Genomic DNA, 54,742 nt, shown 5'->3' with positions numbered 1-54,742 from the left:
ATCCAGGCACTCCCAGGGGCTGAGCATGTCAAGCACCACGCGGTCGATGCTGCCCGGCTCCTCCAGCTGAACCACGCGGTCCTGGAAGTCGCCGATGGAGATCTGCCAGGCCGGGTGCTCCCCGCCGAAGACGGTGGAGACATTGCCGCGGGCGATGTCCGCGAATTCCTCGCGGCGCTCGAAGGAGTGCAGGTAGCCGCCGTCCCCCACCGCGCGCAGCAGCGAGATGGACAGCGCGCCGGAGCCCACGCCGGCCTCCACCACGCGGGCTCCGGGGTAGATGTCGCCGAACTGCACGATCTGCGCGGCGTCCTTCGGGTAGACCACGGTGGCCCCGCGCGGCATGGAGAGCACGAAGTCCTTGGCCAGCGGGCGCAGCGCCTGGTAGCGGAAGCCGTCCACGTTCTCGATGACCGAGCCCTCGGGCAGCCCGATGATGTCCTCGTGCGGCAGCACGCCCTTGTGGGTGTGGAACTCCCCGCCGGGCTGCAGGGTGATGGTGTTGATGCGGCGCTTTTCATCGGTCAGCTGCACGCGGTCGCCCACGCGGAAAGGGCCGCGGCGGGCGTGCGCGCCGTGCGGGGCGGCGGCTGGCTGGGGCTGCTCGGAACTCTGGCTCACGGTGTTGTCCTTCATTGGTTGGTGCTTGGAAGTTTAATGGGGTTATTTCCTGCGGCCGGTGACCGCGTTGACGATGTCGGTCTGGTGCAGCAGCCCGACCACGACGCCGCGGCTGGAGATCACCGCGTATTCGGCGGTGGGCACGCTGGCCAGGTAGTCGATCAGTTCGCGGCCGTCGGAGTCCTCGGCCACCACGGCGCCTTCGCCCAGCGCCCGGGAGACCGCCAGCGCGGGCGCCTGCGCGGCGTGCGCCGGATCGACCCGGGCCAGCGCCGCCTCGTCGACCACACCCACGGGCATGCCGCGCGGGTCGACCAGGATGACCTGGCCGCCGCGCTTGGCCCGGCGCAGGTGCACGTCGGCCACGGACGCGGCCGAGGCCATGGCGCTGGCCGGCTGCATCAGATCGGAGGCGATCACGGTGGGCAGGTTCAGCATCAGCTTCGAATGCCCGATCAGCGCGGTGGTCGCCTGCCACATGAACACGGCCACCATCAGGCCCACCACTGCGGTGATGATCTGCACCTGCTGGCCGCGCAGAAACGGCCAGGCCACGAAGAAGAAGACCACCGCGACGGCGATCGCCCGGCCCGCCCAGGCCGAGGCGATGGTGCCCTTGTACTGGGATCCGGTGGCCTTCCAGACGATCGACTCGACCAGCCGGCCGCCGTCCAGCGGCAGCCCGGGCAGCGCGTTGAAGGCGCCCAGCAGCAGGTTCGCGTACACGCCGAAGTCGAGCAGCAGCTGCAGGTAGATGTTCAGCTCGACCAGCTGGCCGATCCCCCACCCCAGGCCAGCCAGCGCGAAGTTGGACAGCGGCCCGGCCAGCGCCACCCAGAGCGAGGCCCCGGGGCTGGCCTTGAAGGAGCCGAACTGGGTGTGCCCGCCCATCAGGGTGAGCACGATGTGCGCGTCGGGCCACTTGAAGGCGCGCGCCACCATGGCGTGGGCGACCTCGTGCACCAGCACCGCCAGCGCGATAGCCACCGCGCAGGCGAAACCCAGCAGGTAGGCGCCGGCCGCCGGGATCAGCGCGGTCTGCGAGAGCTGCACGCCCATGGAGACGGTGATCACCGCGGTGATGATGAACCAAGAGGAGGACAGGTAGACCGGCACGCCGCCGATCTTGCCGAGCTTGAGGCCCGGCGCCTTGCGGGTTTCTTCGCTCATGCGTTCACCTGGGCCAGCCAGGAGGCCATGGTCTGCAGATCCAGGCCCGCCAGCGAGTCGATCCGGCGCCACGGCCCGTGCCCGGGGTCGGTGGCGTTGGGGATGAGCACCGCGTGCAGGCCGGCGGCGCTGGCGGCGGTGATGCCGGGGGCCGAGTCCTCGAAGCCGATGCAGCGGGCAGGATCCAGCGGCGCGCCGGCCAGCTCGGAGAGCAGCTGCAGCCCGCGCAGGTAGGGTTCGGGGTGCGGTTTGCCCTGGGCGACTTCCTCGCCGGTCACGCTCGCCTGGAAGATGCCCTCGGGCAGCAGCGGCAGCAGGTCCGCGACGATGCTGCGCTCGGACATGGTCACCAGCGCCTGCGGCACCCCGGCGGCGTGCAGCGCGGTGAGCAGTTCGCGGGCCCCGGGGCGCCACGGCAGCTGCTCGCGGATGCCGGCGGCCACGCGGGCGCTGAGGGTGTCGATGATCTCGCGCACCGGCAGGTCTACCCCGGCGGCCTGCAGCACCCGGGCGGCGTCCGGCAGCGCGCTGCCGACCAGGGCGTGGGCCTGCTCCCCGCCCCAGGTGCCGCCGTGGGCGGCCACCAGTTCCCCTTCGGCGGCGATCCAGTACGGTTCGGTGTCGATCAGGGTGCCGTCCATGTCCCACAGCACGGCGTGCGGGCCTTCGGGCGGCAGATTTGTGTCAAAGGCAAAACTGGTGCTTGGCATGAGTCCATTCTAGATGGAAGAGTGGGGCTAAGCCGTTTCGGCACCCCCGCCGGGAAAGCCCGAAACCTCACAGGAAACCCGCAAAGGAGTCCCGGTTGACCGATCAATACCACGCACCGACGCTCAACGGTTTCATCGCGGGTGGCGATCACGAGCGCCGCCCGGCGGTGCTGGTCGCCGCCTTCGAAGGCTGGAACGACGCAGGCTCGGCCGCCAGCGATGCGGTGCGCAGCATCCTTGACACCAGCGCCGCGGAGCATGTGGCAACCATCGGCCTGGACGACTACTACGACTACCAGTTCACCCGGCCCACCTCGAAGCTGACCGAGCGCGGCCGCGAGGTGCAGTGGCCGCAGACGGACATCTACCGCATCGCGCAGCCGGGGGCCGACGCGGACCTGCTGGTGGTGCTCGGGGTGGAACCGACCTTCCGCTGGCAGGGATTCTGCGCCCGGATCCTGGAGCACGCCGCCGCGCAGAACGTGCGCGCGGCGCTGACCCTGGGCGCGCTGCTGGCCGACGTGCCGCACACCCGCCCGGTGCCGACCTCCATGGCCAGCGACGATCCCGGGCTGCAGGAGCATTTCAACATCACCGCCTCCAGCTACGCCGGGCCCACCGGCATCCCCTCGGTGCTGGGCATCGAGCTGCAGCGCAGCGGGATCCCGACGATGTCGCTGTGGGCGCAGCTGTCCCACTACGTGGCGCAGGCACCCAGCCCGCGGGTGCAGCTGGCGCTGGTGGAGCTGCTCGAAGAGCTGCTGCCGGTATCGATCCCGGCCCAGCAGCTGCGCGAGGACGCCGTGGCCTGGAAGCTCGGGGTGGACGAGCTTGCCGCTTCGGACCCGGAGGTCTCCAAGTACGTGCAGCAGCTGGAGGCGGCCACCGACGCCAGCGAGCTGCCCGAGGCCAGCGGGGAGACCATCGCCCGCGAGTTCGAACGCTACCTGCGCCGCCGCGGCCGCTACCGCACCGACGGCTCGGGGCCCGACTTCGAGATCTAGGATCCCGGAGCCGGGCCCCGTGGCGGTGCGCTTTGGCTACTTGAGCTTCAGGCCCAGCAGCGCGTCCAGCCCGTCCACCAGCAGCGCTTCGCCTTCGCCGTCGCCTTCCGGCGCAGTGGCGGCCCACTGGTCGATGGCCTGAAGCGCGGCCGGCGCGTTCAGGTCCTCGGCCATGCGCGCGCGGATGCGGGTCAGCAGGGCGGTGGCTTCGGCCAACCCGGTGCCGGCCAGACGCTCACGCCAGGCGGAGATGCGCTCCGTGGCCTGCGCCAGGAGCTCGTCGGTCCAGAACCAGTCCGAGCGGTAGTGCTGGGAGAGCAGCACGGCGCGGATGGCCACCGGCTCCACGCCTGCGGCGCGCAGCTTGGAGACCAGCACCAGGTTGCCCAGCGACTTGCTCATCTTCTCGCCATCCAGGCCCACCATGCCGGTGTGCAGGTAGGCCTGGGCCAGCGCCTTGCCGTCGACGGCTGCGGCGTGCCCTGCGGAGAATTCGTGGTGCGGGAAGATCAAGTCCGAGCCGCCGCCCTGCACCGTGAACGGCGCGGGCAGCGTGCGGCGGGCGATCACGGAGCATTCGATATGCCAGCCCGGCCGGCCTGCGCCCAGCCTGCCGCCCTCCCACGACGGCTCGCCTTCGCGGGCCGCGCGCCACAGCAGCGGATCCAGCGCGTCGCGCTTGCCGGCGCGGTCTGGATCGCCGCCGCGTTCGGCGAAGAAGCCCAGCATGGTTTCGCGGTCGTAGCCCGAGACGGTGCCCAGCTTCCAGGCGTCGTTCTGCGCGGCGATGGAGTCGAAGTACACGTCTCCCTCGACGCCGTCGGCCCCGGCCGGCACGGTGTAGGCCAGTCCGGCGTCCAGCAGCTGCTCGACCACCGGCACCAGCCAGTCGATGGATTCCACGGCGCCCACGTAGTGGTGCGGCGGGATCACGTTCAGCGCTTCCATGTCCCTGCGGAACAGCTCGATCTGCGAGGCCGCCAGCTCGCGCCAGTCCACCCCGGTGGCCTCGGCGCGCTCGAGCAGCGGGTCGTCCACGTCGGTGATGTTCTGCGTGTAGGTCACGGTCCGGCCGTTATCCAGCCAGGTGCGGTGCAGCAGGTCGAAGGTGACATAGGTTGCCGCATGCCCCATGTGGGTGGCGTCGTAGGGGGTGATGCCGCAGACATACAGGCTGGCCGGCTCGTTGGCCTTGGCCGCCTCGGCGGTGGCCCGGAGGGTACCGGATGAGGTGTCGAAGACCTCCAGGATCGGGGCGGAGCCCACGATGTGCGGTACTTCCGGGGATTTCCACGCGTGCACTGTTGTACGTCCTTTCGCAGATGCGACGATTGAGTTCTTTAAGTCCAAGTCAAGCAGAGTTGGGTTTATTCCCGTTAACTGCGAAGTGTCCGTGAATCGCTTCACGGACACCTGCGGCTGGCGGATTCTAGGCGTTGATCAGGCCCATTCCCAGCACGACGTACAAGCCCAGGCCCAGCAGGATGCGGTACCAGACGAAGACGCGGTAGGAGTGGTGCGAGACGAACTTCAGGAACCAGCCCACGATCAGGAAGCCGACCACGAAGGCCACCAAGGTGGCCAGGCCGGTCTGCGCCAGGGTGTAGACGCCGGGCTCGTCGAAGGACTTGGCCAGCTTGTACAGGCCCGAGGCGAACACCGCGGGGATGGCCAGCAGGAACGAATAGCGCGCCGCGGCCTCGCGGGTGTAGCCCATCAGCAGGCCGGCGGTGATGGTGCCGCCCGAGCGGGAGACGCCGGGGATCAGGGCCAGCGCCTGCGCTAAGCCGAACAGGATGCCGTGCTTCGGGGTCAGCGTGTCAAGGGTTCGCGTCTGGCGGCCGTAGTGATCGGCGATGGCCAGGATCAGGCCGAAGACCACCAGCGTGGTCGCAACGATCCACAGCGAACGGAAGTTGGTGTCGATGTAGTCTTCCAGCAGCAGGCCGAGCACCGCGATCGGGATCGAGCCGACGATGATCAGCCAGCCCATCTTCGCGTCGGGATCCGAGTGCGGGACCTTGCCGACCAGCGCCTTGCCCCAGGCGCCGATGATGCGCACGATGTCCCGCCAGAAGAAAACCACCACGGCGGTCTCCGTGCCCAGCTGGGTGATCGCGGTAAAGGCGGCGCCGGGATCCTGGGCGTTGGGAAGGATTTCGCCGACGATGCGCAGGTGGGCTGAGGACGAGATCGGGAGGAACTCTGTCAGGCCCTGGATGAGTCCAAGGAAAGCTGCTTCAAACCAATTCACCCCTCGACATTACTTCACCTGCCCGGCGCGCAGCGCACTGGAAACACCTGAGCGGGAAAAATTCATACCGTGGTCGTGCTCACTGGTCATCCGAAGGTATCGTGAACGGCAGAAGTTCGGAATACTGTTCGTATAGCGCATCTTCGTAGTCTTCGAAAGCATCGGCGAGCGACCCGAAAGCCGTATCAATGGCGGCATCGGCCGATCCCCTGCTTTGGGAAACCACAGCCAGGTGTTGCTCCAAATGCGCGATGAGCGCCTGCAGTGCGTAGCTCGGATCAGTACTCATGGCATCACGCTACAACGCAATCATTTATTCCGATAGGGGGTTCGATGCTTCAGGAAGTCATTAAGGCGCCGCTGCACCAGGAAAACGATTCTCGCTACGAATACATGGTGATCACCGCTTTTCCCGGCGAGTCCAAGCACGTCGCGCGCGCTGCGCTGCGCGAGCATGCTGACAACGGCAAGTGGGAACTGATGCGCACCTGCCGCTACGAGGGCGGCGCCTACAAGTACTGGCTGCGCCGCCGGGTCATGCGGATCCAGAGCACCCTGCCCCCGCTCCCCTAGCCGCATCAGCGCCGTTTTGCCGACTGCCGCGCGTCATGACTCCAGCGGCCCGACCAGCCAGCTGGCCACGGTATTGGCCGCGGATGCCGCATTCGACGGGTGGTACCAGCTGGCCTGCACGTCGCGGTACAGCCGCTCGAATTCGCTGCCCCGGAAGTACGCGCCGCCGCCGAGCAATTGCCCGGCGTCCTGGACGTTTTCCCGGGCAGTCTGCCCAGCCAGGGTGCGCAGCGTGACCAGCTTGGGGAACCAAGCCGCACCGTGGTCGACACCGGATTCCAGGTCTCCGGCCACGGAACGCTGCAACGCATCCAGGGCCAGCGACCGCATCGCGGCGTCGGCCAGGATCCCCCTTGCCCGCACGTCCTGCGAATACTTCACACCCTCATGGTGCACCCGTTTGCCCAGGGAGTCCGCGGCAAGCTCCACCGCGCGCTCGGCGATGCCGACATACACGCTGGCGGTCAGGGTCAGGAAGGATGCGAAGATGCCGAAAACCAGCAGATCCGGGTTCGGGCCCACCGGCAGCCGGGAATGCACCCAGGCTTCCGGCGCAGTGGCTGACTCCAGCTTGGTGGTGTGCGACTGGCTCGCGCGCATGCCCAAGGTGTCCCAGTCCCCGAGCGAACGCACGCCGGCGCCGCGCTCCACGAAAGCGTGGACCAGCTCGCCGGAGACGGTGTCCTTGCCGAAGACGCCCAGGCGCGTGAACGCCGGCGACAGCGAGGTGAAGATCTTGGTTCCAGTGAATGACACCGAACCATCGGAATGGGTCACCGCGCTGGTCTTGGAGTCGAAGAGCACCGCATCGTTGCCCGGCTCGGAAATGCCGAACGCCATGACCTCGCCCTTGGCCACCCAGTCGATCACCATGTCCAGCCGGCGGTCGCCGCGGGCGGCCAGCAGATGGGCGACCCCGGCCCACACCTGATGCATGTTCACCGCCAGCGCAGTGGCTGGCGCGGCCGAGGCCAGTCGGCGCTGCGCCAGGGCCAGCTGCTGGAAATCCCAGCCGAGCCCGCCATGTTCGACCGGAACCAGCGCCCGCAGGTATCCTGCCGCGGCCAGTTCTTGGAAGTCCTCCTCTGCGAAGCGGTTTTCGGTGTCGTATCCGGCCGCACGCTGGCGGAAACGCTCAAGCAGCTCGTCGCTGAGCACGGTTTCAATAGACAAGGTATTCCTCCTGTGAATCCGGTGGTCTGGAAATCTGGGTGTCAGTAGCTGCGCAGCAGGCTTTCAAGCACACGCACGCCGAACTTGACCGAGTCGACCGGAACCCGTTCGTCGACCCCGTGGAACATGCCGGTGAAATCGAGTTCGGCCGGAAGCTGCAGCGGCGCGAACCCGTAGCCGGTGATCCCCAGCTTTGCCAGCCATTTGTTGTCCGTTCCGCCGGAAAGCATGTACGGCAGCACCACCGCGTCCGGGTCCTCCGCCAGCAGCGATTCGACCATGGAGTCCACCAGCGAACCGGCGAAGGGGACCTCCAGCGAATCCTGCTCGTGCACCATGGACAGCTCGACGTGCTCCCCGGCGAGCTCCTTGATTTTCGCGACCGCCTGCTCGTGCTCGTCGGGCAGGGTACGGCAGTCCACCAGCGCTTCGGCGTGCCCCGGGATCACATTGTGCTTGTAGCCGGCCTCCAGCGCCGAGGGGTTGGCGGTGTTCTGCAGCGTCGCGCCGACGAACCGGGAGACGTTGCCCATCGCTTCGAGCAGCGGGGCCGGGTCCTCCTCGGTGAATTCCAGGCCCGCGAGCTCGGCGACGTTTTCCATCAGCGCCCGGGTGGTTTTCGTATAGGACAGCGGCCACTGGTGGCCTCCGATGCGCGAAACCGCGTCGGCCAGGCGCGTCACCGGGTTCTCGGTATTGATCTGCGAACCGTGACCCGCGGTGCCGTGCGCGGTGAGCTTCAGCCAGGCGATGCCTTTCTCGGCGGTCTGCAGCATGTAGGCGCGGCGGCCATTGATCTCCACGGAGAAGCCGCCGACCTCGCTGATGGCTTCGGTGGCGCCGTCGAAGAGCTCCGGGTGGTTCTGGACCATCCATCCGGCCCCGTAGTCGCCGCCGGCTTCCTCATCGGCGAAAAACGCGATGACCAGGTCCCGCTGCGGGACGATCCGCTCCCGGCACAGGTGGCGGACGGCGGCGATGATCATGGCGTCCATGTTCTTCATGTCCACCGCCCCGCGGCCCCAGATCATGCCGTCGATGAGCTCGGCGCCGAACGGGTCCACGCTCCAGTCCTCGGCGATCGCGGGGACCACATCCAGGTGCCCGTGCACAACCAGCGCCGGAAGCGAGGAATCCGAGCCCTTGAGGCGCACCACCACATTCGCGCGTCCAGGCGCGGATTCATAAAGTTCCGGCCGCAGCCCGACCTCTTCGAGCAGCGAGACGACGTAGCGCGCCGCCTCCAGTTCGCCGGCCCCCTTGTTGCCGCCGTAGTTCGTGGTGTCGATCTGGATCAGTCGGCGGCAGAAGTCGACCGCTTCGTTCTCCATGAGTTCTACAGCTGCAGGCTTCGGCATGGAAGGCCTTCCTCTCGCGAACGGGTGCTTGTGGATTCAACACTAGTGCGCTAAACGATACGCGCAACAAATGACACCACGTCAGCCTAGCCATGAAGTTCCCGATAGGCCTGGATGGCCCCGGGGTGCAGCGGCTGCCCTGCGGTGCTGATCAGCGTCTGCGGGGTCAGGTATTGGATGCCGGCGCTGCCTGGCGGAATCAGCTCCTGGGCGCGTTCAACCAGCAGCCTGACCACCTGCCCCGCGGTCTGCGCGGGAAAGCTGGCCGGCACGATCAGCAGGTTCGCGACGCCCAGGCTCTGCGCCTGTCCGACGCCGGGATAGGTTCCGGCCGGGATCATCACCCGGTCGTAGAGGCCCGGATACCGCGACCGCAGCCCGGGCAGCACGGAGGACAGGCCGATGAGCCGCAGCTCCACCCGCGCGGCCAGCTCCGACACGGCACCCACGGGCATGCCGCCGAAGAGGAACAGCGCATCGATCCGGCCGGATTCCAGCGCCGCAAGCCCGTCGCCGTAGCCGAGCTTGGTTTCCCTCGGCGCGTTTCCGCCCGACTTCAGCCCGGCTTCCTCCAAGATGCGCTGCCCGGTCACCCAGGTCCCTGATCCTGCCGCGCCAGTTCCCAGCCGGCGCCCGGCCAGGTCGGGCAGGGTGCGGATGGGAGCGTCGGCCCGCACGATGCAGTGGAAGTAGTTCTGGTACACGCGGCCCAGCGCCAGCGGATTGCCCTCATTGGCGGCAGCGCGGCACTGCGCCACGGTGTCGGCCAGGGCCAGCGAGAGCGAAGCCTCCTGCTTCGCCAGCAGGTGCAGGTTCTGCGCGCTGGCCTCGGTCTGCAGCGCGGACGAGTGCTCGGCGATGTTGGAGCGTACCAGCGCCTGCGAAAGCAGCGTGGCGAATTCGAAGTACATTCCGCCGCTTTCGCCGGCGGCGATGTCCAGCCGGTCATGGCGCGGTCCCGGAGTGCACCCTGCAAGCAGCGCGGCGGCCGGGGCGGCCAGCGCGTAGCCCAGCACCGCGCGCCGGGTGGGAATTCCGCTCATCTCAAGCCTCCTACGCTCCAGCATCGTCTTGGGTCCCGGCCAGCCGCAGCGTCACCTGCAGTCCCCCGCCCGCCGCAATTTCCAGAAGCAGCTCGCCGCCATTGGCCCGGACCAGCCGGTCGACGATCGCCATGCCCAGCCCGGTGCCCGGGGACTGCCGGGAGGTCTCGGCCCGCCAGAAGCGCTCGGTCGCGGCCTCCAGCTCGGCGGCCGGCAGGCCCGGCCCGTGGTCGCGGATGACCACGTCAACGACGCTCCCGCGGGCCGCCACCGAGAGGTCGACCTGGCTCCCGGAGGCGTACTTGAAGCAGTTTTCCAGCACCTCGGCGATCATCTGCTGCAGCTCGAATCCGTTGCACAACGCGCGGGCCGTCCGGCTGCCGGGAGCATCCAGGTCCAGCCGCAGCAGCATTCCGCGTTCCCGGGCCGCCGCGCTTTGGCGTTCGACCTCCTCGGTCAGCAGCCTGGCCGGGATCACGGTCCCGGCGTCGGCGCCGGCAGGGACTGCCCCGCCGGCGCTGCGCTCGGAGAGCCGGTGCTCGGCGCTGGCCAGGCGCAACACCCCGTCCAGCAGCATTTCAACACGTTCAAGTTCGCGTTCCACAGCGGCGACTCCATCCGGGTCGGCCTTCTCCCCCAGCCGCATTTTCAGCAGGTCCACGCGCAGCCGCAGCGCGGCGATCGGGTTGCGCAGCTGGTGGGAGGTTTCGGCGATCAGCTCGCGTTGCTGAGCCAGGCTGTCGGTGACGATCTGCGCCATGTTCTCAAAGGAGCGGGACAGCGCCCGCAGTTCCGGCGGGCCTGCTTCCTGCAGCGGGGCGGGGATCTGCGTGCTGGCCAGCTCGGCCACCGCGTCGCTCAGCCGGTGCACCGGCCGCAGTACCCAGGCGGTCAGCCGCTCGGCGAGCAGCAGCATGCCTGCGCAGACGCTCAGCGACACCAGCACCACTGCTCCCCAGCTCTGCAGGATCGCCTGCCGGGCATCGTCCAGGTTGACCTCCATGACCACCGAGCCCAGCACCTGGGTCGAGTTCCCGAACGGCCGGGCGATCAGGGCAGGTTCCTCGGAGAACGGGCTGATTTGGGGAATCCCGGTCTGGTCGAGGTTCAGGGCGGCACGGCGCCGCACTGCGTCGACCTGCGGATCCAGCGGGTCGATGCCGCCGGAAGTGAACTGCAGCCCGCCCAGGCTGATCAGCAGGCCCTCGTCGAACAGCTGCGAATACGCGTCCATTTCCAGCTGCAGTTCCTCGTGGTCGGTGGCATCCTGCGCGTGGGTGCCCAGCTCGACAAAGCGGTTCACCGAAGCCAACCGGCTGAGCTGGACGTCCTGGGTGGTGTTCCGGCTGATGCTCTGCAGCATCAACGTGCCCAGGATGACGGCGATCAGGCACAGCAGCGAGCCGAGCACCCCCAGAACCCGCAGCCTCACGCGTCCACGGCCTCGATGCGGTAGCCGACCCCGCGCACGTTGACGATCATGCCCGGCCGGTCCAGCTTGGAGCGCAGCCCGGTCAGGTGGACGTCCAGGGAACGGGAGACCGCCATGAACGCGTCGCCCCACAGCGAATCCAGGATCTGCTCGCGGGTGACCACGGATCCTGCATGCTGGGCCAGCAGCGCCAGCAGGTCGAATTCCTTGGCGGTCAGCGACAGCTCGCGCCCGGCCAGGGCCGCTTCGCGCTTGCCGGTGTCCACCTGCAGGTCCCCGACGGCCAGGACACCCGCGTCGGGCGCTTGAACCCGGGAGCGGCGGGCGACAGCCTCGATGCGCGCCAGCAGGACGGCCAGCCCGATCGGCTTGACCAGGTAGTCGTCGGCACCCTGGCGCAGGCCGCGGACCACGCTGCGTTCGTCGTTGCGGGCGGTGAGGATCACGATGGGCACCTCGGTAACCTGGCGCAGCTTGCGCAGGACCTCCAGCCCATCCATGTCCGGCAGGCCCAGATCCAGCAGGATCAGCTGCGCCTGCTGATGCCGCAGCAGCGCGTCGGCACCGCGGGCCGCCCGGAACGCCTCGTGGCCGGCGGCGTTCACGGCATCGATCAGCGCCAGCGCGACGGCATCGTCATCTTCGACGACCATTAGGTGCACGGTGGTTCCTCGGATAAGTGGGCTCTGAATTGGTCAATTCTATCAGCCGGGGGCCTGCGTGTACTTTGCGTCACGTCCTTTCCTAAGGAAGTGTTAGTTCTTCGCGTCCAGCTTGGCCGTAACCGGCATCACTCCTAGATTTAGAGATGTTCTTCCAGCCCGCGGCCATTCAATGGTGAACTCCTGCCGCAGCGGCTGACCGAGGTGCCGGGCTACGGTCCGGCAATGATCGACATTCGTAAAGGACTGGCTCACATGTCAGAAAGCACGCGATCGCTGAATGCGGATCTCGACGGCGGTTCACCGCCGAAATGGAAAATCGTCGGCCCCGGCCTGGTGGTCGCCGCCACCGGCGTGGGCGCGGCCGACATGGTCGCCACCCTCGTGGCCGGCAGCCAGTACGGCTACGCGCTGCTCTGGGCGGTCATCCTGGGCGTGATCCTGAAGATCGTGCTGGTCGAGGGCGCCGGACGCTACACGCTGGCCACCGGCAAAACCATCTTCGAGGGATGGCGCACGCTGGGACGCTGGACCACCTGGTACTTCGGCCCCTACATCATCATCTGGGGCTTCGTCTACGGCGCCACCGCGATGAGCTCGGCGGCGATGCCGCTGGCGGCGCTGTTCCCCGCCATCGACCTTAAGATCTGGTCGGTGCTGATGGGCCTGGCAGGTTTCGCCATGGTCTGGTTCGGCAAGTACAACTTCTTCGAGAAGGTCACCGCGGTGCTGGTGGGCATCATGTTCGTCACCGTGGTCGGCCTGGCCGTCATCGCCGCGCCGAACATCCCCGAGATGTTCTCCGGCCTGATCCCGATGATTCCCGAGGGCGGCATCGTCTACACCCTGGCGCTGGCCGGCGGCGTCGGCGGCACCATCACCCTGGCTGCCTACGGCTACTGGCTGCGTGAAAAGGGCTGGTACACGCCGAAGTGGATGCGCGTGATGCGCATCGACAACACCATGGCCTATGTCATGACCGGCATCTTCGTGATCGCCATGCTGATCGTCGGCGCCGAGGTGCTGCGCGCGGCGGGCGTCGCCATCTCCGGCGGCGACAAGGGCCTGCTGGAACTAGCCGACGTGCTGCGCGAGCGCTACGGCGTTGTGGTGGGCAACGGCTTCCTGGTCGGCTTCTGGGCCGCGTCCTTCTCCTCGATCATCGGCGTGTGGAACGGCGTCTCGCTGATGTTCGCGGACTTCTGGGGCCACATGCGCAAGAAGCCAGCGAACCACCCGGACACCATGACCGGCGGCAAGTACTTCAAGTTCTACGTGCTCTGGCTGACCTTCCCGCCGATGGTGCTGTTCCTGCTGGACAAGCCGATCGCCTTGATCCTGGCCTACGGCGTGCTCGGCGCCCTGTTCATGCCGTTCCTGGCCGTGACCCTGCTCGGCCTGCTCAACGGCAAGCGCGTGCCCAAGGAATGGGCCAACCGCTGGCACACCAACGGCGCGCTGGCCGTGACCGCGATCCTGTTCATCATCCTGGGTGGACAGCAGCTCTGGAAGTCTCTCTCGCCGCTCTTCGGCGGCTAGCTTCCAGTTTCCCCAGGCTGCCGAACCATGTGCCCCCAAGCATGGTTCGGCAGCCTTCTGTCTTAATCGACGGGCGCGCGATTGGGCCGGCGGGCCGTGAAACACCCAGAATGGATCCTATGGATATCAAGCATTTCGGAATTCTGGGGGCCGGCCGGGCCGGCACCGCGTTGGCGCGGGTCGCTGCGGCGCAAGGCCTTGAGGTCCAGATCGCCTCCACCCGAACGCCGAGCGCGATGAAATACCACCTGGCGCAGTACGCCACCAAGGCCCGGGCAGTTTCCGCCGAGGACGTGGCGCAAGGTGTGGACCTCGTGGTGCTCATGGTGCCCCAGGAGGAGCTGGAGGACGTCGACCCGAAGACGCTGGCCGGAACCGTCCTGGTGGATGCCACCAACCGCTGGGAGGACGAACCGCTGCCGCAGTGGTTCGAGCACGGACTGGAGTCCGGGCTTACCAGCAGCGAGGTCATCGCCGCCCGTTTCGCGGGCTGCCGCGTGGTCAAGGCGCTGAACCACATCAGCCACTGGGACCTGGATGCGGACAAGGCCTCCCGGCGCAGCGCCCAGCGCGCCCTGGGGATCGCCTCGGACGATGCCGAAGCCGCCGAAGCGGTGGCGCAGCTGGTCCGCAAGCTCGGCTTCGCGCCGGTGATCCTCAAGAACCTGGCCGCCGGACGCATGCTGGAACCGCAGGGCCCGGTCTTCAACGAGGTGCTGGACGCCGAGAGCCTGCGTCGGCTGGTCGGAGCCGACGGGTAAGCCTGCTGCTCGGACAAGACGGTTCCATCCAGCGGGACTGGGTCCCGGTGAGTCGAACGCGCACAGCTAATCTTCTGGTTACTTTTGGTCCGTTTCGAGAGGATGCCCACGCATGTCCGACACCAGCACGTTTAACATTTCAGCCAGCAGCATCGACAGCTGGGATTTCGAGGCCGACGTGGTCGTCGCCGGCTACGGTATCGCCGGGGTGAGCGCCGCCATCGAGGCAGCCCGCGCCGGATCCGAGGTGCTGGTGCTTGAGCGTTCAGGCGGCTGGGGCGGCGCCGCGTCCATGGCCGGCGGCTTCATCTACCTCGGCGGCGGCACGCCCCTGCAGCAGGCCCTGGGCTTCGAGGACACGACGGAGAACATGAAGGCCTTCATGAAGGCAGCGCTGGGCCCGGGGACCGACGATGCCAAGATCGACGCCTACTGCGAAGGCAGCGTGGAGCACTACAACTGGCTGGTGGACGCGGGCGTCGTCTTCAAGGAGTCCTTCTGGGGCCAGCCGGGCTGGGAGCCGCCCTACGACGACGGGCTGATGTACTCCGGGGGCGAGAACGCCGCCCCGTTCAGTTCCACGATTCCCCCGGCCCCGCGCGGGCACGTGCCGCAGATGTCCGGCAAGAAGACCGGCGAGCAGGGCGGCGGCTACATGCTCATGAAGCCGCTGGTCGACACCGCGCAGGCCCTGGGCGTGCGCGCCGAATACGATCTGCGCGTCCAGTGCCTGGTCATCGATCAGGACGGGCGCGTGGTGGGCGTCGGGGCCAAGCGCTACGGCGAGGACGTCTTCGTGTTGGCTCGCCAAGGCGTGGTCCTGGCGATGGGCAGCTTCGTCTACAACGGTCAGATGGTCCGCGCCAACGCCCCGCGCATCCTTGGCCGCCCGGCCGCATCCATCGAGGCGCACGACGGGCGCGCCATCGCGATGGGCCAGTCGATCGGCGCCGCCACCGCCCACATGGACGCCACCGAGGTGGCGTTCTTCTGCGATCCGCAGCTGCTGGTGCGCGGCATCCTGGTCAACGGCCGAGGCCAGCGCTACATCACCGAGGACACCTACCCGGGCCGGATCGGCCAGGCGACGCTGTTCCACCAGGAGAACCAGGCGTTCCTGGTCATCGACGAGGCCGCCTTCGAGGAAGGCTCAGCCAGCGAGACCTCCAGCCCGGAGCTGCTGATGCAGCCGACCTGGGTGGCCGAGTCCGCCGCTGAGCTGGAAGCCGAGATGGGACTGCCCGCGGGCAGCCTGCAGGCCACCATCGAGCAGTACAACCGGTTCGCAGTGCAGGGCACTGATCCCCTGCTGGGCAAGAACCAGAAGTGGGTCAAGCCGCTGCAGGGCGCACTGGCCGCGATCGACCTGCGCGGCCGCACCGGAGGATTCACCCTGGGTGGGCTGCAGACCGATGCCGACTCACGGGTCCTGCACGTTTCGGGCGCACCGATCCCGGGACTTTTCGCGGCGGGTCGTTGCACCTCGGGAGTCTGCGCCGGAGGCTACGCCAGTGGCACGAGCCTGGGCGATGGAAGCTTCTTCGGCCGCCGCGCCGGAATCAGCGCGGCCCAGGAAACGAGCGTTCAGAATGAATTGGCGGCCGCCCAGGGCGGCAAGGCCTGATTCTTGAGAAGTTCGCGAATCGGGTTTGCACCCCGCGTGGCACCATCGCTTCTGAAGCACGTCCGGCCCGGGAACGCGCCCGGGCCAGACACCGTTTCTTGCCTATAAGCCCCGTTCGGGGCATATAAAAAATCCCCGGTTGACCGAAGTCAACCGGGGATTTACCTGTGCGCGAAAGGGGACTTGAACCCCTACCCTCTATTCGAGGACCAGCACCTCAAGCTGGCGCGTCTACCTATTCCGCCACCCGCGCAGGTTGTCTGTTGTTCGCGTTGTTATCGCTGGCAACGAAGTAAAACTTTACCACCGCTTTCGCATGAATTCCAATCGGGCGCCAGCCGGCCCGAAGAGGCCGAAACTCCCGGAATTTCGCGGAATAAACGGGGTTGAGTAGGCAGTTTCAGCGATCGCGGCGCAAATTCGTGTCAAGGGTCACAACATTTTGGCCGGAATTAACAGTTTTCCGCTCCTGCGGACGTAAGCTGGCAGCGATTCCGGCAATCCACCACACTTGGGCCCAGGAGCGAGCGACATGAGCGGTCACCACGACAAGCCAGCCATGCCCGATGTCTCGGGCATGCTCCCCCTGGACGATGGGCACCAGATGTATTGGGAGCAATGGGGCAATCCCGACGGCCAACCGGTGATGTACCTCCACGGCGGCCCGGGCGGAACGCTGGGCGCGAGCGGCTATCGCCACCGCTGGGACCTGGGACGAACCCGGCTCGTCGCTTTCGAGCAACGCGGCTGCGGCAGGTCAACTCCCTCCGCCGCCAATCCCCTGGTGCCGCTCTTGGACTTCACCATGGCGAAGCTCATCAGCGACATCGAAAGGCTGCGCAGGTCGTTGGGCATCAAGCAATGGGTACTCAACGGCGTCTCGTGGGGATCCACCCTCGCGCTGTCCTACGCGCAGGCCCATCCCGAACGGGTGTCGGGCCTCGTGCTTTTCGCGGTCACTTCCACCAGCGAGGCTGAAGTCCGCTGGATCACCGAGACGGTCGGTGCGGTCTTTCCCGAGGCCTGGGACGAGTTCGCGAGCTTCGCCGAAATCCACCATCCCTCCTACACCCGCGGCTCCGGCCGCATCGTCAAGGCCTACGCCGACCTGCTGGCCTCACCCTACGGGCAGCTGCGCGACGCGGCTTCGCAGGCCTGGGCGCTGTGGGAGGATACGCATGTTTCCCTGGGCCGGGATCCCGTGGTGCGCGACCCGCGCTGGGACGATGCCCGCTTCCGCCAGGCCTTCGCCAGGCTCACCACGCATTTCTGGTCGCACGCGGGATTCAACGACCCGCCGCTGCTGGAGCGGATGGACCGCGTCGAGCACCTCCCGGGGCTCCTGGTCCACGGCAGGCAGGACGTGTCAGGCCCGCTGCGCACCGCGTGGGAGCTGCACCGGCGCTGGCCCGGCTCGCAGCTGGTGATCTGCGAGCACGACGGGCACGGCGGGGAGCAGATGACGGCCCACTGGGAGTCCGCCAACAACACGATGCTCGATCGGCTCAGTTGATAGCATCAAGGGTGGGCCGCTGCCGCGGCCTGTTCGTTCATTAGGAAATCCGGAGCCCTCCGATGCGCATTGCCATGCTCTCCTTGCACACCTCCCCCATGCAGCAACCCGGGTCGGGCGATGCCGGCGGCATGAACGTGTACATCCAGAATCTGTCCTTCGCGCTGGGCGCGCTGGGGCACGAGGTGCACATGATCACGCGCACCGCCGCGGACTCCGAATCCCGGCAGGTCGCCGAGGGCGTGTGGATGCACCAGGTGCAGATCGCCGCGCACCAGCAGCTGGACAAGGAAGACCTGCCGCAGATCATCGACCCGGCCGCGTCCGCGATTTTCGCGCACCTGCACGGCCTGGACATCGACATCATCCACGCCCACTACTGGCTCTCGGGCATGGTGGGGCTGCAGCTGGCCCGCGAGTTCTCCGCCCCGCTGATCGTCTCGATGCACACCTCGGCCGCCGCAAAGGAATTCGAATCCGGCATCGAGGAGCCCGGGCCGCGCAAGGAGGCCGAGAAGCAGCTGCTGGCCGAGGCCTCGCGCGTCATCGCCAACACCCCGGTGGAGGCCCGCCAGCTGGCCCGCTTCTATGAGGTGGACCGGCAGAAGCTGGACGTGGTGCTGCCCGGGGTGAACCACCGCATCTTCCACCCCGAGCAGGACAAGCTCTGCCGCCCGCTGGGCCCCGACGACCTGCATCTGGTCTATGCCGGACGGCTGCAGCCGCTCAAGGGCGCGCACGTGATGCTGGAGGCGATGGGCCTGGCCCGGCGCAGCCATCCGCAGCTGCGTATTACCGCCTCGCTGTTCGGGGCACGCTCCGGCAGCGCCGACTACGACCTGCAGGCGCTGGTGCAGCGCGAGGGCCTGGACGACCTAGTGCGCTTCTTCGGTCCGCTGAAGCCACAGCAGCTGGCGGCGGTCTTCGCCAATGCCGACGTGGTCGCGGTGCCCTCGCTGTCCGAGACCTTCGGCCTGGTCGCCGCCGAGGCCCAGGCCTGCGGCACCCCGGTGGTGGCCAACGCGGTCGGCGGGCTGGGCTATGCGGTGCGCGACGGCTACTCCGGATGGCTCATGCCTGAACCGGACCCGCAGCTGTGGGCGCAGAAGCTCGTCGAGCTGGCCGGCAACCCGCCGATGGTCACCCAGGCCGGGCACGTCGCGCTGGAGCATTCAGGCGAGTTCACCTGGGAGCGGGCTGCGGTGGCCTCGCTGGCCAGCTACCGCATGGCGCAAGGCGCCCTGATCGGCTGAGCCCCCGCACAAGCAGCGATGGCGCAGGACCGTAGAGGTCCTGCGCCATCGCTGTTTGTCTTAGGCCTGCGTTTCAAGCGTCAGCTCGAAGTGCGGTTTGCCCTTGCGGGGGCTCCACGCCGCCACCTCGAAGCCAGCTTCGGTGCGGCTGAAGGCCAGATCGACGCTGGCCGGCAGCACCACCGGGGTCTTGAACTCGATGCTCCAGCGGTACTCGCCCGCCGCCGGCTCGATGCCGGACAGCGCGCGGGCGGCCAGGTAGATGCCGTGGGCGATGGCCCGCGGCATGCCCAGCGCCTTGGCGCTCAGCGCGGAGAGGTGGATCGGGTTGTAGTCCCCCGCCACCGCCGCCCAGCGCCGCCCGGTCCCGGCATCCAGCGTCCAGGACGCGGTGCGCTGCGGCGGATCGAAGGCAGCATGCACCGATTTCTCCGGCACGGCGCCTTCGAGCTTCACGCCCTTGGCCAGGAAGGTGCTGCGCAGCTCCATCCGCTGTTGCCCGTCCACCACGATGCGCACCACCAGGTCGAAGGCCGCGCCCTTGGGATGGGCGACCAGGTTCTCGCTGCGCACCTCCACGTCGAAGGCCTCGTCCTCGGCCAGCGGCCGGCGCACTGCCACCTGGTTGCGCAGGTGGATCATGCCCAGCAGCGGCAGCGGGAAGTCGCCTCGCAGCATCAGCGACATGGCCAGCGGGAAGGCCAGCGAATGCACGTAGAGGCTGGGCAGCACCCCGTTGGCCGGGGCGCCGACCGCGCGGCGGAACGCATCCAGGCCGCCGGGGTCGGCCGCGGCCGAGCGGTGGACCAGCACCGTGGAGGGCAGCACCGGGTTGCGCCCCTTGCGGCCCAGGGTCTTCACCGCCTTGGCGTAGACCGAGCCCATGGACGGGATCTGCTCGACCAGTTCGGCGCCCATCTAGGCACCCACCAGCGACTGCCCGCACACGCGCAGCACCTGGCCGTTCAGGCCGGCGGCGGCGTCCGAGCTGAGGAAGGAGATCGCCTCGGCGACGTCCTGCGGCAGCCCGCCCTGCATCAGCGAGGGCAGCACCATGCGCGCCACGGTGCGGGTGCCCAGCGGGATCTTGGCGGTCATCTCGGTTTCGATGAAGCCCGGGGCCACCGCGGCGATGGAGCCGCCCTGCTCGGCGAACAGCTTGGCGCTGGAGCGCACCATGCCGATCACCCCGCCCTTGGAGGCGGCGTAGTTGGTCTGCCCGCGGTTTCCGGCGATGCCGGAGGTGGAGGCCAGCGAGACCACGCGCAGCCCCGGCAGCTTGGCGGCGAGGAACGCCTCGTTCATGCGCAGCTGCGAGGCGATGTTCACCGCGATCACCGAATCCCAGCGGGCCGCGTCCATGTTGGCCAGCAGCTTGTCGCGGGTGATGCCTGCGTTGTGCACGACGATGTCCAGCGAACCGTGGCGGCCGATGGCGTGGTCCATGATCTGCTGCGCGGCGTCCTTCGCGGTGACGTCCAGCTGCAGGGTGGTCGCGCCGATCTGGTTGGCTACCGCGGCCAGCGCCTCGCCGGCGGCGGGCATGTCCACCACCACCAGCTGGGCGCCGTCGCGGGCCAGGGTGCGGGCGATCGAGGCGCCGATGCCGCGCGCGGCGCCGGTGACCACGGCAACCTTGCCAGCCAGCGGCTTGTGGAAGTCGGCAGGCAGCTCGCCGTCGGTGCTGCGCACGGTGAGGAACTGCCCGTCCACGTAGGCGCTGCGTCCGGAGAAGAAGAAGCGCAGCGCGCCAAGGGTTCCGGGGCTGAGCAGGTCGGTGCCCTCGGTGAGCACGATGCCGTTGGCGGTGGCCCCGCCGCGCATTTCGCGGCCCAAGGAGCGCATGGCGCCGTCGATGCCCTGGCGCACCGCAGCCAGGGCCGGGGCGTCGGTGTCCAGCGCCGGGCGGGAAATCGAGACCACGCGGGCCCCGGGCACCAGCTTGCGCAGCGCCGCGCCGGCGGCGAGCATCAGCGGCGAGAGCTGCTCGGGGTGGGTGAGCTCGTCCAGTAGCAGCACCAGCCCGCCCAGCTTCGCGTCCCCGGCATCGTGGCGGCGCACGTCCAGGTCCCAGCCCATCAGCGTGTCGCTCAGTTCCTGGGCGCGGGCCGAGCTGCCCAGCACCAGCACCGGGCCGGGCAGCAGCGGGGTGGTTTCCCCGTAGCGGCGCAGCCGCGGCGGGCGCGGCAGGCCCAGCAGCTTCGCGAGCTTCTTGGTCATGCCGGTGTTGACCAGTTCCATGTACTTGTCTGCCATTACTTGCGTGCCTCCACGATCGCGACGACTCCCTGGCCTCCGGCGGCGCACACGGAAACCAGTGCGCGGCCGCTGCCCTTTTCTGCCAGCATCTTGGCGGTGCTGGCGATGATGCGCCCGCCGGTGGCGGCGAACGGGTGCCCGGCCGCCAGCGAGGAGCCGTTCACATTCAGCTTGCCCCGGTCGATGGCCCCCAGCGGCGCATCCAGTCCCAGCTTCTCACGGCAGAACGTCTCGTCCTCCCAGGCGGCCAGCGTGGCGAGCACGGTGCCGGCGAAGGCCTCGTGGATCTCGTAGAAGTCGAAGTCCTGCAGGGCCAGGTTGTTGCGCTCCAGCAGGCGGGCGGTGGCGTAGGCAGGGGCCATGAGCAGGCCCTCGGCGCCGTGCACGAAGTCCACCGCGGCGGCCTCGAAGTCCACGAAGTTCGCCAGCATCGGCAGATCGTGCGCGGCGGCGAATTCCTCGCTGCCCAGCAGCACCGTGGAGGCGCCGTCGGTCAGCGGGGTGGAGTTGCCGGCGGTCATGGTGGCCGCCTCGCCCAGGTTCTTGCCGAAGGCGGGCTTGAGCTTGGCCAGCTTCTCAAGGGTGGAGTCGGCGCGCAGGTTGTTGTCGCGCGAAAGCCCCTTGAACGGGGTCAGCAGGTCGTTGAAGAAGCCGCGGTCGTAGGCGGCGGCCAGGTTCAGGTGGCTTGCCAGCGCCAGCTCGTCCTGGGCTTCGCGGGTGATGTTCCAGGCCTTGGTGGTCAACGCCTGGTGGTCGCCCATGGACAACCCGGTGCGCGGCTCGCCGGTGCCCGGGGCGCTGGGCGCCAGGTGCGAGGGGCGGATCTTGGCCAGCGCCGCCAGCTTGGCCTTGGTGGACCTGGCGCGGGAGAGCTCCAATAGGATGCCGCGCAGCGATTCGGAGACCGCGATCGGCGCGTCGGAGGTGGTGTCCACGCCGCCGCCGATGCCGGATTCGATCTGGCCCAGCTTGATCTTGTTGGCCAGCGAGCCGATGGCCTCCATGCCGGTGGCGCAGGCCATCTGCACGTCGTAGGCAGGGGTGGCAGGGTCCAGCGAGCTGCCCAGCACGGATTCGCGGACCAGGTTGAAGTCCTTGGAGTGCTTGAGCACCGCGCCGCCGGCGACGGCGCCGAGGCGCTGCCCCTGCAGCCCGAAGCGCGCCACCAGGCCTTCCAGCGCGGCGGTGAACATGTCCTGGTTGGAGGCGTTGACGTAGGCGGTGTTTGACCGGGCGAACGGGATGCGGTTGCCACCGATGATCACGGCATTGCGCACTGAGGGCTGGCTCATCTGGGTTGAACTCCTAAAGGGAATTTGATGTGACAGGTATTACTGTAACCAAGAGTACATGATACTGTGAGTAACGTGAACAAGATCACCGAAGTATTCGACCCGGCAGCCGACGGCCGCGCCTCCCGCTGGGAGGCCCACCGCACCGCCCGCCACGAGGAGCTGCTCAAGCTCGCCCGCAAGGCGGTGCACCAGCTCGGCCCGCAGGTTTCAATCCAAGAGATCGCGAACCACGCCAAGACCTCCAAGCCGGTCTACTACCGCTACTTCGGGGACAAGGAAGGGCTGCGCCAGGCGCTGGGCGCGATGGTCATCAACGACTTCCGCCAGCGGGTGATCGCCGCGGGCCTGGCCAAGCAGGACGAGGCCAGCGCGCTGCACGCGATGGTCACCGCCTACCTGGAACTGGCGGCGAACTCCCCCAACCTCTACTTCTTCGTCACCGCAGTCCCCCGGGACTCCGGTGCCACCGACGACGCCTCCGGCGCGCTGAACGACTTCTTCGAGGAGATCAGCTCGCTGATCGCCCAGCGGCTGACCGGACTGCCGGCCGCCGCCGGCGCCACCGCGATCAGCCTCTGGCCGCGCGCGGCGCTGGGCATGGTGCGCGCCGCCGGCGAGCAGTGGCTGCGCCAGCCCGAGAGCGGCGGCAAACCCAGCTTGGCCGCACTGGCCGACGAACTGAGCCGCTGGCTGGTCCACGGCATCGCCGCCCGCTAGCAACCATCCCGACACCCAACCCATCAACATTGTGCAGTGAACGAAAGGTACCGACATGAGTGAGACCCGCATCGACGTCAAGGCCCTGGCCGAGCAGCTGCTCGGCCCCTACGCCGAGGTCCGCAAGGCCTCGCGCGCCCGCGCCGCCCGCCCCGAGCTGCAGCGCGACCCCTCGCTGCCGATGGACGCGCACCGCGCCCGCGTGCTTCAGCAGCTGGGCATCCTGGTCCAGGAGCAGGCGGTGCAGCGCGCCTTCCCGGCACAGTTCGGCGGCCACGACGACCACGGCGGCTCGCTGGCCTCTTTCGAGGAACTGGTTGCCGCCGACCCGTCGCTGCAGATCAAGGCAGGCGTGCAGTGGGGCCTGTTCGCGGGGGCGATCCTGCACCTGGGCACCGCGGAGCACCACGCCAAGTGGCTGCCGGACGCCATGAGCCTGAAGACCCCCGGCGCCTTCGCGATGACCGAAATCGGCCACGGCTCGGACGTCGCAGCCGTCGCCACCACCGCCACCTATGACGAGGACACCGAGGAATTCGTCATCCACACCCCGTTCAAGGCCGCCTGGAAGGAATTCCTGGGCAACGCGGCGCTGCACGGCAAGGCAGCCACCGTCTTCGCCCAGCTGATCACCAAGGGCGTGAACCATGGCGTGCATTGCTTCTATGTGCCGATCCGCGATCAGGACGGGCAGTTCCTGGACGGCGTCGGCGGCGAGGACGACGGCCTGAAGGGCGGGCTGAACGGCATCGATAACGGCCGGCTGCACTTCACCAAGGTGCGTGTGCCGCGCACCAACCTGCTCAACCGCTACGGCGACGTCGCCGCCGACGGCAGCTACAGCTCCCCGATCGCCTCCCCGGGCCGCCGCTTCTTCACCATGCTCGGCACCCTGGTCCAGGGCCGCGTCTCGCTGGACGGTGCCGCCACCAGCGCCTCGAAGATCGCCCTGCAGATCGCGGTGACCTACGCGAACCAGCGCCGCCAGTTCAACTCTACCTCGGACACCGAGGAGACCACGCTGCTCGACTACCAGCGCCACCAGCGCCGCCTGCTCACGCGTGTGGCCCGCACCTACGCCTCCTCCTTCGCGCACGACGACCTGCTGGACAAGTTCGACGCGGTCTTTTCCGGCCGCGAGGACACCGACGAGGACCGGCAGGACCTGGAGACCCTGGCCGCGGCGCTGAAGCCGCTGAGCACCTGGGACGCGCTGGACACCATCCAGGAATCGCGCGAGGCCTGCGGCGGCTCGGGCTACATGGCCAAGAACCGGTTCAACCAGCTCTACAACGACCTGGACATCTACGTCACCTTCGAGGGCGACAACAACGTGCTGCTGCAGCTGGTGGGCAAGCGCCTGCTCACCGACTACGCCTCGGAGTTCCGCAAGCTGGATACCGGCGCGGTGGCCCGCTACGTGGCCAAACAGGTCGGCAGCACCGCCCTGCACCGCTTCGGGCTGCGCGGCGTGGGCCAGTCCTTCGCCGACGTGAGCGACGAGCGCAAGAGCGCGAACTTCTTCAAGGACCCCGCCAACCAGCGCGCGCTGCTCACCGAGCGCATCAACGCCAAGGTCGTCGAGGTCGCCGGCGCGCTGCGCGCCGCGGGCAAGGACCCGGTGAAGGCGGCCAATGCCTTCAACGAGAACCAGGACCTGCTCATCTCCGCAGCCCGCGACCACGGACAGCTGCTGCGCTGGGAGGCCTTCACCGCCGCCCTGGCCAAGATCCAGGATCCGGCCACCAAGGAGGTGCTGACCTGGCTGCGCGACGTCTTCGCGCTGACCGTGATCGAGGACGACCTGGGCTGGTTCCTGGCCAACGGGCGCCTGTCCATGCAGCGTGCCCGCACCCTGCCCGAGTACGTCAACCGGCTGCTCGCCCGACTGCGCCCGCACGCCCAGGACCTGGTCGACGCCTTCGGCTACACCCAGGAGCACCTGCGCGCGGAGATCTCCTCCGGAATCGAGTCCCAGCGCCAGGACGAAGCGATGGAATACTTCCGCCGCCTGCGCGCCAGCGACAACGCCCCGGTCAGCGAGAAGTCCCTGCGCAAGAGCGGCGCCAAGGCCTAGCCTGAACCGCCGAACCGCGTGAATGCCTGCCGGCCCCGCCGTCCTCCCGGATGGCGGGGCCCGCAAGTGCTTAGGGGTACGTGTAGCGCCTGCCAAGCAGCCAACCGACGTCGGACGTTACTTCAAGCAGGTATTAGGCGGGCAGAAGGAAGACCGATATCCAATATGCCTGTCGAGGCGCTAACTCCGGAAAGAATTCCTCTCGGCTCTTTGCGCCATGGCTCCTGGATGAGGAAGCGAGACCCCTCAAACTAGGACAGCTCGTGGAATTGCGGCTCGAAACCGGTTGACGTAGTACTAGCTGGCTCGATGCAAAACCTGACGGCGTTCACGATCGACGAATCCCGCAGTCTTCTTTTGGCCGTACTTGTCTTCGTATTTGCGCATGATCTTTTCTGCCAGCTCTTTTTCGAAATCCGAAATCGGTTCGGCCTGACCTGACTGAATTCGCTGGCTCAGAAAGCCTATTTCGCTAGATCGCATAGTCATCATCTGCCTCACGTTCATTATCGCCTGCTGCCTCTTCATCGTCTACAACCGATCCCGAACCTTGCAGGACCACTTGGTACATTAACTCTTCCAAGACAGCACCATGCTTCCCAAGCAGCACGTCGATGAAGCTAAGTCCGACTATGCGCTTGGCGCTCGAATCCGACACAGCCATGTCGATTGCCCATTCAACTTGTTTTCTGGCGCTTTCTTCCGCCGCTGTTGCCTTCGTGACACTGGAGCAGTAAACCGTTGCCGCGTACGCGACACTCGCGGCCGCCACTGCGAAGATGCCTGCAGCTGGCGGCCCAGACCAAAATGACCGCCAGAAAGAATCATCCAGAACAAATGGCGGCAGCTACCTTGCCAGGGCAAAACCAAAAAATGAAAGCCAGCAAAGACAGGACGAATGGAATTCTCTTAACCCGACCGAAGTGCTGGGGGACGCTTCTAATCATTCTCAGGATGAATCCGCCCTGTCGGCTGTACTGCCAAAGTTGCAGCGATAGCCGAGTCCATGGCAATACCGTATTCCATGGAACCTAGAATTTGTCTGCATATCGGTGTAACGAGATTGGGCCAGAAATTCATCATCCCGCGCATCGCTAATGGGAATATCGACCACAAATACCGGAAAGCAGAAGCGCTAATCCGCTGAGCACGCTATATCTTAGGCGGCTCAACAGGAACCGTCTCCAGGAGGTGCTATTGCTGGACCGTATCTGAGCCGTTGATTGGACGAATGATCCAGGCTTCCTGAGTGCGATACATGGTAGATCTTTGGACCATCGCGGGTGATGCCCAAAAGGGACTGTGCTTCCACTGAGATCCAGAAATACCAGAAAGCGAACTTCCACCACAGCAGGTCGGCTGTTGATTGCTGCCGTCCAAGGAAAGGCGGCAATGCCACGCCAACGCGTCGAGGAGCAGAGCCTCGATGCTTTGAATTGTTGAAGCTTGTTAACTGCAGCTCGGGCAATCCCGAAGTAGTCTTTGAAAAGATATTCACCGCATAGGACGTCGCCCTACGATAGTCGTTGCGCCAACGCGATGATCAACCCCTCGGGACCACGGATGTAGGCCATGGACCAGATGCCCTCGTATTCGCCGATGCCCCCGATCAGCCCGTAGCCGCGTTCCTGCAGCCGGCCCACCAGCAGGGGCAGGTCCTCCACTTCGAAGGCCAGGCTGCGCAGACCCAGTTCGTTGGCCATCGCCCGAGGCTGCCCGGGCCCCGGCGCCGGGCGGTCGAAGCTGGACAGCTCGATGCAGACTTCGGTTCCTGGCACCGCGAGCATCACGATATTGGTGCGCGAATCCGGGATGCCGCAGACGGTGTCGAGGAACTCCCCCTCCATGCCTTCCTGGCTTCCCTGGACCTCCAGGCCCAGCTCCACGAAGAACTCGGTCACCGCTTCCAGGTTCGACACCGTGACGCCGACATGGTCGAACCTCTTGATCTGGGGCATTGGTGCATGGCTCATGGCTCTTCCCTCTCCACGGGGTTTCCGGTACTTTAGGCGCAGGTTATTGCGCCTCATGCTACGCCCGCGGTGCGACGGGTCCAAGCAGATTCGGCGGCTCCCAGACGAGAAACAGGCAGGCAGAATGAGCATCGAGATCTTTCCGGCGGATGCCGAGCGGTTGAACGACATCCGGCAGATTTTCGGCATGACCGGCGATCCTTCCTGGTGCAAGTGCCAGTACTTTATCGACGAGAACTGGAACCAGGGCGCCGATGCCAACGACTTGGCGCTGCAGACGCAGGTCTGCACCCAGGAGGTCCCGGCCGGTCTGGTGGCCTACGCGGACGGCGAGCCCGCCGGTTGGGTGCAGGTCGGGCCGAGCACGCGCTATCCCCGATTCAAGCCGCGGGGCCACCAGGCGGCGCACTCAATCTGGGCGCTGACCTGCTTCGTGGTCCGCGACGGCTACCGGAAACGCGGGGTTGCCCGCGAACTGCTGCGCGCGGCGATCGGGCATGCGCGGGATGCCGGGGCCGAGTTCCTGCGCGCCCGCCCCACCGACACGGCGATCAATGCGAAAAACAGCGCCGGGCTGTTCACCGGCGTGCTCAGCAGCTTCCGGGCCGAAGGTTTCGAGATTGTGAACCGCAACCACAGCATGACGCTGGTCCAGCTTCGCCTCGCGGCCGAACCCACGTAGGCTGACCTCGACAGCCGCGGTGGTCACCCGCGTGGTTCGACAACGAAGAGGCTCCCCATGAATCCCCAACCGGAAATGGTTCGTTCGCGGCAGCTGGCTTGGCTCGGCGTCGGGGCGGCACTGCTTTCCATGTTCACCACGAGCTCGGCAGTCCTGCAGTTCATCTGCCTGACCCTGGGCGCCATTCTGTTCATCATGTCCGCCCAACGGCTCCCCGCAGACACCGGCGCCAAGGGATTGCCTTCCCGCAAGGCGCTGATCGTGCTGCTGGGTATCGCCGCCGCCTCGTTTGTGCTGCGCTTCGTGCTGCTGCTGGCGGTTTCCACGCCTGCGCCCTACGCCGACTACATGCCGGAGACCGGGCCGCGGGCAACCCAGTTCATCGCCGCGAATACGACGTTCTTCTACCTTTTCTCGGTGCTGGTGATGTTCGGGGCCACGCTCGGCGCAGCGTTGGCTCTGTTCGGCCGCAAGCAGCGCACCGCCTGAGCAATTCAGTCGCTAAGCGGCAGGCTGCGGCCGATAGAAGGTGAAGGCGAGCACCCCGGCCAGGGCCGCCAATCCCAGGGTGGGGATCATCAGCGCAGGGTCCATGGTGACCCGCGTCGGGTCCTGAGCATCCAGCTGGGAGGCGATCAGTGTCAGGTGCATTGCGTTGACTCCCAGCGCGAAGAACACCCCGAGGCCAACCCCGACCCGGGCCAGCAACGCCGAGGCGCCGCGGCGGGCGATGGCCAGCCCGCAGACCAGGGCGCACAACACGATGGCCGCGGCCGAAAGCAGCAGGTTGATCCCGAACAGCGGTTCGAAGCCGCCGGCGATATTCTGCTCGTTCCACTGCGTGGCCAGTTCCTCCGGCAGCCGCTCGGAGGAACAGACCGACCACAGGCGATCACTGCGGAGACCAGCGCGATGCAGGCAACGGTCCCCCAGCCCCAGGAGCGGTCGTAGCCGCGCAGGTCCCACTTGGCCACTACAATTCCCCTTCCACCCGGTCCGCAGGCAGCGGCGCGAGGAATTCAAGCCGGTTGCCGAAGGGATCGCGCGTATGGAAGCGCTCATAGCCTTCAAAGCTGGTGCGTTCGCTGAAATCCACCGGGCAGCCCAGCGCGCGGATGCGTTCGGCCATGGCTTCCAATTCCTCGCGGCCGGCCACCAGCAGCGCCGGGTGCGCCTTTGCAGGCGGCTCGAACTCCGGGTCGACACCCAGGTGCAGTTCCGAGCTGATCGAGCCCTCGTCATAGGCGCGGAACCAGCACCCGCCGCGGCAGCGCAGCGCCTCCGGCTTTAGCACCTCGGTGAATTCCAACGCGCCGGCGTAAAACTCGCGGGCGAGCTGCTCGCTACCGGGCTGCATCGACAGCTGCACGTGATGGAGTTTCATCGGCGGTGCCTACGGGTTGCGTTGTCTGGCTAGCCGTCGAGCTCTGCGACCTCGACCAGCCCGCGGCGGGTCGGCACCGGTGCCACGTGGGTGCCGGCGGTCGAGACCAGCTGGACCTCAAGCAGGCGCGGGGCGTTGCCCTGCGCGGTGTGCAAGATCCACGGACCGACCATCAGGTAGGAGTGGTCGTTTTCCGCCTCGGTGACCACGCCGGTGACCAAGAAGTCGCCGTAGGGTTCCTGGCTGAAGGAGGCAACCACCAGGTCGCCGTGCGTCAGGTCCGCCGCCTCGACGGCCTGCGGCTCGAAGCTGCCGTCGAATTCCGCGGGGAACGCGCGCACGTCCTTGTCCGGCTGGCGTACCGCGCTCTCCTCGCCGTCCGACCCCTTGGCGGTCTTCTTGGCCGCGGCGGCGTTCAGCCCGCCGACCATCAGGTCGTCCAGCACCGTGGCGTGGGCCTGCCCGCTGATCAGGAAGTTGCCGAAGCGCGCGGTCTTGTAGAGCACCGAGACGACGTCGCCCGCCGACACCGTGCCGAAGGCGGCCTTCATGCCTGCCACGTCGCGCTTGGAGGGTCCCTTGATAAAGGTGTCCACTGGTACTCCCGTTCCTGCTTGTCCTGCGTTCTCTGGCTTAACCCTATTCGACCCCCGAATCGGTGGCGAATCAGCGCCTTGCGCGCCCCGCGGCATGCGGTAGGCTGAAGCGGCCGGCCAAAATTCTGCCGCGCAAGTAGTCTCAAGCACTTGTTTCACAGCTAAGCTGGTGTGGTGGACATACTAGAACGCTATGCACCGAATGAAAACCTCCGCCGGGACGAGGCCGCGCTGCGCGCCGCCGACATCACCTGGCACTTCGCCGAGGTCCAGCTGGATCTTTCCAACGCGGTCGACCCGGCCGCCACCAGCTACCAGTCGGTCACGACGCTGAACTTCGACACCGCCAGCGGCGAGACCTTTGTGGACTTCATCCACGAGTCCGTGCAGGAGGTCCTGGTCAACGGCAATCCGATCGACCTGGACGACGCAGTGCTCGACGCCCGCATCTACCTGTCAGGGCTGCGCACCGACGCGCCGAACACCGTGAAGATCACCGGCAAGGCCATCTACTCGCGCTCCGGCGAGGGCCTGCACCGCTTCGTTGACCCGCAGGACGGCGAAACCTACCTCTACACCCAGTTCGAGCCCTCCGAGGCCCGCCGCGTCTTCGCCTGCTTCGAGCAGCCGGATTTGAAGACCAGCTACCGCTTCACCCTGACCGGCCCCTCGGCCTGGCACCTGGCAAGCAACCAGCCGATCGTGGACGAGGTCTTCCACGAGAACGGCACCAAAACCGTCGCCTGCTCCCCCACCCCGAAGATCTCCTCCTACATCACCGCCGTGCTGGCAGGCCCGTACCACGTGGTGCGCGACGAGCACGTGCAGCAGCTGGCCGACGGCGAGGAACTGGTCATCGAGATGGCAGCCACCTGCCGCGCCTCGCTGGCCGAGCACTTCGACGGCGAAGAGATCCTGGAGCTGACCAGCCGCGGGCTGGCCTACTTCCACGAGCTGTTCGACTACCCCTACCCGTGGGGCAAATACGACTCGGCCTTCGTGCCCGAGTACAACCTGGGCGCCATGGAAAACCCCGGCCTGGTCACCTTCACCGAACGCTACGTCTTCACCTCGCACGCCACCGAGGGCCAGCACGAGCAGCGCGCGAACACCATCATGCACGAGATGGCGCACATGTGGTTCGGCGACCTGGTCACCATGAAGTGGTGGGACGACTTGTGGCTCAAGGAGTCCTTCGCGGACTACATCGGCACCCTGGCCAACGATGCGGCCACCGACTTCACCACCGCGTGGACCACTTTCGCCGCCCGCCGCAAGGCCTGGGCCTACGTGGCCGACCAGATGCCGACCACCCACCCGATCGTCGCCGACATTCCCGACCTGCTGGCAGCCGACCAGAACTTCGACGGCATCACCTACGCCAAGGGCGCCTCCGTGCTCAAGCAGCTGGCGGCCTTCGTCGGCGCGGACGCCTTCCGCGACGCCGCGCGCAGCTACTTCCGCACCCACGCCTACGGCAACACCTCGCTGGATGACTTCCTGCAGGCACTTGAATCGGCCAGCGGCCGCGACATGGGCCAGTGGGCCGACGCCTGGCTGAAGACCAGCGGCGTGCCCAAGCTGCGCGTGGACTACGCGGTGGACGAGGCAGGGCTGGTCACCGAGGCGACCCTCGTGCAGTTCGGCACCGACCCGATCAGCGGCGAGCCGATCCGCCGACCGCACGTGCTGAGCGTCGGCGCCTACACCCTGGACGAGGGCGCGCTGACCCGCAGCGCGGTGCAGTCGGTGGAGCTTACCGGCGAAAGCTCGCCGCTGGACTTCCTGGTCGGCCAGCCGGCTCCGGCCTTGGTCCTGCCCAACGACGGGGACGAGACCTACGCGCTGATAGAGTTCGATCCCGCCTCCAGGGCCACGCTGCTGGCGAACCTCTCCGGCCTGACCGATTCGCTGCCGCGCGCCACCTGCTGGGCCTCGCTGTGGGATGCGGTGCGCTCGGCCACCCTGGTCGCGCAGAGCTACGCCGGCGCGATCCTGGACCACGCGCACACCGTCGCCGACGCCGGCGTGTTCGGCGTGCTCACCGACCAGCTGGTGTCCACGATCTCCCGCTACGCCGCGCCGGAACTGCGCGCCGGGCTGCGCGACCGCGCCGCCGCCGTGCTGACCGGCTGGCTCACCCGGTTCGAGGCAGGCAGCGACCAGCAGATGACCACCGCCCGCACCCTGGTCAAGCTGGCCCGTGCAGGGGTGGCCGGCGAGGTCGTCGACGCATTCCTCGCAGAGGGCGAAAACCAGTACGCGGTTCCCGTGGACGAGCAGCTGCTCTGGGACTCCTACGTGGCGCTGGCGGCCTCCGGCCGGCTGGACGAGGCCGCCGAGCAGCGTATGCACGCCGCCGCGAAGGCCAACCCGACCAGCGTGGCGCTGAACGCGGTGCGCACCGCGCTGGCCGCCCGCCCGGACGCCCAGGTCAAGGAGCACGCCTTCGACACCGTGTTGATGGCCCGCGACGAAGACGGCGCGCTGTCCAACGACGCGCTCTCGGCGGTGGCCCTGGGCTTCTCGATGGGCTCGGCCTCGCTGCTGGCCCCGTTCGAGCAGCGCTACTGGGCGGCGATCCAGCCGGTCTTCGAGACCATGAGCATGGAGTTCGCCACCCGCGTCATCGAGGGCCTGTACCCGATGAACCAGGACCTGGAGGGAGCGATCGAGCAGAACACCGCGCTGGCCGATGCCACCGCATGGCTTGAACGCCACGATGGCGCCCCCAAGGCCCTGCGCCGCATCCTCATCGAGGAGCGCGATGCGCTGCAGCGCGCGCTGAACGCCCAGGCCTTCAGCCGCACCAGCCGGTAGCAACCCGCCAGCCTCCGGACCTTGCGCTGAGCACTCAGCGGCAACGGCCCGGGGCTGGCGTCAATTTCATCCGCGCACGCGCCGACAAGCCCTGGTTGCGAAGTCGTCAAGCGCAGCGATCACTTTGGGTGCGATCCACGCCCTCTGCCCGTTGACATGGCCCGCGGCCTTCAATGCACCCGCCTGCTCAAGGCGTTCGATACTCCGGTAGGCGGCACTGGAGGATTGGCCGATGGCGTGCATGAGCAGCTGGGCGGTCATGGCCGGTTCGCGGAATATCAGTTCCGTTGCCTGCTTCAAGCCTTCGCCGGGTGGCCGAAGGAACCCCGCAAGAACCTGTTCGCGGACATTTCGGATGTCCGCGGCCAGCTTCCTGCCGTTGCCAGTCGCCCTCAAAGTGGACTTAGCGAACATATCCACGACGGGTTCGATGTCGCCCTCGCGGTAGGCTCCGAGTGCATCGAAATATGCCGCGGTATCGGTGAGCAAGCTGGATGACACCGGAATCGTGACCTTTTCGGTAACTCCCTTGTTCCTCAGCATCGACCCGACCAGTGCGCGGCCGGTTCGACCGTAGCCGTCCGGGAAGGGATGGATGGTCTCGAACTGCGCATGGGAAATGGCCGTCTGCGTCAGCGCGGGAATATCATCACGTTGCATGAACCGCACCAAATCGGCGATGCCCGGGCCGACCCTGTCCTCGTGCGGAGGAACAAACATGGCTGAATGCGGGGAATTCCCGCCGATCCACACCGCTTCAGCGCGGTAGCGTCCAGCTAGCTGGGGCTCGAAGCTCTCAAGCAGCCCGCGGTGCATGGCCAGGATGTTCTCGCTGCAGAGGTTTTCCGCGAGGTCGATTGCCGCCGACATGGCGGAAATATTGGAAGCGACCCAGGCAGCATAGACGCTGGAGCGGTCCCCCAATTGAGCGAAGGCCAGGCGCCGCGCGCCAACGGTCAGGTTCTCAATCTGCGAGCTGGCTGCAGACTCGCTTCGGAGCAGCAGTGCGGCAAACGGTGCGGCGGCATCACCCAGATCACGGTCGAAGCGAACGGTCTCGATCGTGGCTTCTTCGACCAGCGCAGAGGTTCGCCCTGAAACCCGCGGGTCGCAATCCGCGATCTGCGGAACAACTGCGGCCCTAGAGGGGCCGCGGGCGCACAGTCGCTACCGGGCCAATGCGTCGCATCCGCAGCTACCAGCCACGCGATCTCCTCAAAGGCAAGAGCTGGCCATGTGGGACGGCATTTCACCCTGGATTCCGGACCGCGGTGAACGGACCATTGGCTAGGCACCTTCCAAGATCTGGGAATGAACTTCGCCTACATTCCCACAAATCACAAAATGCGGGAATACAGGCGGCTCCATTCCCAATGGCCCCCCAACGAATTCCGCGCCCGGCGTCGCGTCCGGGTTACGGAACCCTGGCCGTCCACTGCTCGGTGTCGAACTTCGTCGCGGCCAGTTCGCGGGCTGCCTGGCGGGACTTCTCGTCCAGTTCGGCGCGCACCGCGCCGGTGCGCTGCGCGAAGGTGTCCATCATGACCTCGATGATTTCCCCACGGGTCAGCTGCGTCTGCGACTTCAGCGGATCCACGCGCTTGACCGCGGAGGTGATGCCCTTGTCGGAGATCTTCTCGCGCCCGATGCGCAGCACCTGGGTCATCTTCTCGGCGTCGATGTCATAGCTCATCGTCACGTGGTGCAGCATGGCCCCGTTGGCCAGGCGCTTCTGCGCGGCGCCGCCGATCTTTCCCGCCGCCGTCGCGATGTCGTTCAGCGGCTTGTAGTGTGCGGTGATGCCGATCTTCGCCAGCGCTTCCATGACCCACGAATCCAGGAACGGGTAGGAGTCCGCGAAGCTCATGCCGTCCACGAGTGATTCCGGGGCGTAGAGCGAATAGGTGATGCAGTTGCCGGCCTCCATGAACATGGCCCCGCCGCCGGAAATGCGGCGCACCACCTTGATGCCGTGATGTTCGGCCTGCTGGCTGTCGACCTCGTTGCGCAGCGACTGGAACGAGCCGATGACCACGGCGGATTCGTCCCAGTCCCAGAACCGGATGGTGGGCTTGCGCTCCCCCTTGGCGATCTGCCGGGTCAGCACCTCGTCCAGGGCGACCTGCTCGGCCACCGGTATGATCTCCGGGCCCAGGATCTGCCAGTCATGGTCTTCCCACTTGGTGGCGTGGCCCAGCGCGCGGCGCACCACCCGGGCCACTGCATCGGCATCAAAACCGAACATCACCGCGCCCTCGCGCAGTCTTGCGGTGACCGCGTCGCGGATGGTGGAGTGGCTGGCATCGGTGCGCAACCCGGTGAGAGCTGCATTCAGGTCTTCCAACGCGTCATCGGGCTCAAGGAAGAAGTCCCCGTTCAGCGAAGCGGCGGTGATCACCTCATCCGCGGTATCCAGATCCACAACGACCAGTTTGCCGCCGACTACCTTGTATTCACCGTGATGCATCATGCAGCTATTCTATCCCTGAGCACCAGCTCGACGAGCGGTTGGGCCTTGGCGCTCACGCGGTGAGGCGCACCGCGGTGCGTCCGCGCACGAGGCCTGCGAGGATCTCTTCGGCCCGGTCCAGCACCTGCTCGAGTTCGATGGTGGTGCTCATCCCTGCAAGCAAGCTGAGATCGAGATCCTCGGCCAGCAGCTCCCAAGCCCGGGTCCGGGTGGCCAGCGGCGCGCTGACGGTGTCGGCCCCGGCCAGGGTGACATCGCGCAGAATGTGCGGGAAGACGGTAATGGACAGCTCCGCGCTTTGGGCCATGCCGCAAGCGACCACCAGTCCCCCGTACGAGGTTTGGGCCAGCACGTTGGCCAGGGTGGTGCCCCCGGCCACGTCGATCGCGGCGGCCCAGAGCTGTTTTTGAAGTGGGCCGCCAGCGTCGCCGGCCAGCGTCGCGCGGTCGATGATCCGTTGCGCACCGAGCTCCTTAAGGTACGCTGCTTCCTCGTCGCCGCGCCCGCTGGAGGCGACCACCTGGTAGCCATGGCGGGCAAGCAGCGCGCAGGCGATCGAGCCCACGCCGCCGGCTGCGCCAGTGACCAGGACCTCGCCGTCGCTGGGAGCCACTGCCGAGTCGAGGATTTTCTGCACGGCGATCGCGGCCTCGAACCCTGCCGTGCCAATCGCCGCGGCTTGATGCGCGGCGAGCGTGCCGGGAAGCCTGACGAGGAAGTCGGGTGCGACCCGCGCTTGCTCTGCATACCCGCCATGGGTGCTTTCGCCAATCCCGGACCCGTTGAGGATGACGGTGTCGCCGGAGTTCCACTCGGGACTTTCCGACCGGGTGACACGTCCGACAATATCGATTCCAGGGATCAAAGGCCAGGAGCGCGCAATGCCCTGCCCGGTCAGGGCGAGCCCGTCCTTGTAGTTCAGGCTGGAGTACAGCACGTCTAGTTCGACGGGGCCGGCAAGAAGGCCCGGATCGGCATCCGTGAGATGCGCCGCGGCGCCCTTGGACTCGATGAGCAGTGCGCGCATGTTCTACTCCTGTTGACTTGCTACCCGGTCGGTGCATGGATCATGTGGTTATCCGGGCCCTGTCGCGCCGAAGCATCCAACGGGGGCCCAGGGCCGATAAGTCCGGCAAGCACCACGATACGACGACTCTAGCCAATGGCCGTTGCCTCGGGCAACCTCCCCGGCTGATTGCCCGGCGAGCATGCGGCTAATCCCGGGACGCCTTGGAGAATGCGGGCATCTGCGGTTAAAGCAGCAACGGCGTGCTTCCAGAAAATCTGGAAACACGCCGTGAAAGCCTGCGAGGGGCGAAGAATTACTTCTTGCCGCCGAAGCCCTTGAAGCGGGCGTTGAAGCGCTCGACACGACCGGCGGTGTCCATGATGCGCTGCTTGCCGGTGTAGAACGGGTGCGAAGCTGCCGAGATTTCGACGTCGATGACCGGGTAGGTGTTGCCGTCTTCCCACTCGATGGTCTTGTTCGAGGTAGCGGTCGAACGGGTCAAGATCTTTTCGCCGGAAGCCAGGTCGTTGAAGACAACTGGGCCGTACTGCGGATGGATATCAGCCTTCATAGCTATACACCTTTTTGTTTGTGGCCACTGGATTTTGCCAGCAGCTGATTACTCGGAAAATTGCGCCTGCGCACGGCCCACCGGGTGGATCGAAACACACAGACATTCCATCTTAGCTCACGCACCGGGCTGGGCAAAAACCGCTCAGCGTGGCGAAGAGCACAAATGCCAGAAGGCGATGGCGCTGGCGGCGCCGACGTTCAGCGAATCCACCGCGCGGTGCATCGGAATGATCGCTGTCGTGTCGACCGCCGCCAACGCCTCGTCGGTCACTCCGCGGCCTTCGTTGCCCAGGATCATCGCTGCCTTCTCGCCCGCTGACAGCTGGATCTCGTTCAGCGGCACGGCGTTTTCGGTCAGCTCCATGGCGAGCATCCGGTAGCCGTGGACGCGCAGCCGCTCGATGTCCTGAGGCCAGGATTTCAATCGGACCCAGGGCAGGTCGAACACGGTGCCCATGGAGACGCGGGCGCTGCGCCGGTACCAGGGATCAACGCATTTGGGGGTGAGCAGCACCGCGTCGATGCCCAGGCCCGAGGCCGAACGGATGATCGCCCCGAGGTTCGTGTGGTCCGCGATGTCCTCCAGGATCGCCACCCGGGAGCTGGCGGCCAGCACCTCATCGAGGTCCAGCGGAGCCGGGCGGTTCATCGAGGCCATGGCGCCGCGGTGCAGGTGGAAGCCGACCAGGTCCTGCAGCTGCGCGTCGTCGCCGATGAAGATCGGCGCGTCAGGGAAGCGGTTGAACTCCGCCACGAGCTGGCCCAGGTGCTTCTGCGCGAGCAGGAAGCTGCGTGGGGTGTGTCCGGCGTTGATCGCGCGCTGCACGACCTTGGTGCTCTCGGCGATGTACAGGCCGTTTTCCACGTCGGTGCGCATGCGCAGGTGCGCCTCCGACAGGCGCAGGTACTCGTCCAGCCGCTCGTCCTGCAGGTCCGCGACGTGCAGGATCCGCTCGGGGTTCAGGATTTCTTCGGGGAACTCAGGCACCGGCCACCAGCTTGTAGACCATGTTCGCCAGGGCCACAAGGCCCAGGATGACGATGACGGTGCGCAGCCAGCCCGGGGAGAGCTTGCGTCCGACCTTGGCGCCGATGAACCCGCCGATCAGCGAGCCGACGGCGATGAGCAGCACGATGATCCAGTGGATGCGCTCGGGCGCGATGACCAGGTACATGACCGCCGCGACCAGGTTCACGATCAGCGAGAGGATCACCTTGATCGCGTTGGACTGCTGCAGCGAGGCCTGCAGGAAGACGCCGAACACCGCCATGAGCAGCACACCCTGCGCGGCGGTGAAGTAGCCGCCGTACACGCCGATGACGAACACCAGGATGTACAGGATCAGCGGGATCTTCGCCTTGTCCGCCGCGTCCGGGTCGGTGCCGCCCTGCGCGGCCTGCCGGGTTTTGGCCCAGGCGGCCAGCCGCGGCTGGAAAATCACCAGCACCAGGGCGCACACCAGCAGGATCGGGGCGACCACGCCGAACACCGATTCGGGCAAGTTCAGCAGCAGCAGCGAGCCGATCAGGCCGCCGACCAGGGAGACCGGAACCAGTTTCAGCAGCGTGCCCTTGACGCTGGCCGCCTCGCGACGGTAGCCCCAGGCGCCGGAAAATCCCCCGGCGACCAGGCCCATGGCGTTGGAGACCACCGCGTTGACCGGGGCGATGCCCAGCGCCACGAGGATCGGGAAAGTCACCAGGGTGCCCGAACCTACGACGGTGTTGATGGTTCCGGCCCACAGCCCTCCGAGGAAGACCAGGGCTTCACGCCAGAATTCGATCATGGTGCGGTACTCCCTTAGGTGCGGTGTCTCTTAGCTGCGCGCGAACGCCGAGAAGCGGCCGCCCTCGCGGCGCAGGGCCAACGGCATGGAATAGGTGGCTTCGAGGTTCTCCTCGGTCAGCGTCGCCTCGATCTCGCCGGCGGCGACCACCTGGCCCTCGCGCATCATCAGGATGTGCGTGAAGCCCTCGGGGATTTCTTCCAGGTGGTGGGTCACCAGCACCAGGGCCGGGGCGTACTCGTCGGCTGCAAGCTCGCCGAGCTTGGCGACCAGGTTCTCGCGCCCGGCAAGGTCCAGGCCGGCGGCCGGCTCGTCGAGGATCAGCAGCTCCGGGTCGGTCATCAGGGCGCGGGCGATCAGCACGCGCTTGCGTTCGCCCTCGGAGAGCTTGGAGAAGGACTGGTTCATGAAGGTGGACATGCCCCAGTCGTGCAGCAGGCCGAAGGCGCGGCGCTCGTCGAGCTTCTCGTACTTCTCGCGCCAGCGCCCGGTCATGCCGTAGGCGGCGGTCAGCACCACATTCAACGCGGTCTCCCTGCCGGGGATCGAGTTGGCGACCAGGGCCGAGCTCAGGCCGATCAGCGGCCGCAGCTCGAAGACGTCCACGCGGCCCAGGGTCTCGCCCAGGATGCCCGCGGTGCCCCGGGTGGGGTGCATCCGGGTGGAGGCAATGTTCATCAGGGTGGACTTGCCGGCGCCGTTCGGGCCGAGCACGATCCACCGCTCGCCCTCGTTGACCTGCCAGGAAACGTCCTTGAGCAGGTCTTTACGCCCGCGCACCACGCTGACATCATTGAAACTTAGCACTTCGCTCATGGTATTTAAGCCTAGACTTCCGACCCTGCGAATCACTAATTAGCTTCGTCTTTAACGCCGTGCGAGCCCGGGGCCGGCCGCGGCCATGCCCGACTATGACGTTGGCTACACCAGCGGGTGCCCGGGCTCGCGACGTCATTTTTGGTCGCACGGCGCACGCCGACGAAAATGGAACCATGGCCTCTACCCTTGTTTTCGTCTCCCGCCCCTTGCTGCCCCGCAACGTCTTCGACAGGCTGCTGGACGGCGCCCGCGCCGCCGGGCTGGTCCCCGCCGGCGCTGAAGTCTCGATCCGCACCAGTTCCGAGCGCCTGGTCGCCAAGGTGGCGCTGGACGAGTCCCGGAGCGCTGGGGCGCGGCAGGCAGCCGCAGAGTACCTTGCCGCTCAGGTGGCCGCCGGAACCGTGGCCGAGTCCGACGTGTGCCTCGCCGTCGTCGACGCGGCCCTGACCGGGGCCACGCAGCTGCTGCTGGTCATGGATGTCGATTCGACCCTGATCAAGCAGGAAGTCATCGAACTGCTGGCCGCCCATGCAGGACGCGAAAAGGAAGTCGCCGCGGTCACCGAGGCCGCCATGCGCGGCGAGCTGGACTTCGCGCAGTCGCTGATCCAGCGCGTGGCCACGCTGAAGGACCTGCCGGCCACCGTGCTCGGCGAGGTGGGCGAACGCATCATCTTCTCCGACGGCGCCCGGGAACTGGTCAAGCGCTTCCACGCCGCGGGGCACAAGGTCGGCGTCGTCTCCGGCGGATTCCAGCAGATCCTGGACCCGCTGGCCGAGGAACTGCAGCTGGACCACGCGCTGGCCAACACCCTGGGCATCGAGGGCGCGGTGCTGGACGGCACCGTGCACGGAAAGATCGTGGACCGCGCCACCAAGGAGGAGATGCTGCGTTCCTGGGCGGCCGGGCACGGCATCGACATGGCCGCCACGATCGCCGCCGGCGACGGCGCCAACGACCTGGACATGGTCACGGCCGCAGGCCTGGGTGTCGCTTTCAACGCGAAGCCGGCCCTGAAGGAAAAGGCCGGGGCCCAGATCAACTTCTCGCGCCTGGACGTCATCGCCGACCTGGTTCTGGACGATCTGAACTAGGCCAAATCCAACAAGTCGATAACGATTAGCCCGGAAAACGCTGGTTATCGGCTTGTTGGTTGTTCCAGCCGATAGTATTTCAGGTGACGCAACCCTTGACCCAGGCAGCTTGTCGGGGTATGTGCCGTAATCTGACCGCTTTTCGAAAGAGCCAATAGACCAGTGCAGACCCCAACACCGGAGAATTCATCCAACGTCGTCCAGCCCGCCACGCCTGCCGGAAACCCCAAGGACGGCAAGCGCAAGAGCACGGCCAAACCGTGGATCATTGCCGGTTCGTGTGTTGTCGCGGCGACCGCCGCCTACTTCGGCGCGGCGGCCTTCATCAGTTCCCAGGTTCCGGCGAACGCCACGATCGCTGGCGTCAACATCGGTTCGCTGAACCAGGACGAAGCGCGTACCGCCCTGGAGAACCAGGTGGTGCCGCTGGCGCAGGAGCCGATCGAGACCACCGTCAACGGCAAGGGCTACGAACTCGACCCCGCCAAGGCTGGATTGAGCCTGGATGTCGAGCAGACCATTGCGGACCTGACCGATTTCGAAGCCAACCCCGTGAAGCTCTATGAACGGCTGACCGGAGACTTCTCCGCCGAGGCGGTCATCGACGTGGACCAGGACAAGCTGACGGCCCAGCTTGGGAAGCTGGCGGCCAAGGCCGACGCCAAGGTCACCGAGGGCACCATCACCTTCAAGGACGCCCAGGCAACACTGTCCAAGCCCGTGGACGGGGTCGCCCTGGACGTCGAGAAGTCCGCCGAGAAGATCGCCACCGACTGGGAAATCGCCGGTCCGGCCATGGAGCTGCCGGCCGAGGTCACCAGCCCGGAGGTCTCCGCGCAGAAGCTGCAAGCCTTCTACGACACGCAGGTCGCCTCCCTGCTGAAGAAGGACGTCACCCTGGTTTCCGGGGACAAGAGCACCGCCATCTCCCCGGCCTCCATGGCCGCCGCCGCGAGCTACTCGGCCAAGGACGGCGAGCCGCAGCTGGCGCTGGACGACGAGAAGCTCTACCTCGCGGCCACCAAGAACTCGGATCTCTCCAGCACCGCCAAGGATGCGAAGATCGTGCTCAAGGGCGGCAAGCCGACCATCGTGAAGTCCGTGAAGGGCATCTCGCTGGAAACCAAGGACCTGGGCGCAAAGGTGCTGGCCGCGAGCCAGACCGAAACGCGAAAGGCCGAGGTCGCGATGGCCGAAAGCGATGCGGACTTCACCACCGCCGACGCCGAAAAGCTGGGCATCAAGGAGGAGATCGTCGAGTTCTCCACCCCCTATCCCGCCTCGGACACCGTGCGCACCAAGAACCTGAAGGCGGGTTCTGCGCGCATCACCGGAACCATCGTGAAGCCGGGCGAACGCTTCTCGCTGCTGCAGGCGCTGGGCCCGATCACCACCGCCAACGGCTACTACAGCTCCGGCGTGGTGGAGAACGGCTTCAGTTCCGAAGCGGTGGGCGGCGGCCTGTCGCAGATCTCCACCCAGATGTACAACGTCGGCTTCCTGGCCGGCTACGACGACATCACCCACAAGCCGCACTCGCGCTGGTTCGACCGCTACCCGGCCGGCCGCGAAGCCACCCTGTGGGAGGGACAGGTCGACATGATCTGGGAAAACAACACTCCCTACGGCGTGATGATCGAAGCCTGGGTTTCCGGGGACGCGGTGCACACCCGCCTGTGGTCCACCAAGTACTGGAAGGTCACCCAGGACAGCTCCGGCAAGTACAACCAGACCGACCCGAAGACCGTGCACAACAAGGCCGAGAAGTGCATCCCCGAATCGGGCGGACGCAAGGGTTTCAGCATCGACATCACCCGCTACCGGGAAACCGTCGACGGTTCCAAGAAGCTGCCGGCGGAGACCAAGTCCTGGACCTACAGCCCATGGAACAAGATCGTCTGCGACTAGGCACCATCGTGCAGGGGCCGCGACTTCCGCCACATCGGCGGGAATCGCGGCCCCTGCTGCGCGTCGAGCGTTCTCAGGCGAACAGCGGCGACACGACCACTACCAGCGGCAGCACGCTGGATGAAACGGTGCCATTGAGGCTGCCGCCGCGCGGCTTCCAGTAGCCCATCGCGTCCGCGGCGGCCATGGCCAGGCTGGCCAACAGCATGTACCAGCAGAAGCACAGCACCACCACGGTGCCCGCCAGCGGGTCGCCCCAGCGGATCATCGCCAGGCCCGCGATCGCTCCCAGGGCCGAGAGCAAGTTGCGCGCCCCGATGCAGAAGGACCACAGCTTCACCGAATCGGCATGTTCCGGATCGACGCTCAGGAACTTGGCCACCTTGGGCCGCCCGTAGAAGAACATTTCCAGCGGCGCGACCACGATCAGGATCAGCGCGCTGACGAGGGCCGCAAGCTGCCCCGCAACATTTAGTGTTTCCATGGCCGTCTCCCTGGCCTCATGACTCCAATCGCAAGCGCTCCGCGCCCGGGCCATCCAACCGGCCCAGCCAGGCATTCCTGCCCGTCAGGAGCAGCAGCAGGGCCTCCATCGGCCCCTCAACCAAGGCTCCCTCCCCCGCCGACCACGAGGCGTCGCTCGCCTGCAGCCGATATCCGGCCAGCTTGCGACGCGCGTAAAAGGGGAATGGCAGCCTCCACACCAATTCGGCGCCGGCCTGCGCGCCCGCCACCGGCATGGACGGGTAGTCCGCGTCCAGCGCGATGGAAATATCCCTAGCATGGACCATGATGTCCATCAGCGGGGTGGCGCCAACCGCCCCGGGAGCACGGCGCTGCGACGTGGCGAATCGCCGGTAGTCCGCCGCGATCTGCTCCACCGGCGCGTCGCCGCGGCGCCTACCGTCGAAAAAGACCATGCTGTTGAAATCGCCGCGGGTCCGGATCATCTCTCGCAGGACCGTGCCGAGGCCGGTGGTGGCCGGCGCGATCGCATGGGCCGCCACGTCGCGCACCCGCCATCCGGGGCACAGCGAATCGGCGTTCCATTGCTCCTCGTCCAAGCCTTCGAGCAGCCCAGCCAGCAGCAGGCGTTGCTCGGCGACCAGCTCCCACATCCGATTCCGTTGCATCGCAGCACCCGTTTCACTAGCTTTAAGGTCAGCTTTACTGACTAATATTAGTTCGTTACACTGACCATATGCAAGGGGAAAAATCCACGGATCCGGGGCCATTCAACGTCGGACTGCTGCTGTTCATTCCCTACCGGGAACTGGAGGAAAGGGTGTTCGCTGCGGTGCAGGACGCCGGCTACACCGACACCACCCTGCCCCAGGCACGGCTGTTCCAGCGGATCTCCGCCGAGGGCTCGCGCATCACCGAGCTGGCCAGCCGCGTCTACATCACCAAGCAGACCGCCAGCGTGCTGGTCAGCTCCATGGAACGCAACGGCTATGTGCGGCGTGTGCCCGATCCCCTGGACGCGCGGGCCAGCCGGGTCATTGCCGACGAGCGCGGCCTGGCGGCCGGCAAGGTGGCGGCCGCGGAAATCCAGCGGATCGACCGCGAATGGCGCCAGGCTCTGGGTTCGGCCCGTTACGACCGTCTGCGGCGCGACTTGCAGGTTCTCGCACGGCTGACCAACAGGCCGCAGTAGAGCCGCATTAAATGGCGCACGGGGCGTCCGGCCGTGACGGTCGGACGCCCCGTGGCCAAGGGCATCTCGGGCTACTTGCCGGACTGCTTCAGGAAGTCCTCGGCGCCGCCGACCAGCTCGGTGTGGCCGGTTTCGACGTCGGCGAAGACCATCTTGGCGACCTCTGCGCCGAACTCCTCCACGGAGTACAGCTTGCCGGCCTGCTCGCGGCGGGCCTCGATGGCTCCCGGCTCCATGCGGTTGAGCAGGGTCGCGGTAATGGTGCCCTCGATCATGTCGCCGGAGACGACCACGAAGGTGATGCCCTTTTGGGACAGCAGTGGGATCAGCTCGCGCAGCGCGTCCTCGCCGGCGCGCTTGGACTTGGCCACGGCGTCGTAGGCGTCCATGGTGGAGACCTCGTTGATGAAGTGCGCCTGGTGGCTGGTCACGAAGACCACGCGGCCGCCCTCGCTGAGCTTGGGCAGCGCGGCCTGCAGCATTTCGACCTGCGCGTCTCGGTTCAGGCGCAGCGCGTAGTTCTCGCCCATCGAGGTCTCCATGCCGCCGGAGGCGTTGAGCACCAAGACATCCAGCGAGCCGAAGTTCTCCACGGCCGCGTCAACCAGCGCCTGCCGGCCCTCGACGGTGGTCAGGTCAGCACCGACGGCGACGGCCTGGCCGCCCTTCTCCTCAATGGCGGCGACGATCTTGTTCGCGCGCGGGGCCTTGGCGCGGTAGTTGACCACCACGCCGACACCCTGCTCGGCCAGCAGCTGCGCGGTGACAGCGCCGATGCCGCGGGAAGAACCGGTGACGATTGCACCCTTGTATTCGCTCAACTTCACATACTCCTTAAAATGGGGAAAAATTCGGGGGCTACGGGCTAGTGGCCCATGCCCAGGCCGCCGTCAACCGGAATGACCGCGCCGGAAATGTAGCCGGCCTCGTCGCTGGCGATCCAGCGCACGACGTTGGCAACTTCCTCCGGCTCCGCGAAGCGGTTGGCCGGGATGCTGGCCAGGTAGCCCTTCTGGGTCTCCTCCGGCAGCACCGAGGTCATCTCGGTGTTGATGAAGCCCGGGGCGACCACGTTGGCGGTGATGCCGCGCGAACCGAGCTCGCGGGTCAGCGAGCGGGCGATGCCCACCAGACCGGACTTGGAGGCCGCGTAGTTGATCTGGCCCGGGGAGCCGTACAGGCCCACCACGGAGGAGATCAGCACGACGCGGCCGCGCCTGAGCCGGATCATGCCCTTGGCGGCGCGCTTGACCACGCGGAAGGCGCCGGTCAGGTTGGTGTCGATCACCGAGGTGAAGTCGTCTTCGCTCATGCGCAGCAGCAGGGTGTCCTTGGTGACGCCCGCGTTGGCGACGAGAACCTCAACTGGGCCGTGGGCCGCTTCAACTTCCTTGAACGCGGCGTCGATGGACTCGGCGTCGGTCACATCGGCCTTCACACCCAGCAGCCCGGCAGGGACCTCGCCGCTGCGGTAGGTGATGGCGACCTTGTCGCCGTTGGCTTCGAAGGCGCGGGCGATGGCCAAGCCGATTCCACGGTTTCCGCCGGTCACCAGGACGCTGCGGCCAGTTTCTGGTTCAGTAGTCAATGTATATCTCCGTTCACGCACGCCGAAATGCCGTTCCGGCTGCCGCCGGACGGACCCGTGGTGTGCGCTGTGCCTAGGTAAGTAGCTGCTTCTGAATTCAATCCTATTAGTTACCAGCTGGTTTTACCGCTTCGACGTACGGTAGAAATTCGATTCTCGCAGCCGTGAGTGAGACAATGGAACGACCCCAGCCCCGATGAAGTGAAGTTCCACTCAATGTCGCACCAGCACGCGCACCACGGCTCGGACGAGCCCCACGTGCATCGCATTACCGAAGCCCGCGAGTCCCACACCGTCGAGCAGGATACCCGTGTGCGCAAATACACGATCACGATGACGGTGCGCGTGGTCTGCTTCGTCCTGGCGTTCTTCACCACGGATTGGCTGCGCTGGTTCTTCCTGATCGGCGCGATCTTCCTGCCCTACGTGGCAGTGGTGATCGCCAACGGCGGCGCGGATATCACCCGCCGCCAGCCGCCGGCAGAGTTCTACGAGCCCACCGGTCCCGAGGCCCTGGAGGGCGGGCACGCAAACGTCGCCCCGGCTCCGGAAGGCGCCGAGATCATCGACGGCACGCTGGTCGAGGATGAGCAGCCGCCACGGGATCCGGGGGACGATACCGCGAACGGCAAGGAGAACTGATGGACCTGCTCGGATCGCTGTCGGGCCAGCAGGCCCAGGCTCCGGTGAAGTGCTCCCGCAAGGGCTGCCGCCAGGACGCCGAGTACCGCCTGCTGTGGAACAACCCGAAGATCCATACCCCCGAACGCCGCAAGACCTGGCTGGCCTGCGCGGAGCACCGCCAATGGCTGGAGTCCTACCTCAAGGACCGGCTGCTGTACAAGGAAACCCTGCCGCTGCACGACGCCGAAGGAGCACAGCACTAGATGTATCGTTTTCTGGCCAGCTCACGCTGGATCGGCTGGCTGCTGCTGGTCGCCCTCTTCGCCGTGGCCTGCGTGTCCCTGGGCAACTGGCAGGCCGACCGGCGCCAGGAGGTGCTCACCGGCATCGAGCGGGTGAACAAGAACTACTTCGCCGAACCGCTGACCGGCCAGGCCGCCCTGGACTACTTCGAGGCGCTGCCCGAGGATAAGATCTGGAGCACCGTCGAGCTGACCGGCAGCTACTTGGCCGAGGACACCCGGATCGTGCGCAACCGCATCAAGGCCGGCGCCCCGGGCTACGAGGTGCTGGTGCCCTTCAAGACCACCGCCGGCGAGGTCGTGGTGATCGACCGCGGCTTCCTGCCCATCGGCAACCAGGAAAACGGCCACCCGGACGCAATCCCGGTCCCGCCGGCCGGCGAAGTCACCGTGAAGGCGCGGCTAAAGCCCGGCGAGATCCGGCTCGACCGCGGCGCCCCGGAGGGCCAGCTGGCCACCATCAAGCTGGAGGACTACTCGGCGGCCCTGGGCTACCCGCTGGCGCAGGGCTCCTACGGCATCATGTACGAGGAAAGCCCGGCCCCGGCCAGCGCCCCGCAGCAGCTGGACCCGCCGGACATGGACGAGGGCCCGCACCTGTCCTACGAGATCCAGTGGTACATCTTCGGTGTGCTGGCGTTCGTCGGCTTCTGGTACGCGGCGCGCACCCAGAAGAAGATCAACGCGGAGGAAGCCGCCGAGCTGGCCGAGGCCCAGGCGCTGGGCTACGACGAGCCGGTGCATACGGTGCGCAAGGTCCGGGCCAAGGGCCCCAAGGTCCATCGCCGCGACGGCTCGCTGACCGACGAGGCCATCGAGGACGCGCTGCTCGACCAGCAGGATGCCACCGACGCACGCTGAACGCGCGAAACCGGCGGGAAGAAGCTTCTTCCCGCCGGTTTCGGCGTTAATAAGGTATCGGCCTACGGTTTCCAGCGCAGCCCTTCCTGGCTGCAGGCGGGGGTGCCGGACAGCGCCGCATCCCGGCAGGCCCCGTCCACCAGCGCGCGCTCCCCCAGCGGCTGGCCCAGGTCCAGGATATAGGGCACGGTGTCGTTCATCGGGCAGTCGTAGGCGCCCTCGGGCAGCGGCTGGACGTAGACGGTGACCACCACCTGCTCGGTGCCGAATTCGGTGTCTGTGGACGCCACGTCGCCGGTTTCGCCTCCGGCGCAGGCCGCGCGCACGACACCCAGCTGAAGCGTGGTGTCCTGAGGCGCCGGGGACTTTCCCCCCAGCAGCGACCAGTTCGCGTTGGGTTCCTCGGGCGGAACCTCTGCCGCGGAGCACCCGGAAGACAACAGCGCCGCCAGGAGGATCCCGGCGGCGCTGAATACGCTGCGATGGGCCGTCATGCGGCCATGCTACTAGGTCAGGGTGACCAGTTCCAGATAGTCCTCGCTGAACAGGTCCTCGTCGCCGTCCGGAAGGATGACCACGCGCTCGGGCTTCAGCGCCATCACGGCGCCCTCGTCGTGGCTGACCATGACCACGGCGCCCGGGAAGGTGGACAGCGCGCCGAGCACCTCGGCGCGGGAGGCCGGGTCCAGGTTGTTGGTCGGCTCGTCGAGCAGCAGCACGTTCGCGCTGGAGGCGACGATGGTGGCCAGGGCCAGGCGGGTCTTCTCGCCGCCGGAGAGCACACCCGCAGGCTTGCTCACGTCGTCGCCCACGAACATGAAGGAGCCCAGGATCGAGCGCACGTCGGCGTCGCCCAGGTGCTCCGGGGCGTTGCGGCGCATGTTCTCCAGCACCGTCGCCTCCGGGTCCAGGGTGTCGTGCTCCTGCGCGAAGTAGCCGATCTTCAGGCCGTGGCCTGGCACGATGCTTCCGGTATCGGGTTCGGACACGCCGGCCAGCATCCGCAGCAGCGTGGTCTTGCCGGCGCCGTTCAGGCCCAGGATGACGACCTTGGAGCCGCGGTCGATGGCCAGCGAGACGTCGGTGAAGATCTCCAACGAGCCGTAGGCCTTGGACAGGCCCTCGGCCATGAGCGGGGTCTTGCCGCAGGGGGCCGGATCCGGGAAGCGCAGGGCGGCAACCTTGTCGTGGGCGCGGACCTCTTCCAGGCCGGCGAGCATGCGGTCCACGCGCTTGAGCATGGACTGCGCCGCCGAAGCGCCCGAGGCGCGGGCCTTCATCTTGTTGGCCTGGGCCAGCAGCACCGAGGCCTTCTTCTCGATATTGCCGCGCTCGCGCTTGCGGGCGCGCTCGTCGGTCTCGCGCTGCACCTGGTAGCGCTTCCAATTCATGTTGTAGACGTCCACGGTGGCTCGGTTGGCATCCAGGTAGAGCACCTTGTTCACGGTCTCGTCCAGCAGCCCGGTGTCGTGGCTGATCATCAGCACGCCGCCGGCGTAGTTCTTGATGAAGTCGCGCAGCCACACGATGGAGTCAACGTCCAGGTGGTTGGTGGGCTCGTCGAGCAGCAGGGTTTCGGCATCCGAGTAGAGGATGCGGGCCAGCTCCACGCGGCGGCGCTGGCCACCGGAGAGGGTGCGCAGCGGCTGGTTCAGGATGCGCTCGGGCAGATCCAGGTTGGCGCAGATCGCCGCGGCCTCGGATTCCGCGGCGTAGCCGCCGGCGGCGATGAACTCGGCCTCCAAGCGGTCGTAGCGGCGCATCGCCTTGGCGGAGACGGCGGCGTCCTCGCTGGCCATTTCCTCGCGGGTGCGGGCCAGCTTGTTCAGCACGATGTCCAGGCCGCGGGCGCCGAGGATGCGGTCGCGGGCCAGCTGCTCCATGTCGGGGGTCTTCGGGTCCTGCGGCAGGTAGCCGATCGAGCCTTTGTGGGTGACTTCGCCGATGGTGGGCTGCGATTCGCCGGCCAGCACCTTGGTCATCGTGGTCTTTCCGGCGCCGTTGCGGCCCACCAGCCCGATCTTGTCGCCCTTGTCGATGCGGAAGTTCACTTCGTCCATCAGCAGGCGGGCGCCGACGCGTAGCTCGAGGTTGGCTACGGAAATCATAGGGTGGGCCTTTCAGCGGGTCCGGCAAAAACTTTGGCGCCCCGTCAACAGGGCAACTTAACTAGTTTAGCCGTGCAACGGCCCTGGTGGGGCGAACTGTGTTTGATTCGACAGCCGCACCCCGGCGTTTGCCCGCCGCATGGGGTATGATCTGCACCACCTTGAGAGGAAGGCGCACCATGAGCACGAACCTGGCGGCACTGGTGGTCCTGGCGGCCGCGCTGATCGCGCTGGCGGTATTCGCGTGGGTGCCGGCGCTGGCGTTCCTGCCGGTGGCAGGTGTCCTCTACGCCTGGAACCCGGCCGGCCCCGAGCCCGGGCCTCAGCCGTTCAGCGACGAGCGGTAGTCGTTCATCTGGATCAGCCGGCGGCTCAGCGACGCCTCGCGGCGCAGGTCTGATCCGCTGGTCTTCTCGATGTGTGCCTTGCCGAAGCGCCAGAGCAGCACGTCGTCCAGCAGCCGATCCGGACCCGGCGAATAGCGGTGGTCCAGCGCGGCACGCACCTCGCGCACCACCTCCGCATCCAGCAGCCCGACCAACTGCCAGGTCGCGTCGATGCCGTGGGCGCCGAGCAGCTCCGCGGCCCAGGACCAGTCGTCGTCGCGCTTGCGGTCCACGTGCGGCAGCAGGGTCTGCCAGATCTCGCCGATCTTCTCGCCGGTCAGCTTCGCGGCGCCCAGCCCGTTCTTGTCGTGGTAGCCGTTGAGCCGGTGGTAGAGCTCGTCGATGTCGGTGAAGTAGTTCTCCACGGTTTCCAGCATCGCCGCGGTGGCGGTGAAGTGGCGGTCGATCTGCGGGTTCCAGGCCGCCTCGCCGGGGTGCTTGAAGCGGATGTCGTGCTCCATCTCGCTCCAGGCGTGCTGCAGGATGGTGCGGATCTGCACCTCGAAGATGAAGTTGCCGCTGGGCACCACGGTTTTGCCCAGCGCCTCCTGGAAACGGCGGACGGTGGGCTCGTTGCGGGTCTTGAGCAGCAGGTGGCGGGAGGAGTAGCCGTAGGTCCCTGATTCCACCGAGCCGATGTCCTTCTCGCGGTCGCTGCGGCAGTCGAAGGCCTCGCGGTGCGACTTGATCAGGCTGGCGACCTGCTGGATCTCGTGCGGCAGCATCACGATGATGCGGATGCCGACCATGTCGTGCACCTCGCGCAGCGGGTTGGGGAATTCGAGCACCGGGTCGCTGTCGGCGTTCTCCTGCAGCCGGCGCGAGGCCTTGGCCTGGAATGACTCGGTGGACTTCACCCGGCCGGTGATGAACAGCGGCTTCACCTCGCTGCCCGCGAACAATCGGCGGATCTTCGCCTTCATGGCGTTGAGCACCGAGTGCAGCTCGCCGCTGACGGTGCCGTACTGCGCGACCGCGGCGGCGATCTGCGCGGAGAACCCGTCGCCGGTCGTCTCCTGCTGTGGATCCATCACTGATGCCTCCTGGAACACCTGGCGCTGCGGCCTATACGGGGAGAGCCGAAGGGGCGCAGCCCGCGGGCCGCGCCCCTTCGGGAATGACTTGAGGTGGTGATTCCCGCAGGTGGCGGGAATGCCTGGTTACGGACGGGTCAGGCGCTTGGCCATGTCCTCGTACAACGGGGCCTTGGCGTCGCTGTTGGCCGCCGGAGCGGACTTGGCGGTCTGGTTGGCCGGCGCGGCGGGCTTGATCGGGGTGACCTTGGCGTCGTTGCGGGCCGCGGCGATCGCCTCGGCGCGGGCGCGGGCCAGGTCGTCCTGGTGGTCCTGCTCCAGCTGGGCGAAGCGCTCGTCCTCGGCGGTCTTCGCGTCGGTCAGCGCGGCGTTGTAGCCGTCGTCATAGGCCACGCCGTACTTCTCGGCGTTTTCCTTTTCCTCGTCGTACTCCAGCTCGGCGCGCAGCTTCGCGGCCTCGGACTTCTTCTGGTACATGTGCACGGTCAGGTGGGTGATGGCCAGCAGCACGATCGGCGGCATGGCTGCGACCAGCGCGGAAACCAGCGGTGGCACGCCGTCCACGATCGAGTCGACGGTCAGGATGGCGTGGGTGGAGTTCGCGGCGGTCGAGACGATCGCGCCGAAGAACAGCAGGGACCAGGGGTAGATCATGGCGCGGCGGTTGAACCCGTTCAGGGCCACGATGGCCACGGTGGCGGCGACGATCATGCCGTCGATGATGATCGGCCAGATCCAGGCCAGATTCGACTGGATGCCGGAGCGCTCGGCCAAATCGGTCAGGGCCGCGAAGGACAGCACGAATGCGCCGATCGCGATCAGGACGGTGGCGCCGACTGCGGTTCCGAGCACTGCCTTATGCGGTTCGTTCGGAACTTCTGGTTTCTTGTCTTCCATGCTTCGCTTGGAACCTGTACTTTCGCATTATCGGGGACGTTCAGTTGACGCGAGTCGGGCCGGCCGGCATGGCTTGCACACCGGGCACCGGATCCATTTTAGCGTTTAACCCCGCCGGGTGCGCAGTGTTCGTCCACACACTTTCGCAGATCAGGCCCGGCGATCGGCGAATCCGGTGCCGGTGAGCACCCCGGCCAGCGACCGCGCGCGCGGGATCAGCCAGAAGCACAGGGCGCTGAGCACCGCGTAGAGCATGACCGCCGAGCTCAGCCAGGGCAGGTCCGGATTGTCGTTGATGCTGGTGGAGATCTGGAAGAAGAAGGTGATGCCGCCGAAGCCCAGGATCGTGCGCAGCCCGGCCCGCCAGGCCGCGGCGCCGCGTCCGTCGCCGCCGGTGATGCGGATCCAGGCGCAGCGCTGGCCCAGCGTCGCGCGCCCCGGGGCCAGGCTCGGCAGCAGGAACACGAACAGCACCACAACTGCCGGCACCCAGATGTTCACCAGGCCCGGGTCCACCTCAGGGCCGCCGAGCTTCTCCACCAGGTTCAGGCCTGCGGCGATCACGAAAACCGCGGCGCCGGTGAAGGAGGAATCGAAGAAGTCGGCCAGCGCGCGCCGCGTCCGGGTGACCGGGCGCGGCGGGGCATCCTCGGCCCGCGGTTCGCGCGGGGAGGACAGGAAGGCGAAGACCGGCAGGTAGGCGATGATCGCGCCGAGCAGCGCGCCGAAGGTGTTCATGATCAGGTCGTCGACGTCGGCGACGCGGTAGGCGCAGGTGTACAGCCCCCAGACGCCGGTGTACTGGGTCAGCTCGATGGCCAGGCTGGCGGCCAGGCCCAGCACCATGCCGGTGAACATGTTGCCGCGCAGCCAGCGCACGGCCAGGATGCCCAGCGGCATGAACAAGATGATGTTGAACAATACCTGCCACAGGGTGAAGCTGGTGGCCAGGCCGCGCAGGCCCACCTGGGCGTAGACGTCGGCGAAGTCGTTCAGGAAGTGCCCCGGGGTCAGCTGCGGGACCGCGACGCCGGGCCTGCAGAACGCGTCGCGCGTGGCCGGCAGCGGCAGCATGGTGTAGCTGAACAGGCCGAATCCATAGAGCGCTGCCGCCGCCGTGGTGATGGTGCGGCGCCAGGACAGGCGCCCGTGGCGGCGGTACTGCAGGGCGAGCAGGAAGATGCCGGCGACGCCCAGGAAGAGGACGCTGCCGAGGATGGCAACCGCTCCAGGCCAGATCATGCTGTTCATATCTCCATCTAACCGCACCCCGGGCCTCCTGCCGCACCCCGGGCGCCGCCCCGGCACTGGAAGGTCGCTGGGAATTTCCGCCATGGCTACGGCGGATTGACTGGGGACTCTGCCCTCCCCGGCAGGTGCGACGTGAGCAATCTCCGCCCGCGCCACCGGCTGCGGCGGGCCGGTGATGCGCCCATTGCCGCGACGAGTCGATAAGCTTTAGTCCATGTCTACCCCGTCCCCCGCGCCCATGACCGGCGCCCACAAGCTGCAGCTCGGCCTGGTCATGCTCGCGGCAGGAATCCTGTACGTCGTCCACTCCTTCCTGCGTTTCGCGCGCTTCGAGTCGCGCGGGTACGACCTGGGCATCTTCGACCAGGCGGTGCGCCAGTACGCGATGTTCAAGGCGCCGATCGTGCCGGTCAAGGGGGTCGACTTCAACCTGCTGGGCGACCACTTCCACCCCATCCTCGCGGTGCTCGCGCCCTTCTACTGGATCTGGAACGACCCGCGGATGCTGGGCATCGTGCTGGCGCTGCTGCTGGTTTCCACCGCGATCCCGGTGTACCTGTTCACCCGCCCGCGCTTCGGGCACCTCGGCGCCCTGCTGACCAGCGCCGCGCTGCTGCTGTGGTGGCCGTTCCAGGCCATCGTGAACTGGGACTTCCATGAGATCGCCTTCGGCGTGCCGATCATGGCGTGGATCATCTGGGCCTTCGACAAGGGCCGCTACTGGCTGGTTACGGGGCTCTCCGCCAGCCTGCTGCTGGTGCGCGAGGACATGGGCATCACCATGGTGGCCGTGGGAATCGTGCTGCTCTTCCACCGCCAGTGGCTCAAGGCCGCGCTCACCGCGGCGCTCGGCCTGCTCGGGTACCTGGCGGTCACCGGCTACCTCATCCCGCTGTTCTCCCCCGAGGGCGAATTCTCCTACTGGCAGTACACCGCCCTGGGCGCCACCGCAGGCGCGGCAGTGGTCTTCCTGGTCACCCACCCGCTGCAGTCGATCGCAATCCTGTTCGACCACCAGCTCAAGTGGGCTTTGTGGCTGCTGACCTTCGTGCCGCTGGCGCTGCTGCCCTTCGCCTCGCCGTACGTGATCCTCGGCGCCCCGCTGTTCCTCTCTCGCCTGTTCAACGACCGGCTGAACACCTGGGCCCCGGTTTACCAGTACGACGCGATCATGGCCCCGATCCTGATCATGTCCGCGGTCCATGTGCTGGGCAAGCTCGCCATCCGCTTCGACTGGTGCCGCGCACGCCTCATCGGCCCGGCCTGGCTGCTGTCGATCTCGGTCATCGCCACCCTGTTCTTCCCGATGGTCTTCCCGCTGGGCAAAACCGTCACCGGCCAGGGCTGGCCGCCGGCCGAACTGATCGCCGCCAAGGAAAAGGCCGTCGCGATGATCCCGGACGGCGTGTGCATCGAGGCCGCCGACAGCGTCGTCCCCCACCTCACCACCCGCACCTATGTCGGGCTGCACGGGGATATCGGCGACGACCTCTCCAGCTGGATGATCATCGACTTCAACGTCGAGGAGCTGGGCGGATGGGATCCGCTGACCCCGGACCAGGCGCTGGAACGCGCCACCGACCTGGGATTCAAGCCGGTGGCCCCGGAGGACCAGGGCATCCTGGTGCTCCACCGGGACATCCCGGTCGACCCGGTCTGCTCCTCCTACCTGCAGCGGTAGATTCCCGGGCCCGGCACCCTCAGGGTGCCGGGCCCGAGTACCTTCCAGCCGCAGGGCCTCGCAACCCGAACTCGAGATTCACAGGCAATATTCGAATCTTTATTCGATCAAACGCCGTACAATTAACACATGTACGAAGCAATGCAGCAACGCCACCGCCCGCCCGTACCACCGGTCCACACCGAATGCACCGCGGTGCT

At 67.0% G+C, this 54,742-nt stretch carries 58 protein-coding genes and 1 tRNA gene (1 of these 59 cut by a window edge); 22 read left to right on the top strand and 37 right to left on the bottom strand.

The genetic code is table 11. The features are described 5' to 3' along the window. The 3 genes in view from C1H84_RS00275 to C1H84_RS00265 are tightly spaced (at most 27 nt apart) and all read right to left on the bottom strand, a layout consistent with a single transcriptional unit that may run on beyond the window. Positions 1-636 carry the 5' portion of a tRNA (adenine-N1)-methyltransferase gene (locus C1H84_RS00275; RefSeq protein ID WP_113606237.1) on the bottom strand. Its footprint begins 462 nt before the window's first position, so the window shows 636 of its 1,098 coding nt (coding positions 1-636); it begins with the start codon at positions 634-636; its stop codon lies off the left edge, out of view. 27 nt (positions 637-663) lie between these two features. Then, the gene (locus C1H84_RS00270) at positions 664-1,791 is read right to left on the bottom strand and encodes a site-2 protease family protein (protein WP_113606236.1); all 1,128 of its coding nucleotides are present in this window, start codon (positions 1,789-1,791) and stop codon (positions 664-666) included. Beyond that, entirely contained in the window at positions 1,788-2,501 is a 714-nt protein-coding gene (locus tag C1H84_RS00265; protein WP_047119098.1) for an HAD family hydrolase, read from the bottom strand. Before C1H84_RS00265 ends, C1H84_RS00270 begins: the two co-directional genes overlap by 4 nt. A gap of 95 nt (positions 2,502-2,596) precedes the next feature. Between C1H84_RS00265 and C1H84_RS00260 the strand changes: the two genes are divergently transcribed. Continuing rightward, positions 2,597-3,505: a proteasome assembly chaperone family protein gene (locus C1H84_RS00260; protein WP_047119097.1), complete on the top strand. Its 909-nt coding sequence runs from the start codon at positions 2,597-2,599 to the stop codon at positions 3,503-3,505. 36 nt (positions 3,506-3,541) lie between these two features. On the opposite strand, the gene mshC is transcribed toward C1H84_RS00260, so the two are convergent. The 3 genes from mshC to C1H84_RS00245 all read right to left on the bottom strand — a co-directional run bounded on the left by mshC (position 3,542) and on the right by C1H84_RS00245 (position 6,048). Continuing rightward, positions 3,542-4,807, bottom strand: a complete 1,266-nt coding sequence (mshC, locus tag C1H84_RS00255) for a cysteine--1-D-myo-inosityl 2-amino-2-deoxy-alpha-D-glucopyranoside ligase (RefSeq protein ID WP_053798062.1) — start codon at positions 4,805-4,807, stop codon at positions 3,542-3,544. A 127-nt stretch (positions 4,808-4,934) separates the two neighbouring features. Continuing rightward, positions 4,935-5,759 carry an undecaprenyl-diphosphate phosphatase gene (locus C1H84_RS00250; RefSeq protein WP_113606235.1) on the bottom strand — a complete coding sequence of 275 codons (825 nt, stop codon included), beginning with the start codon at positions 5,757-5,759 and terminating at the stop codon, positions 4,935-4,937. 79 nt (positions 5,760-5,838) lie between these two features. Then, complete coding sequence (locus tag C1H84_RS00245; RefSeq protein ID WP_047119094.1) at positions 5,839-6,048, bottom strand: hypothetical protein; 210 nt, start codon at positions 6,046-6,048, stop codon at positions 5,839-5,841. Positions 6,049-6,092: 44 nt separating this feature from the next. Between C1H84_RS00245 and C1H84_RS00240 the strand changes: the two genes are divergently transcribed. Next, positions 6,093-6,332 (top strand): DUF5703 family protein, encoded by a 240-nt coding sequence (locus C1H84_RS00240; RefSeq protein WP_047119093.1) that lies wholly within the window; start codon positions 6,093-6,095, stop codon positions 6,330-6,332. Between the two features lie 33 nt (positions 6,333-6,365). Here C1H84_RS00240 and C1H84_RS00235 read toward each other — a convergent pair whose 3' ends face one another. From C1H84_RS00235 to C1H84_RS00215, 5 genes are all read right to left on the bottom strand, one after another. Beyond that, a complete protein-coding gene (locus C1H84_RS00235) occupies positions 6,366-7,505 on the bottom strand; it encodes an acyl-CoA dehydrogenase family protein (protein ID WP_113606234.1) in 1,140 nt (379 codons plus the stop codon). 41 nt (positions 7,506-7,546) lie between these two features. Next, the gene (locus tag C1H84_RS00230) at positions 7,547-8,863 is read right to left on the bottom strand and encodes a M20/M25/M40 family metallo-hydrolase (protein ID WP_113606233.1); all 1,317 of its coding nucleotides are present in this window, start codon (positions 8,861-8,863) and stop codon (positions 7,547-7,549) included. Between the two features lie 86 nt (positions 8,864-8,949). Further along, positions 8,950-9,906 carry a TAXI family TRAP transporter solute-binding subunit gene (locus tag C1H84_RS00225; protein ID WP_181727995.1) on the bottom strand — a complete coding sequence of 319 codons (957 nt, stop codon included), beginning with the start codon at positions 9,904-9,906 and terminating at the stop codon, positions 8,950-8,952. 10 nt (positions 9,907-9,916) lie between these two features. Further along, complete coding sequence (locus tag C1H84_RS00220; protein WP_113606231.1) at positions 9,917-11,338, bottom strand: sensor histidine kinase; 1,422 nt, start codon at positions 11,336-11,338, stop codon at positions 9,917-9,919. Beyond that, complete coding sequence (locus tag C1H84_RS00215) at positions 11,335-12,000, bottom strand: response regulator transcription factor (RefSeq protein WP_047119088.1); 666 nt, start codon at positions 11,998-12,000, stop codon at positions 11,335-11,337. Before C1H84_RS00215 ends, C1H84_RS00220 begins: the two co-directional genes overlap by 4 nt. Before the next feature lie 255 nt (positions 12,001-12,255). Here C1H84_RS00215 and C1H84_RS00210 point away from each other — a divergent pair, with 255 nt between their 5' ends. From C1H84_RS00210 to C1H84_RS00200, 3 genes are all read left to right on the top strand, one after another. Then, on the top strand, positions 12,256-13,539 hold the full coding sequence (locus C1H84_RS00210) for an Nramp family divalent metal transporter (RefSeq protein WP_113606230.1): 1,284 nt from the start codon (positions 12,256-12,258) through the stop codon (positions 13,537-13,539). A 119-nt stretch (positions 13,540-13,658) separates the two neighbouring features. Then, positions 13,659-14,300, top strand: coding sequence for an NADPH-dependent F420 reductase (locus C1H84_RS00205; RefSeq protein WP_047119086.1), 642 nt, complete (start codon positions 13,659-13,661; stop codon positions 14,298-14,300). A gap of 112 nt (positions 14,301-14,412) precedes the next feature. Further along, positions 14,413-15,924 carry an FAD-dependent oxidoreductase gene (locus tag C1H84_RS00200; RefSeq protein ID WP_047119085.1) on the top strand — a complete coding sequence of 504 codons (1,512 nt, stop codon included), beginning with the start codon at positions 14,413-14,415 and terminating at the stop codon, positions 15,922-15,924. 168 nt (positions 15,925-16,092) lie between these two features. Here the strand turns inward: C1H84_RS00200 and C1H84_RS00195 are convergent. Next, a tRNA-Leu gene (locus tag C1H84_RS00195) sits at positions 16,093-16,177 on the bottom strand. A gap of 279 nt (positions 16,178-16,456) precedes the next feature. Here C1H84_RS00195 and C1H84_RS00190 point away from each other — a divergent pair. Together C1H84_RS00190 and C1H84_RS00185 are read left to right on the top strand one after the other, a co-directional pair. Continuing rightward, entirely contained in the window at positions 16,457-17,437 is a 981-nt protein-coding gene (locus C1H84_RS00190) for an alpha/beta fold hydrolase (RefSeq protein ID WP_244910770.1), read from the top strand. A gap of 98 nt (positions 17,438-17,535) precedes the next feature. Further along, positions 17,536-18,690: a glycosyltransferase gene (locus C1H84_RS00185; protein WP_220124863.1), complete on the top strand. Its 1,155-nt coding sequence runs from the start codon at positions 17,536-17,538 to the stop codon at positions 18,688-18,690. Positions 18,691-18,750: 60 nt separating this feature from the next. Here C1H84_RS00185 and C1H84_RS00180 read toward each other — a convergent pair whose 3' ends face one another. Genes C1H84_RS00180 through C1H84_RS00170 form a run of 3 tightly spaced genes read right to left on the bottom strand, consistent with a single transcriptional unit; the run spans position 18,751 to position 22,241 of the window. Then, positions 18,751-19,608: a MaoC family dehydratase gene (locus tag C1H84_RS00180; protein WP_113606228.1), complete on the bottom strand. Its 858-nt coding sequence runs from the start codon at positions 19,606-19,608 to the stop codon at positions 18,751-18,753. Then, complete coding sequence (locus C1H84_RS00175; RefSeq protein WP_113606227.1) at positions 19,609-20,946, bottom strand: 3-oxoacyl-ACP reductase; 1,338 nt, start codon at positions 20,944-20,946, stop codon at positions 19,609-19,611. After that, positions 20,946-22,241, bottom strand: coding sequence for an acetyl-CoA C-acetyltransferase (locus C1H84_RS00170; protein WP_113606226.1), 1,296 nt, complete (start codon positions 22,239-22,241; stop codon positions 20,946-20,948). The genes C1H84_RS00175 and C1H84_RS00170 overlap by 1 nt, the downstream gene beginning before the upstream one ends. A gap of 66 nt (positions 22,242-22,307) precedes the next feature. Here C1H84_RS00170 and C1H84_RS00165 point away from each other — a divergent pair, with 66 nt between their 5' ends. Together C1H84_RS00165 and C1H84_RS00160 are read left to right on the top strand one after the other, a co-directional pair. Further along, entirely contained in the window at positions 22,308-22,961 is a 654-nt protein-coding gene (locus tag C1H84_RS00165) for a TetR/AcrR family transcriptional regulator (protein ID WP_244910769.1), read from the top strand. A gap of 55 nt (positions 22,962-23,016) precedes the next feature. After that, positions 23,017-25,038, top strand: a complete 2,022-nt coding sequence (locus tag C1H84_RS00160) for an acyl-CoA dehydrogenase family protein (protein WP_113606224.1) — start codon at positions 23,017-23,019, stop codon at positions 25,036-25,038. A gap of 297 nt (positions 25,039-25,335) precedes the next feature. Here the strand turns inward: C1H84_RS00160 and C1H84_RS17885 are convergent, their stop codons facing one another. After that, positions 25,336-25,521, bottom strand: a complete 186-nt coding sequence (locus C1H84_RS17885; protein WP_146955788.1) for a hypothetical protein — start codon at positions 25,519-25,521, stop codon at positions 25,336-25,338. Then, positions 25,511-25,810: a hypothetical protein gene (locus C1H84_RS00155; protein WP_113606223.1), complete on the bottom strand. Its 300-nt coding sequence runs from the start codon at positions 25,808-25,810 to the stop codon at positions 25,511-25,513. The genes C1H84_RS17885 and C1H84_RS00155 overlap by 11 nt, the downstream gene beginning before the upstream one ends. A 7-nt stretch (positions 25,811-25,817) precedes the next feature. On the opposite strand from C1H84_RS00155, the gene C1H84_RS17880 reads away from it, so the two are divergent. After that, entirely contained in the window at positions 25,818-26,036 is a 219-nt protein-coding gene (locus C1H84_RS17880) for a hypothetical protein (RefSeq protein WP_146955786.1), read from the top strand. A gap of 516 nt (positions 26,037-26,552) precedes the next feature. Here the strand turns inward: C1H84_RS17880 and C1H84_RS00150 are convergent. Continuing rightward, a complete protein-coding gene (locus C1H84_RS00150) occupies positions 26,553-27,011 on the bottom strand; it encodes a VOC family protein (protein ID WP_244910768.1) in 459 nt (152 codons plus the stop codon). A gap of 124 nt (positions 27,012-27,135) precedes the next feature. Here C1H84_RS00150 and C1H84_RS00145 point away from each other — a divergent pair, with 124 nt between their 5' ends. Together C1H84_RS00145 and C1H84_RS00140 are read left to right on the top strand one after the other, a co-directional pair. Continuing rightward, on the top strand, positions 27,136-27,693 hold the full coding sequence (locus C1H84_RS00145; protein ID WP_181727994.1) for a GNAT family N-acetyltransferase: 558 nt from the start codon (positions 27,136-27,138) through the stop codon (positions 27,691-27,693). Between the two features lie 57 nt (positions 27,694-27,750). Further along, a complete protein-coding gene (locus tag C1H84_RS00140) occupies positions 27,751-28,182 on the top strand; it encodes a hypothetical protein (RefSeq protein ID WP_113606220.1) in 432 nt (143 codons plus the stop codon). Between the two features lie 12 nt (positions 28,183-28,194). Here the strand turns inward: C1H84_RS00140 and C1H84_RS00135 are convergent, their stop codons facing one another. From C1H84_RS00135 to C1H84_RS00125, 3 genes are read right to left on the bottom strand one after another with little or no spacing between them, the layout of a single operon-like run. Next, on the bottom strand, positions 28,195-28,659 hold the full coding sequence (locus C1H84_RS00135; RefSeq protein WP_113606219.1) for a hypothetical protein: 465 nt from the start codon (positions 28,657-28,659) through the stop codon (positions 28,195-28,197). A 7-nt stretch (positions 28,660-28,666) separates the two neighbouring features. Next, positions 28,667-29,077, bottom strand: coding sequence for a VOC family protein (locus C1H84_RS00130; RefSeq protein ID WP_113606218.1), 411 nt, complete (start codon positions 29,075-29,077; stop codon positions 28,667-28,669). A gap of 29 nt (positions 29,078-29,106) precedes the next feature. Beyond that, positions 29,107-29,673 carry a hypothetical protein gene (locus C1H84_RS00125; protein WP_113606217.1) on the bottom strand — a complete coding sequence of 189 codons (567 nt, stop codon included), beginning with the start codon at positions 29,671-29,673 and terminating at the stop codon, positions 29,107-29,109. A 174-nt stretch (positions 29,674-29,847) separates the two neighbouring features. Between C1H84_RS00125 and pepN the strand changes: the two genes are divergently transcribed. Further along, a complete protein-coding gene (pepN, locus tag C1H84_RS00120) occupies positions 29,848-32,493 on the top strand; it encodes an aminopeptidase N (protein WP_113606538.1) in 2,646 nt (881 codons plus the stop codon). A gap of 66 nt (positions 32,494-32,559) precedes the next feature. Here the strand turns inward: pepN and C1H84_RS00115 are convergent, their stop codons facing one another. Then, a complete protein-coding gene (locus tag C1H84_RS00115) occupies positions 32,560-33,363 on the bottom strand; it encodes a Fic family protein (protein WP_244910767.1) in 804 nt (267 codons plus the stop codon). 54 nt (positions 33,364-33,417) lie between these two features. Here C1H84_RS00115 and C1H84_RS18435 point away from each other — a divergent pair, with 54 nt between their 5' ends. Beyond that, complete coding sequence (locus C1H84_RS18435; protein ID WP_244910766.1) at positions 33,418-33,591, top strand: hypothetical protein; 174 nt, start codon at positions 33,418-33,420, stop codon at positions 33,589-33,591. 316 nt (positions 33,592-33,907) lie between these two features. On the opposite strand, the gene lplAB is transcribed toward C1H84_RS18435, so the two are convergent. From lplAB to C1H84_RS00085, 6 genes are all read right to left on the bottom strand, one after another. Beyond that, a complete protein-coding gene (gene lplAB, locus C1H84_RS00110; RefSeq protein WP_113606216.1) occupies positions 33,908-34,963 on the bottom strand; it encodes a lipoate-protein ligase LplAB in 1,056 nt (351 codons plus the stop codon). 52 nt (positions 34,964-35,015) lie between these two features. Continuing rightward, positions 35,016-35,990 (bottom strand): MDR family oxidoreductase, encoded by a 975-nt coding sequence (locus C1H84_RS00105; RefSeq protein ID WP_113606215.1) that lies wholly within the window; start codon positions 35,988-35,990, stop codon positions 35,016-35,018. 295 nt (positions 35,991-36,285) lie between these two features. Then, positions 36,286-36,543, bottom strand: a complete 258-nt coding sequence (locus C1H84_RS00100) for a type B 50S ribosomal protein L31 (protein ID WP_047119068.1) — start codon at positions 36,541-36,543, stop codon at positions 36,286-36,288. Between the two features lie 144 nt (positions 36,544-36,687). Continuing rightward, entirely contained in the window at positions 36,688-37,533 is an 846-nt protein-coding gene (locus tag C1H84_RS00095; RefSeq protein ID WP_425323551.1) for a TrmH family RNA methyltransferase, read from the bottom strand. Beyond that, complete coding sequence (locus C1H84_RS00090; protein ID WP_047119060.1) at positions 37,526-38,332, bottom strand: sulfite exporter TauE/SafE family protein; 807 nt, start codon at positions 38,330-38,332, stop codon at positions 37,526-37,528. Before C1H84_RS00090 ends, C1H84_RS00095 begins: the two co-directional genes overlap by 8 nt. A 30-nt stretch (positions 38,333-38,362) precedes the next feature. Next, positions 38,363-39,148, bottom strand: coding sequence for an ABC transporter ATP-binding protein (locus C1H84_RS00085; protein WP_113606214.1), 786 nt, complete (start codon positions 39,146-39,148; stop codon positions 38,363-38,365). A gap of 176 nt (positions 39,149-39,324) precedes the next feature. On the opposite strand from C1H84_RS00085, the gene serB reads away from it, so the two are divergent. Beyond that, the gene (gene serB / locus C1H84_RS00080) at positions 39,325-40,245 is read left to right on the top strand and encodes a phosphoserine phosphatase SerB (RefSeq protein ID WP_053798038.1); all 921 of its coding nucleotides are present in this window, start codon (positions 39,325-39,327) and stop codon (positions 40,243-40,245) included. Positions 40,246-40,407: 162 nt separating this feature from the next. Continuing rightward, on the top strand, positions 40,408-42,153 hold the full coding sequence (locus C1H84_RS00075; protein WP_113606213.1) for a VanW family protein: 1,746 nt from the start codon (positions 40,408-40,410) through the stop codon (positions 42,151-42,153). Between the two features lie 73 nt (positions 42,154-42,226). Here C1H84_RS00075 and C1H84_RS00070 read toward each other — a convergent pair whose 3' ends face one another. Continuing rightward, positions 42,227-42,637 (bottom strand): DUF1304 family protein, encoded by a 411-nt coding sequence (locus C1H84_RS00070; protein WP_113606212.1) that lies wholly within the window; start codon positions 42,635-42,637, stop codon positions 42,227-42,229. Positions 42,638-42,653: 16 nt separating this feature from the next. Beyond that, positions 42,654-43,271, bottom strand: coding sequence for a maleylpyruvate isomerase family mycothiol-dependent enzyme (locus C1H84_RS00065; RefSeq protein ID WP_053798035.1), 618 nt, complete (start codon positions 43,269-43,271; stop codon positions 42,654-42,656). 83 nt (positions 43,272-43,354) lie between these two features. Here C1H84_RS00065 and C1H84_RS00060 point away from each other — a divergent pair, with 83 nt between their 5' ends. After that, on the top strand, positions 43,355-43,810 hold the full coding sequence (locus C1H84_RS00060; RefSeq protein WP_113606210.1) for a MarR family winged helix-turn-helix transcriptional regulator: 456 nt from the start codon (positions 43,355-43,357) through the stop codon (positions 43,808-43,810). 71 nt (positions 43,811-43,881) lie between these two features. Here C1H84_RS00060 and C1H84_RS00055 read toward each other — a convergent pair whose 3' ends face one another. Then, on the bottom strand, positions 43,882-44,631 hold the full coding sequence (locus C1H84_RS00055; protein WP_082124051.1) for an SDR family oxidoreductase: 750 nt from the start codon (positions 44,629-44,631) through the stop codon (positions 43,882-43,884). A 44-nt stretch (positions 44,632-44,675) separates the two neighbouring features. Continuing rightward, positions 44,676-45,398 carry a beta-ketoacyl-ACP reductase gene (gene fabG, locus C1H84_RS00050; protein ID WP_113606209.1) on the bottom strand — a complete coding sequence of 241 codons (723 nt, stop codon included), beginning with the start codon at positions 45,396-45,398 and terminating at the stop codon, positions 44,676-44,678. Between the two features lie 216 nt (positions 45,399-45,614). Here fabG and C1H84_RS00045 point away from each other — a divergent pair, with 216 nt between their 5' ends. The 3 genes from C1H84_RS00045 to C1H84_RS00035 are packed head-to-tail and all read left to right on the top strand — an operon-like array spanning position 45,615 to position 47,185. Further along, a complete protein-coding gene (locus C1H84_RS00045) occupies positions 45,615-46,040 on the top strand; it encodes a DUF3099 domain-containing protein (protein ID WP_047119051.1) in 426 nt (141 codons plus the stop codon). Further along, positions 46,040-46,285 carry a hypothetical protein gene (locus tag C1H84_RS00040; RefSeq protein ID WP_047119050.1) on the top strand — a complete coding sequence of 82 codons (246 nt, stop codon included), beginning with the start codon at positions 46,040-46,042 and terminating at the stop codon, positions 46,283-46,285. The genes C1H84_RS00045 and C1H84_RS00040 overlap by 1 nt, the downstream gene beginning before the upstream one ends. After that, on the top strand, positions 46,286-47,185 hold the full coding sequence (locus tag C1H84_RS00035; protein WP_113606208.1) for an SURF1 family cytochrome oxidase biogenesis protein: 900 nt from the start codon (positions 46,286-46,288) through the stop codon (positions 47,183-47,185). Between the two features lie 62 nt (positions 47,186-47,247). Here C1H84_RS00035 and C1H84_RS17875 read toward each other — a convergent pair whose 3' ends face one another. Both C1H84_RS17875 and abc-f read right to left on the bottom strand, forming a co-directional pair. Beyond that, positions 47,248-47,679, bottom strand: coding sequence for a hypothetical protein (locus C1H84_RS17875; protein ID WP_146955782.1), 432 nt, complete (start codon positions 47,677-47,679; stop codon positions 47,248-47,250). Between the two features lie 12 nt (positions 47,680-47,691). Beyond that, the gene (abc-f, locus tag C1H84_RS00025; protein WP_113606206.1) at positions 47,692-49,293 is read right to left on the bottom strand and encodes a ribosomal protection-like ABC-F family protein; all 1,602 of its coding nucleotides are present in this window, start codon (positions 49,291-49,293) and stop codon (positions 47,692-47,694) included. A gap of 179 nt (positions 49,294-49,472) precedes the next feature. Between abc-f and C1H84_RS18140 the strand changes: the two genes are divergently transcribed. Further along, positions 49,473-49,640: a hypothetical protein gene (locus tag C1H84_RS18140; protein WP_161448287.1), complete on the top strand. Its 168-nt coding sequence runs from the start codon at positions 49,473-49,475 to the stop codon at positions 49,638-49,640. On the opposite strand, the gene C1H84_RS00020 is transcribed toward C1H84_RS18140, so the two are convergent. The 3 genes from C1H84_RS00020 to C1H84_RS00010 all read right to left on the bottom strand — a co-directional run bounded on the left by C1H84_RS00020 (position 49,616) and on the right by C1H84_RS00010 (position 52,861). Next, positions 49,616-50,710 (bottom strand): GTP pyrophosphokinase, encoded by a 1,095-nt coding sequence (locus tag C1H84_RS00020; RefSeq protein WP_047119046.1) that lies wholly within the window; start codon positions 50,708-50,710, stop codon positions 49,616-49,618. The genes C1H84_RS18140 and C1H84_RS00020 overlap by 25 nt on opposite strands. Positions 50,711-50,839: 129 nt before the next feature. Further along, complete coding sequence (locus tag C1H84_RS00015; RefSeq protein WP_053798028.1) at positions 50,840-51,610, bottom strand: DUF2637 domain-containing protein; 771 nt, start codon at positions 51,608-51,610, stop codon at positions 50,840-50,842. A gap of 150 nt (positions 51,611-51,760) precedes the next feature. Then, positions 51,761-52,861: a VanZ family protein gene (locus tag C1H84_RS00010; RefSeq protein WP_181727993.1), complete on the bottom strand. Its 1,101-nt coding sequence runs from the start codon at positions 52,859-52,861 to the stop codon at positions 51,761-51,763. 214 nt (positions 52,862-53,075) lie between these two features. Between C1H84_RS00010 and C1H84_RS00005 the strand changes: the two genes are divergently transcribed. Then, positions 53,076-54,542, top strand: coding sequence for a DUF2079 domain-containing protein (locus C1H84_RS00005; protein ID WP_113606204.1), 1,467 nt, complete (start codon positions 53,076-53,078; stop codon positions 54,540-54,542). Positions 54,543-54,742: the final 200 nt, after the last annotated feature.

The organism is Glutamicibacter soli, assembly GCF_003309065.1.
In the GTDB taxonomy this organism is placed as follows: domain Bacteria; phylum Actinomycetota; class Actinomycetes; order Actinomycetales; family Micrococcaceae; genus Glutamicibacter; species Glutamicibacter soli.
Note: the sequence above shows the minus strand (reverse complement) of the source record. Positions and strands in the feature narration are given on the sequence as shown.

Coding starts and splice junctions, on each gene's coding strand:
- C1H84_RS00240 (WP_047119093.1), top strand. CDS start 6,093: ATGCTTCAGGAAGTCATTAAGGCGCCGCTGCACCAGGAAAACGATTCT.
- C1H84_RS00070 (WP_113606212.1), bottom strand. CDS start 42,637: ATGGAAACACTAAATGTTGCGGGGCAGCTTGCGGCCCTCGTCAGCGCG.
- C1H84_RS00060 (WP_113606210.1), top strand. CDS start 43,355: ATGCAAGGGGAAAAATCCACGGATCCGGGGCCATTCAACGTCGGACTG.
- C1H84_RS00065 (WP_053798035.1), bottom strand. CDS start 43,271: ATGTGGGAGCTGGTCGCCGAGCAACGCCTGCTGCTGGCTGGGCTGCTC.
- C1H84_RS00160 (WP_113606224.1), top strand. CDS start 23,017: ATGAGTGAGACCCGCATCGACGTCAAGGCCCTGGCCGAGCAGCTGCTC.
- C1H84_RS00085 (WP_113606214.1), bottom strand. CDS start 39,148: ATGAGCGAAGTGCTAAGTTTCAATGATGTCAGCGTGGTGCGCGGGCGT.
- C1H84_RS00100 (WP_047119068.1), bottom strand. CDS start 36,543: ATGAAGGCTGATATCCATCCGCAGTACGGCCCAGTTGTCTTCAACGAC.
- C1H84_RS00010 (WP_181727993.1), bottom strand. CDS start 52,861: ATGAACAGCATGATCTGGCCTGGAGCGGTTGCCATCCTCGGCAGCGTC.
- C1H84_RS00090 (WP_047119060.1), bottom strand. CDS start 38,332: ATGATCGAATTCTGGCGTGAAGCCCTGGTCTTCCTCGGAGGGCTGTGG.
- C1H84_RS00140 (WP_113606220.1), top strand. CDS start 27,751: ATGAATCCCCAACCGGAAATGGTTCGTTCGCGGCAGCTGGCTTGGCTC.
- C1H84_RS00150 (WP_244910768.1), bottom strand. CDS start 27,011: ATGAGCCATGCACCAATGCCCCAGATCAAGAGGTTCGACCATGTCGGC.
- C1H84_RS00015 (WP_053798028.1), bottom strand. CDS start 51,610: ATGGAAGACAAGAAACCAGAAGTTCCGAACGAACCGCATAAGGCAGTG.
- C1H84_RS00270 (WP_113606236.1), bottom strand. CDS start 1,791: ATGAGCGAAGAAACCCGCAAGGCGCCGGGCCTCAAGCTCGGCAAGATC.
- C1H84_RS00205 (WP_047119086.1), top strand. CDS start 13,659: ATGGATATCAAGCATTTCGGAATTCTGGGGGCCGGCCGGGCCGGCACC.
- C1H84_RS00225 (WP_181727995.1), bottom strand. CDS start 9,906: ATGAGCGGAATTCCCACCCGGCGCGCGGTGCTGGGCTACGCGCTGGCC.
- lplAB (WP_113606216.1), bottom strand. CDS start 34,963: ATGATGCATCACGGTGAATACAAGGTAGTCGGCGGCAAACTGGTCGTT.
- C1H84_RS00185 (WP_220124863.1), top strand. CDS start 17,536: ATGCAGCAACCCGGGTCGGGCGATGCCGGCGGCATGAACGTGTACATC.
- C1H84_RS00130 (WP_113606218.1), bottom strand. CDS start 29,077: ATGAAACTCCATCACGTGCAGCTGTCGATGCAGCCCGGTAGCGAGCAG.
- C1H84_RS00145 (WP_181727994.1), top strand. CDS start 27,136: ATGAGCATCGAGATCTTTCCGGCGGATGCCGAGCGGTTGAACGACATC.
- C1H84_RS00170 (WP_113606226.1), bottom strand. CDS start 22,241: ATGAGCCAGCCCTCAGTGCGCAATGCCGTGATCATCGGTGGCAACCGC.
- abc-f (WP_113606206.1), bottom strand. CDS start 49,293: ATGATTTCCGTAGCCAACCTCGAGCTACGCGTCGGCGCCCGCCTGCTG.
- C1H84_RS00190 (WP_244910770.1), top strand. CDS start 16,457: ATGAGCGGTCACCACGACAAGCCAGCCATGCCCGATGTCTCGGGCATG.
- C1H84_RS00035 (WP_113606208.1), top strand. CDS start 46,286: ATGTATCGTTTTCTGGCCAGCTCACGCTGGATCGGCTGGCTGCTGCTG.
- C1H84_RS00020 (WP_047119046.1), bottom strand. CDS start 50,710: ATGGATCCACAGCAGGAGACGACCGGCGACGGGTTCTCCGCGCAGATC.
- C1H84_RS00005 (WP_113606204.1), top strand. CDS start 53,076: ATGTCTACCCCGTCCCCCGCGCCCATGACCGGCGCCCACAAGCTGCAG.
- C1H84_RS00045 (WP_047119051.1), top strand. CDS start 45,615: ATGTCGCACCAGCACGCGCACCACGGCTCGGACGAGCCCCACGTGCAT.
- C1H84_RS00105 (WP_113606215.1), bottom strand. CDS start 35,990: ATGCGCGCACTGCTCATCGAGTCCAAGGGCGCCGCGGCGCATCTCACG.
- C1H84_RS17880 (WP_146955786.1), top strand. CDS start 25,818: ATGCCTGCAGCTGGCGGCCCAGACCAAAATGACCGCCAGAAAGAATCA.
- C1H84_RS18140 (WP_161448287.1), top strand. CDS start 49,473: ATGAGCACGAACCTGGCGGCACTGGTGGTCCTGGCGGCCGCGCTGATC.
- C1H84_RS00245 (WP_047119094.1), bottom strand. CDS start 6,048: ATGAGTACTGATCCGAGCTACGCACTGCAGGCGCTCATCGCGCATTTG.
- serB (WP_053798038.1), top strand. CDS start 39,325: ATGGCCTCTACCCTTGTTTTCGTCTCCCGCCCCTTGCTGCCCCGCAAC.
- C1H84_RS00115 (WP_244910767.1), bottom strand. CDS start 33,363: ATGTCGGCGGCAATCGACCTCGCGGAAAACCTCTGCAGCGAGAACATC.
- C1H84_RS00175 (WP_113606227.1), bottom strand. CDS start 20,946: ATGGCAGACAAGTACATGGAACTGGTCAACACCGGCATGACCAAGAAG.
- C1H84_RS00210 (WP_113606230.1), top strand. CDS start 12,256: ATGTCAGAAAGCACGCGATCGCTGAATGCGGATCTCGACGGCGGTTCA.
- C1H84_RS00200 (WP_047119085.1), top strand. CDS start 14,413: ATGTCCGACACCAGCACGTTTAACATTTCAGCCAGCAGCATCGACAGC.
- C1H84_RS17885 (WP_146955788.1), bottom strand. CDS start 25,521: ATGCGATCTAGCGAAATAGGCTTTCTGAGCCAGCGAATTCAGTCAGGT.
- C1H84_RS00180 (WP_113606228.1), bottom strand. CDS start 19,608: ATGGGCGCCGAACTGGTCGAGCAGATCCCGTCCATGGGCTCGGTCTAC.
- C1H84_RS00265 (WP_047119098.1), bottom strand. CDS start 2,501: ATGCCAAGCACCAGTTTTGCCTTTGACACAAATCTGCCGCCCGAAGGC.
- C1H84_RS00230 (WP_113606233.1), bottom strand. CDS start 8,863: ATGCCGAAGCCTGCAGCTGTAGAACTCATGGAGAACGAAGCGGTCGAC.
- C1H84_RS00040 (WP_047119050.1), top strand. CDS start 46,040: ATGGACCTGCTCGGATCGCTGTCGGGCCAGCAGGCCCAGGCTCCGGTG.
- C1H84_RS17875 (WP_146955782.1), bottom strand. CDS start 47,679: ATGACGGCCCATCGCAGCGTATTCAGCGCCGCCGGGATCCTCCTGGCG.